At 61.3% G+C, this 57,671-nt stretch carries 51 protein-coding genes (2 of these 51 running past the window's edge); 11 read left to right on the forward strand and 40 right to left on the reverse strand.

Annotation, left to right across the window (positions count from 1 at the left end):
* From hisS to ndk, 6 genes are all read right to left on the reverse strand, one after another.
* A protein-coding gene (gene hisS / locus CLU92_RS12630) for a histidine--tRNA ligase (protein WP_101482168.1) crosses the window boundary here: on the reverse strand, positions 1-1,146 show its 5' portion. It extends 216 nt beyond the left edge of the window; the window shows 1,146 of its 1,362 coding nt (coding positions 1-1,146); its start codon is at positions 1,144-1,146; its stop codon lies off the left edge, out of view.
* A gap of 51 nt (positions 1,147-1,197) precedes the next feature.
* Complete coding sequence (ispG, locus tag CLU92_RS12635; RefSeq protein WP_101482169.1) at positions 1,198-2,460, reverse strand: flavodoxin-dependent (E)-4-hydroxy-3-methylbut-2-enyl-diphosphate synthase; 1,263 nt, start codon at positions 2,458-2,460, stop codon at positions 1,198-1,200.
* Between the two features lie 38 nt (positions 2,461-2,498).
* Positions 2,499-3,455 (reverse strand): helix-turn-helix domain-containing protein, encoded by a 957-nt coding sequence (locus CLU92_RS12640; RefSeq protein ID WP_101482170.1) that lies wholly within the window; start codon positions 3,453-3,455, stop codon positions 2,499-2,501.
* Positions 3,456-3,468: 13 nt separating this feature from the next.
* The gene (gene pilW, locus CLU92_RS12645; protein ID WP_243857986.1) at positions 3,469-4,245 is read right to left on the reverse strand and encodes a type IV pilus biogenesis/stability protein PilW; all 777 of its coding nucleotides are present in this window, start codon (positions 4,243-4,245) and stop codon (positions 3,469-3,471) included.
* Between the two features lie 11 nt (positions 4,246-4,256).
* Complete coding sequence (rlmN, locus tag CLU92_RS12650; RefSeq protein WP_034752035.1) at positions 4,257-5,432, reverse strand: 23S rRNA (adenine(2503)-C(2))-methyltransferase RlmN; 1,176 nt, start codon at positions 5,430-5,432, stop codon at positions 4,257-4,259.
* Between the two features lie 125 nt (positions 5,433-5,557).
* Entirely contained in the window at positions 5,558-5,974 is a 417-nt protein-coding gene (ndk, locus tag CLU92_RS12655; RefSeq protein ID WP_070223377.1) for a nucleoside-diphosphate kinase, read from the reverse strand.
* 221 nt (positions 5,975-6,195) lie between these two features.
* On the opposite strand from ndk, the gene CLU92_RS12660 reads away from it, so the two are divergent.
* On the forward strand, positions 6,196-6,882 hold the full coding sequence (locus tag CLU92_RS12660; protein ID WP_101482172.1) for a Bax inhibitor-1/YccA family protein: 687 nt from the start codon (positions 6,196-6,198) through the stop codon (positions 6,880-6,882).
* Between the two features lie 115 nt (positions 6,883-6,997).
* On the opposite strand, the gene CLU92_RS12665 is transcribed toward CLU92_RS12660, so the two are convergent.
* From CLU92_RS12665 to CLU92_RS12760, 20 genes are all read right to left on the reverse strand, one after another.
* Entirely contained in the window at positions 6,998-7,843 is an 846-nt protein-coding gene (locus CLU92_RS12665; RefSeq protein ID WP_101482173.1) for a LysR family transcriptional regulator, read from the reverse strand.
* Positions 7,844-7,871: 28 nt separating this feature from the next.
* On the reverse strand, positions 7,872-9,059 hold the full coding sequence (cfa, locus tag CLU92_RS12670; RefSeq protein ID WP_101482174.1) for a cyclopropane fatty acyl phospholipid synthase: 1,188 nt from the start codon (positions 9,057-9,059) through the stop codon (positions 7,872-7,874).
* A 268-nt stretch (positions 9,060-9,327) separates the two neighbouring features.
* Positions 9,328-10,374, reverse strand: coding sequence for a cupin-like domain-containing protein (locus CLU92_RS12675; protein WP_101482175.1), 1,047 nt, complete (start codon positions 10,372-10,374; stop codon positions 9,328-9,330).
* Positions 10,375-10,452: 78 nt separating this feature from the next.
* Positions 10,453-12,363 carry a glycosyl hydrolase family 18 protein gene (locus tag CLU92_RS12680; protein ID WP_257561073.1) on the reverse strand — a complete coding sequence of 637 codons (1,911 nt, stop codon included), beginning with the start codon at positions 12,361-12,363 and terminating at the stop codon, positions 10,453-10,455.
* 387 nt (positions 12,364-12,750) lie between these two features.
* The gene (gene rlmD / locus CLU92_RS12685; protein ID WP_101482176.1) at positions 12,751-14,094 is read right to left on the reverse strand and encodes a 23S rRNA (uracil(1939)-C(5))-methyltransferase RlmD; all 1,344 of its coding nucleotides are present in this window, start codon (positions 14,092-14,094) and stop codon (positions 12,751-12,753) included.
* Positions 14,095-14,225: 131 nt separating this feature from the next.
* Entirely contained in the window at positions 14,226-15,257 is a 1,032-nt protein-coding gene (gene rpoS, locus CLU92_RS12690) for an RNA polymerase sigma factor RpoS (RefSeq protein ID WP_101482177.1), read from the reverse strand.
* Positions 15,258-15,265: 8 nt separating this feature from the next.
* Positions 15,266-16,186, reverse strand: coding sequence for a peptidoglycan DD-metalloendopeptidase family protein (locus tag CLU92_RS12695; RefSeq protein ID WP_101482178.1), 921 nt, complete (start codon positions 16,184-16,186; stop codon positions 15,266-15,268).
* A gap of 42 nt (positions 16,187-16,228) precedes the next feature.
* Positions 16,229-17,119 (reverse strand): protein-L-isoaspartate(D-aspartate) O-methyltransferase, encoded by an 891-nt coding sequence (locus tag CLU92_RS12700; protein WP_101482179.1) that lies wholly within the window; start codon positions 17,117-17,119, stop codon positions 16,229-16,231.
* Positions 17,116-17,853, reverse strand: a complete 738-nt coding sequence (surE, locus tag CLU92_RS12705; RefSeq protein WP_101482180.1) for a 5'/3'-nucleotidase SurE — start codon at positions 17,851-17,853, stop codon at positions 17,116-17,118. Before surE ends, CLU92_RS12700 begins: the two co-directional genes overlap by 4 nt.
* A 94-nt stretch (positions 17,854-17,947) precedes the next feature.
* On the reverse strand, positions 17,948-20,413 hold the full coding sequence (locus CLU92_RS12710) for a tetratricopeptide repeat protein (protein WP_101482181.1): 2,466 nt from the start codon (positions 20,411-20,413) through the stop codon (positions 17,948-17,950).
* A 19-nt stretch (positions 20,414-20,432) separates the two neighbouring features.
* Positions 20,433-21,038 (reverse strand): toll/interleukin-1 receptor domain-containing protein, encoded by a 606-nt coding sequence (locus tag CLU92_RS12715; RefSeq protein ID WP_034752049.1) that lies wholly within the window; start codon positions 21,036-21,038, stop codon positions 20,433-20,435.
* Positions 21,039-21,308: 270 nt separating this feature from the next.
* Complete coding sequence (locus tag CLU92_RS12720) at positions 21,309-23,363, reverse strand: ATP-dependent DNA helicase (RefSeq protein ID WP_373917941.1); 2,055 nt, start codon at positions 23,361-23,363, stop codon at positions 21,309-21,311.
* A 43-nt stretch (positions 23,364-23,406) separates the two neighbouring features.
* Positions 23,407-23,607: a YdcH family protein gene (locus CLU92_RS12725; protein WP_010399897.1), complete on the reverse strand. Its 201-nt coding sequence runs from the start codon at positions 23,605-23,607 to the stop codon at positions 23,407-23,409.
* Positions 23,608-23,751: 144 nt separating this feature from the next.
* The gene (locus tag CLU92_RS12730) at positions 23,752-24,474 is read right to left on the reverse strand and encodes a hypothetical protein (protein ID WP_101484655.1); all 723 of its coding nucleotides are present in this window, start codon (positions 24,472-24,474) and stop codon (positions 23,752-23,754) included.
* Between the two features lie 16 nt (positions 24,475-24,490).
* Positions 24,491-25,588: a cell division protein ZapE gene (gene zapE, locus CLU92_RS12735; protein WP_101482182.1), complete on the reverse strand. Its 1,098-nt coding sequence runs from the start codon at positions 25,586-25,588 to the stop codon at positions 24,491-24,493.
* Between the two features lie 92 nt (positions 25,589-25,680).
* Positions 25,681-27,111: a dihydrolipoyl dehydrogenase gene (lpdA, locus tag CLU92_RS12740; protein WP_034752057.1), complete on the reverse strand. Its 1,431-nt coding sequence runs from the start codon at positions 27,109-27,111 to the stop codon at positions 25,681-25,683.
* Positions 27,101-27,472: a PspC domain-containing protein gene (locus CLU92_RS12745; RefSeq protein WP_101482183.1), complete on the reverse strand. Its 372-nt coding sequence runs from the start codon at positions 27,470-27,472 to the stop codon at positions 27,101-27,103. The genes lpdA and CLU92_RS12745 overlap by 11 nt, the downstream gene beginning before the upstream one ends.
* A 94-nt stretch (positions 27,473-27,566) precedes the next feature.
* A complete protein-coding gene (gene odhB, locus CLU92_RS12750; protein ID WP_101482184.1) occupies positions 27,567-28,823 on the reverse strand; it encodes a 2-oxoglutarate dehydrogenase complex dihydrolipoyllysine-residue succinyltransferase in 1,257 nt (418 codons plus the stop codon).
* 117 nt (positions 28,824-28,940) lie between these two features.
* Positions 28,941-31,793, reverse strand: coding sequence for a 2-oxoglutarate dehydrogenase E1 component (locus tag CLU92_RS12755; RefSeq protein ID WP_101482185.1), 2,853 nt, complete (start codon positions 31,791-31,793; stop codon positions 28,941-28,943).
* Positions 31,794-32,049: 256 nt separating this feature from the next.
* Positions 32,050-33,024 carry a LysR family transcriptional regulator gene (locus tag CLU92_RS12760; RefSeq protein WP_243857984.1) on the reverse strand — a complete coding sequence of 325 codons (975 nt, stop codon included), beginning with the start codon at positions 33,022-33,024 and terminating at the stop codon, positions 32,050-32,052.
* A gap of 116 nt (positions 33,025-33,140) precedes the next feature.
* Between CLU92_RS12760 and CLU92_RS12765 the strand changes: the two genes are divergently transcribed.
* Positions 33,141-33,596 carry a hypothetical protein gene (locus tag CLU92_RS12765; RefSeq protein WP_101482186.1) on the forward strand — a complete coding sequence of 152 codons (456 nt, stop codon included), beginning with the start codon at positions 33,141-33,143 and terminating at the stop codon, positions 33,594-33,596.
* A 16-nt stretch (positions 33,597-33,612) separates the two neighbouring features.
* On the opposite strand, the gene CLU92_RS12770 is transcribed toward CLU92_RS12765, so the two are convergent.
* From CLU92_RS12770 to CLU92_RS12810, 9 genes are all read right to left on the reverse strand, one after another.
* A complete protein-coding gene (locus tag CLU92_RS12770; protein WP_101482187.1) occupies positions 33,613-34,155 on the reverse strand; it encodes an NAD(P)H-dependent oxidoreductase in 543 nt (180 codons plus the stop codon).
* Between the two features lie 225 nt (positions 34,156-34,380).
* Positions 34,381-34,722, reverse strand: a complete 342-nt coding sequence (locus CLU92_RS12775; protein WP_101482188.1) for a helix-turn-helix domain-containing protein — start codon at positions 34,720-34,722, stop codon at positions 34,381-34,383.
* A 153-nt stretch (positions 34,723-34,875) separates the two neighbouring features.
* On the reverse strand, positions 34,876-36,180 hold the full coding sequence (gene gltA, locus CLU92_RS12780; RefSeq protein WP_101482189.1) for a citrate synthase: 1,305 nt from the start codon (positions 36,178-36,180) through the stop codon (positions 34,876-34,878).
* A gap of 122 nt (positions 36,181-36,302) precedes the next feature.
* Complete coding sequence (locus CLU92_RS12785; protein WP_034752073.1) at positions 36,303-36,584, reverse strand: succinate dehydrogenase assembly factor 2; 282 nt, start codon at positions 36,582-36,584, stop codon at positions 36,303-36,305.
* A gap of 117 nt (positions 36,585-36,701) precedes the next feature.
* Positions 36,702-37,412, reverse strand: a complete 711-nt coding sequence (locus CLU92_RS12790; RefSeq protein WP_034752075.1) for a succinate dehydrogenase iron-sulfur subunit — start codon at positions 37,410-37,412, stop codon at positions 36,702-36,704.
* 9 nt (positions 37,413-37,421) lie between these two features.
* Positions 37,422-39,203 (reverse strand): succinate dehydrogenase flavoprotein subunit, encoded by a 1,782-nt coding sequence (gene sdhA, locus CLU92_RS12795; RefSeq protein ID WP_101482190.1) that lies wholly within the window; start codon positions 39,201-39,203, stop codon positions 37,422-37,424.
* Positions 39,204-39,205: 2 nt separating this feature from the next.
* On the reverse strand, positions 39,206-39,571 hold the full coding sequence (sdhD, locus tag CLU92_RS12800) for a succinate dehydrogenase, hydrophobic membrane anchor protein (protein WP_071076254.1): 366 nt from the start codon (positions 39,569-39,571) through the stop codon (positions 39,206-39,208).
* The gene (gene sdhC / locus CLU92_RS12805) at positions 39,571-39,993 is read right to left on the reverse strand and encodes a succinate dehydrogenase, cytochrome b556 subunit (RefSeq protein ID WP_101482191.1); all 423 of its coding nucleotides are present in this window, start codon (positions 39,991-39,993) and stop codon (positions 39,571-39,573) included. The genes sdhD and sdhC overlap by 1 nt, the downstream gene beginning before the upstream one ends.
* 307 nt (positions 39,994-40,300) lie before the next feature.
* Positions 40,301-41,185, reverse strand: coding sequence for a GntR family transcriptional regulator (locus CLU92_RS12810; protein ID WP_101482192.1), 885 nt, complete (start codon positions 41,183-41,185; stop codon positions 40,301-40,303).
* A gap of 305 nt (positions 41,186-41,490) precedes the next feature.
* On the opposite strand from CLU92_RS12810, the gene CLU92_RS12815 reads away from it, so the two are divergent.
* From CLU92_RS12815 to CLU92_RS12835, 5 genes are all read left to right on the forward strand, one after another.
* A complete protein-coding gene (locus CLU92_RS12815; RefSeq protein ID WP_101482193.1) occupies positions 41,491-42,480 on the forward strand; it encodes a malate dehydrogenase in 990 nt (329 codons plus the stop codon).
* A gap of 111 nt (positions 42,481-42,591) precedes the next feature.
* Positions 42,592-43,590: a CoA ester lyase gene (locus tag CLU92_RS12820; protein WP_101482194.1), complete on the forward strand. Its 999-nt coding sequence runs from the start codon at positions 42,592-42,594 to the stop codon at positions 43,588-43,590.
* 13 nt (positions 43,591-43,603) lie between these two features.
* Positions 43,604-44,149, forward strand: a complete 546-nt coding sequence (locus tag CLU92_RS12825) for a hypothetical protein (RefSeq protein WP_101482195.1) — start codon at positions 43,604-43,606, stop codon at positions 44,147-44,149.
* A gap of 88 nt (positions 44,150-44,237) precedes the next feature.
* On the forward strand, positions 44,238-46,958 hold the full coding sequence (gene acnA, locus CLU92_RS12830; protein WP_101482196.1) for an aconitate hydratase AcnA: 2,721 nt from the start codon (positions 44,238-44,240) through the stop codon (positions 46,956-46,958).
* Positions 46,959-47,171: 213 nt separating this feature from the next.
* On the forward strand, positions 47,172-48,425 hold the full coding sequence (locus CLU92_RS12835) for a DUF2863 family protein (RefSeq protein WP_101482197.1): 1,254 nt from the start codon (positions 47,172-47,174) through the stop codon (positions 48,423-48,425).
* Between the two features lie 173 nt (positions 48,426-48,598).
* On the opposite strand, the gene CLU92_RS12840 is transcribed toward CLU92_RS12835, so the two are convergent.
* Entirely contained in the window at positions 48,599-49,063 is a 465-nt protein-coding gene (locus CLU92_RS12840; protein WP_101484656.1) for a CYTH domain-containing protein, read from the reverse strand.
* Positions 49,064-49,075: 12 nt separating this feature from the next.
* Positions 49,076-50,197: a M14-type cytosolic carboxypeptidase gene (locus CLU92_RS12845; RefSeq protein WP_101482198.1), complete on the reverse strand. Its 1,122-nt coding sequence runs from the start codon at positions 50,195-50,197 to the stop codon at positions 49,076-49,078.
* A 302-nt stretch (positions 50,198-50,499) separates the two neighbouring features.
* On the opposite strand from CLU92_RS12845, the gene CLU92_RS12850 reads away from it, so the two are divergent.
* The gene (locus CLU92_RS12850) at positions 50,500-51,162 is read left to right on the forward strand and encodes a TetR/AcrR family transcriptional regulator (protein WP_101482199.1); all 663 of its coding nucleotides are present in this window, start codon (positions 50,500-50,502) and stop codon (positions 51,160-51,162) included.
* A 91-nt stretch (positions 51,163-51,253) separates the two neighbouring features.
* Here the strand turns inward: CLU92_RS12850 and CLU92_RS12855 are convergent, their stop codons facing one another.
* Positions 51,254-52,747, reverse strand: coding sequence for an acetyl-CoA hydrolase/transferase family protein (locus CLU92_RS12855; protein WP_101484657.1), 1,494 nt, complete (start codon positions 52,745-52,747; stop codon positions 51,254-51,256).
* A 159-nt stretch (positions 52,748-52,906) separates the two neighbouring features.
* On the opposite strand from CLU92_RS12855, the gene CLU92_RS12860 reads away from it, so the two are divergent.
* On the forward strand, positions 52,907-53,800 hold the full coding sequence (locus CLU92_RS12860; RefSeq protein WP_101482200.1) for a LysR substrate-binding domain-containing protein: 894 nt from the start codon (positions 52,907-52,909) through the stop codon (positions 53,798-53,800).
* Between the two features lie 52 nt (positions 53,801-53,852).
* Here CLU92_RS12860 and fucP read toward each other — a convergent pair whose 3' ends face one another.
* Positions 53,853-55,157, reverse strand: coding sequence for an L-fucose:H+ symporter permease (fucP, locus tag CLU92_RS12865; protein ID WP_101484658.1), 1,305 nt, complete (start codon positions 55,155-55,157; stop codon positions 53,853-53,855).
* A 436-nt stretch (positions 55,158-55,593) separates the two neighbouring features.
* On the opposite strand from fucP, the gene CLU92_RS12870 reads away from it, so the two are divergent.
* Both CLU92_RS12870 and CLU92_RS12875 read left to right on the forward strand, forming a co-directional pair.
* Positions 55,594-55,827 carry a DUF3563 family protein gene (locus CLU92_RS12870; RefSeq protein WP_101482201.1) on the forward strand — a complete coding sequence of 78 codons (234 nt, stop codon included), beginning with the start codon at positions 55,594-55,596 and terminating at the stop codon, positions 55,825-55,827.
* Positions 55,828-55,950: 123 nt separating this feature from the next.
* Positions 55,951-56,466, forward strand: coding sequence for an NADPH-dependent FMN reductase (locus CLU92_RS12875; protein WP_101482202.1), 516 nt, complete (start codon positions 55,951-55,953; stop codon positions 56,464-56,466).
* Between the two features lie 58 nt (positions 56,467-56,524).
* Here the strand turns inward: CLU92_RS12875 and CLU92_RS12880 are convergent, their stop codons facing one another.
* Positions 56,525-57,671, reverse strand: partial view of a lactate permease LctP family transporter gene (locus CLU92_RS12880; RefSeq protein ID WP_101482203.1) — the 3' portion only. The gene runs 560 nt beyond the window's last position; 1,147 of the gene's 1,707 nt are visible here — the last part of the coding sequence; its start codon lies beyond the right edge, outside the window — the gene reads right to left on this strand; its stop codon occupies positions 56,525-56,527.

Raw genomic sequence — 57,671 nt, forward strand, 5'->3', positions numbered from 1 at the left:
GGCCTTTTTCATTTGCGTCTTGAAGCTGCCGCCGCCGTTGCTCGCTGCGCAATGTAGCACAACGTCGAGGCCCGCATCGCGAATCCGTTCGGCCAGCACGAAGGCTTGCAAGCCTGCCTGCTCGCCCTGATGCACCAGGTAGACGTCGCACTGGGCCGGCGCTTCCGGTTCGGCCGCATCCTTCATCAGCAGCACCAGACGTTCGACGCCCATGCCGAAACCGACGGCTGGCGTCGATTTGCCACCGAACATTTCCACCATGCCGTCATAGCGGCCACCGGCGCACACCGTGCCTTGCGCACCCAGCTTGTCGCTGACCCACTCGAACACCGTGCGGTTGTAGTAATCGAGGCCACGCACCAGGCGTGGATTGATGGTGAACGGGATATTGTTGTGATTCAAGATCTTCTGCACGCCGTGGAAGTGGGCCAGCGATTCCTCGCCCAGGTAGTCCAGCAGCTTCGGTGCACCATTCACCAAGTCCTGCATGGCAGGGTTCTTGGTATCGAGGATGCGCAGCGGATTGCTATGCAGCCGGCGCTTGGCTTCTTCGTCCAGCAGCTCGCTATGGCTTTCCAGATAGGTGATCAGGTCGGCGCGGTGGCGCAGGCGCTCGGCCGCGTCGCCGATCGAGTTCAGTTCCAGGCGGATGCCTTCCAGGCCCAGGTCATCCCACAGGCGGCGCGACAGCATGATGATCTCGGCGTCGATATCCGGGCCCGTGAAACCGATGGCTTCCACGCCAAACTGGTGGAACTGGCGGTAGCGGCCTTTTTGCGGGCGCTCGTGGCGGAACATCTGACCCTTGTACCACAGGCGTTTCGGACCTTCGTAGACGAGGTTGTGCTCGACCACGGCGCGCACCACGCCAGCCGTGCCTTCCGGACGCAGGGTCAGGTTGTCGCCGTTCATCGAATCGGTGAACGAGTACATTTCCTTTTCCACGATATCGGTCACGGCGCCGATGGCACGCGCGAACAATTTCGTTTCTTCCACGATCGGCGTACGGATTTGCTGGAAACCATAGCTTTGCAGCACGGATTGCGCCGTATTTTCAAACAATTCCCACAGCGGGGCGTCGGCAGGCAGCACGTCATTCATGCCTTTCACGCCGGTGATCTTATCTGCTTTTTTATTTTCGGACATAGTGTTCTCTTTAACTTGATTGTCGGATTACGCGCGTAGCGCTAATCCGACCTACGCTGCTGCGCCATAATGGCTTTTAACATAACTGAGGACGATGTCCTGGAATTCCTCGACGATGCGTTCGCCGCGCAAGGTAACGACTTTTTCGCCATCGACAAACACGGGCGCGGCCGGCGACTCGCCCGTACCGGGCAGGCTGATGCCGATATTCGCATGCTTCGATTCGCCGGGGCCGTTGACGATGCAGCCCATGACCGCCACGTTCATCGCTTCCACGCCCGGATACGATTTTTTCCATTCCGGCATCTGCTCGCGCAGATACGTCTGGATGTTGTCGGCCAATTCCTGGAAGGTGGTCGACGTCGTGCGGCCGCAACCTGGGCAGGCGATCACCATGGGTGCGAACTTGCGCAAGCCCATGGTTTGCAAAATTTCCTGGCCGACGATGACTTCACGCGTGCGGTCGCCGCCAGGTTCTGGCGTGAGCGAGATGCGGATGGTGTCGCCGATGCCCTCTTGCAGCAGCACGGACAGGGCCGCCGTCGAAGCGACGATGCCCTTGCTGCCCATGCCCGCTTCCGTCAGGCCCAGGTGCAGCGGATAGTCGCAGCGCTGGGCCAGCTCGCGGTACACGGCGATCAAATCTTGCACACCAGAAACCTTGCACGACAGGATGATCTTGTCGCGCCCCAGGCCCAGCTCTTCGGCCCGCACGGCGTTCTCAATCGCCGACGTCACCAGCGCTTCATACATGACGGCTTGCGCCGGCCACGGTTCGGCGCGGCCTGCATTTTCATCCATGATGCGCGCCAGCAAGGCTTGATCCAGGCTGCCCCAGTTCACGCCGATGCGCACCGGCTTGTCGTACTTGCAAGCCGCTTCGATCATTTGCGCGAATTGCGTATCGCGCTTGGCGCCCTTGCCCACGTTGCCCGGATTAATACGGTACTTCGACAGCGCGCGCGCGCAATCGGGGTAGTCGTTGAGCAAGGTATGGCCGTTGTAATGGAAGTCACCCACCAGCGGCACGTCGATGTCCATCTTGTCGAGCTGCTCGCGGATATACGGTACGGCCGCAGCTGCTTCCGGACGGTCCACGGTCAGGCGCACCAGTTCCGAACCGGCACGCGCCAGTTCCTTGATCTGGATCGCCGTGCCGATGGCGTCAGCCGTATCGGTGTTCGTCATCGACTGCACCACCACGGGGGCGTCGCCGCCTACCCAGATCTGGCGCTGGCCGTGCACGATCAGCACCTTGCGGCTGTCGCGCCGGCCGGAAGGACCGGAGCCGATCGCTGTTTTCGAGGTAGCCATAATATTATCTTCTGAGTTTGCTTGAACGATTACTGCGCTTATTTGATGCTGACACGGGAAATCGTGCCACCCGCAACGGTCGGCAGGTCCAGCTTGGCACCGCGCAAAGTTGCCTGCACGACACCTGGCTTGCCCACCACCAGGGTGGCCGGGCCCGTGATATCAAACGTTTCCGTGCTGCCAGCCTTGACCATGCGCGAAATCAGCGGCGTGCTGCCAGGGCGGCGAATCTCGACCCACGAATCCTGCTCCACCTTCAACACCAGCGCATTCGCGCCCACGGCAGCGGGGGCCTCGGCCGGCGCAACGGCAGCCGTCGTCGCTGGCGGCGTCGCAGGCACAGCGGCAGGCGCTGAAGCGACGCTGGTGGCAGGCGCGCCCGTCTGCGTATCGTTGCCTGGCGGCGGCGGCACGGAAATCAGCGGCACGGACGGCGTCTGCACGGGCGTCAAGTCCTGGCCCGGCTTGATCAGGGTTGTTTCCACGGGGCCCACGTCCGCATGTGCCACTTCTTTCTCGGCGTGCGAGGACAGCAGGCTGGCTGGCACATAGCCGAGCTTGTAGGCGCCAAAGGCTGCCGCCACGACGACAGCTACGGCGCCGGCGATCCAGAGGGGAGTCTGGTTCGACGAGCGCTGCGTCATCGACGGGAAGCGCGATTCGGAAAACGTGGCGGAAATTTCACGCCGCACGGGCGCGGCCGGGTCTTGCGCCGGCGCCGGATGGACTTCGATCATGGCCACCAGCGGCGCCGCGTCGAGGCGCACCACCTTGGCATAGGCGCGCACGAAACCGCGCACCACGGCCACGTTCGGCAAGGCCGCCATGTCGCCCTCTTCCAGCGCGATCACCTGGCGTGGCGCCAGCTTGAGCTGGTCGGCCACCTGTTCCACAGGCCAGCCCAGCGCTTCGCGCTGCGCCTTCAACTGTGCGCCTGCCAACGCAAGATTGCCCTGGGGCTGCTGCTGAGGCGTTTCTGCCCACTCTGAATTCATTGGTATCCCTGTCTCACTCATCAAACGCCCCATTTTGATAAGCAGCATATTCGGGGGAGCCGGAATGGTGGTTGCGCAAATGCGCCCCCAGGCCAGCTTCCGCACCCGCATCCCCGAGCTTATGCTGCACCTTGATCCCGAGCCACAGCACATCGGCCGTCTGGCTCTCCATTGTCGCTACTTTACCGAGCCGCTCAAGGTAATGAGCCGCTTGCCGGTAGTCTTGCTGTTGGTAATACACGCGCACCAAGCCGGCATAGGTCATTGCCGCAGCAGGTGCGATGCGCTCCGCCTTGAGCCAGTAGTCAGCGGCGCGCGGGTAATCTTTCATCATCAGGCTGCACGCCGCTGCATTCTGCAGCGCAAGTTCAGGCGTGCCATAGGCCACATCTTGCAGTGCGGCATCGAAATATGCCAACGACTGCGCCGCGCGCCCGGTCTGGCACAGAAACTGGCCATAATTATTGCTCAACTCGGGATTGTGGGGCGCGAGGCGCAATGCGTAAAGAAAATCTTTTTCAGCAGCCACAGGTTGGCGCAGGGCGGCAAAAATCAGGGCGCGCATGCCGCGCACCTGGGCGTTGTCCGGCACCAGCCGCACCGCCTGCTCTGCCTCGGCCAAAGCCACCACAAACTGGTCTTGCATATAATAGGCGCTGGCCAACTGCAAGCGCAAGGCGGCGCGCTGCTCGACAGATGCGGCTTGCTCCTTGTTTGCGGTGGAAGCACAGCCGGCCAGCAGCACGCCCAGGCTGACAACAGCCACGGCAAGTGCGCCAGGATAAGCCATGCTTCCCCGCATCAGGAGCGGATCTCCACGATCTTGCCGAAATTGGCGCCAAATTTCTGTTGATACTCGGTCATCTTTTCCATGCGTTCCTGCACCCGCGTGCGGTCCTTGACTTCGCCCGCCAGCTGACCGCAAGCCGCATCGATATCGTCGCCGCGCGTCTTGCGCACGGTGGTGATGATGCCGCCATCCATCAGCACCTGGGCAAACGCCTTGATGCGCGGGTTTTTCGAGCGGAACAGGCCCGACTCGGGGAAGGGATTGAAGGGAATCAGGTTGAACTTGCAGTTCACGCCGAACTCGCGGTCTTGCACCAGCGCCAGCAGTTCGCGCGCGTGCTCGTCGCTGTCGTTGACGCCGTCGAGCATACAGTATTCAAACGTGATGAAATCGCGCGGGGCGAATTCCAGGTAACGTTTGCAGGCCGCCATCAATTCCTTCAGCGGGTATTTCTTGTTCAGTGGAATCAAACCGTCGCGCAAGGCGTCGTTCGAGGCGTGCAGCGAGACGGCCAGGGCCACCGGCACTTCCTGCGACAGCTTGTCCATCATCGGCACCACGCCCGAGGTCGACAGGGTCACGCGGCGGCGCGACAGGCCATAGGCATTGTCGTCGAGCATCAATTTCAGGGCCGTGACGGTCGGCTCAAAGTTCAGCAGGGGCTCGCCCATGCCCATCATCACCACGTTGGTGATCTGGCGCTCACCTTTCGGGCCCGGCTCGATGCCCTTGGTGCGGCGCAATTCGAATTCCGCCATCCACAGCTGGCCGATGATTTCACCAACGCTGAGGTTGCGGTTGAAGCCTTGCTTGCCCGTCGAGCAGAAACGGCAGTTCACGGCGCAGCCGGCCTGGGTCGAGATGCACAAGGTGCCGCGGTTTTCTTCCGGAATGAACACGGTTTCCACGGCATTGCCATTGCCCACGTCAACCAGCCACTTGCGCGTGCCATCCGTCGATGTGTGGTCGCTGATGATGGCCGGGGCGCGCACTTCGGCGCGCGTGGCCAGCTTGTCGCGCAGCGACTTGGCCAGGTCCGTCATGGCGTCGAAGTCGGAGGCGCCGAACTGATGTATCCAACGTTGCAATTGTTTCGCACGAAACGGTTTCTCTCCCAACTCGGCGCAGTAGGCGATGAGTTGCGCGGGATCGAGGTCCAGCAAGTTGGTGAGGGTCGTCGTATTCATGATCATGTCTATTCTAAAAATCCGTCCCCGCGCGCATCAGAAGCGAAAACTCCACAGCGCAGCGGGAACAGGGGGTGATAAGTTATTTCACAGATAACGCCAGGAAATAACGTTATCTAAGGCAATTAAGCCTTCAGTTCTGGGAAGAAGTAAGCGATTTCCACTTTAGCAGCTTCGACAGCGTCGGAACCGTGTACGGCGTTAGCGTCGATCGAATCGGCGAAATCGGCGCGGATCGTGCCTTTTTCTGCTTTCTTCGGATCGGTCGCGCCCATCAGGTCACGGTGGGCCAGAACGGCGTTTTCGCCTTCCAGGGCTTGGATCATGACTGGACCCGAAACCATGAAGTCGACCAGATCCTTGAAGAAGCCGCGCTCTTTGTGCGCTGCGTAGAAGCCTTCAGCTTGTTCGCGCGACAGTTGGGTCATGCGTGCTGCAACGATTTTCAGGCCAGCGTTTTCAAAACGGGTGTAAATTTGACCGATTACGTTTTTTGCAACTGCGTCTGGTTTGATGATCGACAGGGTGCGTTCGATTGCCATGTGTGAAAACTCCAATAAAAAGTAAGGTTTAAAACGGTAAATTGATAACTCAATCAACCTTTGATTTTACCATACTCCACCCCATATCACCCAGACAGGCAGGGGGCGTCTTGCCGCCCTGCCCCTGTTTAATGAAATCTTAAGCTGCTTTTTTGGCAAATTCCGACCCTCATGCTATCCTTGGGTAAAGCAGTAATTTGAATTGACAACACGGAGGCACTATGAATCAGAACATGCAACGCACCTTTGACCTGTCGGGGGGCATGCAGCAAGTCCGCCACCAGGTCTTGCGCAACACTTACTGGCTGCTGGCACTGTCCATGATACCGACCGTGCTGGGCGCCTTCATCGGCGTGCAAATGCACTTGCCGATGCTGAGCGGCGGCATGGGTTTCATCATCTTCATGGCAGTCGCATTCGGCTTCATGTATGCGATTGAAAAAACCAAGAACTCGGGCCTGGGCGTCGCCGTCCTGCTGGGCTTTACCTTCTTCATGGGCCTGATGCTCACGCCTATCCTGACGCGTACGCTCGGCTACTCGAACGGCGGCATGCTGATCATGACGGCATTCGGCGGTACGGCCACCATCCTGGCCGTGATGGCGACCATCGCCACGGTCTCGAAGCGCGACTTCTCGGCCATGGGAAAATGGCTGTTCGCCGGCGTGATCGTGCTGATCCTGGCGTCGGTGGCGAACATCTTCCTGGGCCTGTCGGCACTGTCGATCGTGATCTCCATGGTCGCCATCGCCATCTTCTCGGCTTACATCCTGTATGACGTGCAGCAAATCATCAATGGCGGCGAGACCAACTACATCTCGGCCACCCTGCGCATCTACCTGGACGTGTACAACATCTTCACCAGCCTGCTCTCCTTGCTGGGCTTCGCCGGCGGCAGCCGCGACTAAGCGCTGATGCAAAAACGCCGGGGCGGCGTTGCAGCGTCTGGCCCTGAACGTTTTATGCGCCGGGGCATGAAAATAAAAGCCGACCCTCGGGTCGGCTTTTTTACGCCTGCAGTCTCTACTTGATCTTCTCCGCCGCCGCCGACAGGCAGGCGCGGGCACGGTCCAACGTCGGGTTATCGCGCTGGGCCGCATACACGGCGTAGGCGGAATGCGAGAATTCGGGCGCGTCACGCACGCGGTGCAAGAGTCCTGCATCGAGGTAAGGTTGCGCGCTGCCAATGCGAAAGTAACTGGCACCACCCACTTCCAGCAAGTACACGAGGGCCAGCGGCCCCAGCGAGATCGACACGGGCGGGCTGCTCAACTCAGGATACGCCGCCTGGTGGTTGGCCGCGAAGCTGGGGCCCCAGTCTACATACACATACGTATCAACATGCATCTGCCCGTCGGCGCGCGTAGTCACCATCACCAGCTTTTCCTCGGCCAGCAATTCGCTGGCCAGGCCCGGGCGCTGCGGCGGGTTGTACAGCACGGCCAGGTCGAGTGAGCCGTCGTGCACGGCGTCGAGCAAGCGCGCAGGACTGTCGACTTCCGCACGCAAGGCGATCTTGGGGCAATCGCGGCTCATGCGTATCAACCAGTCGCCCAGCAACGGCTGCCACAAGCTCAATTCGCAGCCGATGCTGACAGCGTCGTCGCGCCCCGGCGGCAAGGCCACCTGGTGGCGGGCCCTTTCCCACACCTGCACCATGGTGGCCGCATGACGCATGAAGCGCTCGCCGGCCGAGGTCAGGCGGGCGCCCGCCTTATTGCGTACAAACAACTGGCGCCCCAGTTGCTGCTCCAGGGTACGGATGCGGGCGCTCACGGCGGTCTGCGTCACGTGCATGCGTTCGGCCGCCATGTTGAAGCTGCCGCAGGAAGCCACTTCCAGGAAGGTGCGCGCTTGATTGATATCCATCAAGCCATGATATCAGCTGCCGCACATATCAACTGACACGCTCGTAGCCGCCCAGCACGCCCTGCTTCGACAGCACCCATTGCCACAGTTGCAAGTCGCGCGCGCGGAAGGCGCCCGCACACGACAGCAGATAATATGACCACATGCGATGGAAGCGCTCGCCCAACTGGGCGGAAAACCGCGGCCACGCCTGCTCGAAATTCGCATGCCAGGCCATCAGGGTCTTGTCGTAGTCAGCGCCGAAGTTGTGCAAGTCCTCGGCCACAAATAAATCGTCCATGGCGTCGCCGAGCTGCCCGATCGACGGCAAGTCGCCATTCGGGAAAATGTATTTGTCGATCCACGGGTCGCACGCGGACTGGCGCTTGTTCTTGCCGATGGTATGCAGCAGGAACAGGCCATCGTCTTCAAGGCAGCGGTGCGCCACTTCCATGAAGGTGCGGTGGTTCTTGTGCCCCACATGCTCGAACATGCCGATGCTGACGATGCGGTCGAATTTTTCATTGACGTCGCGGTAGTCCTGCAGGCGGAAATCCAGGTGCTCGCCACCCGGCATGGCGCGCGCATACGCGGCCTGCTCTTTCGAAATCGTTACGCCCACGCACTGCACCGCGTATTTTTCCACTGCATAACGCATGAAACTGCCCCAGCCGCAGCCGATGTCGAGCACGCGCATGCCCGGCTCCAGCCTGAGCTTGCGGCAGATCAAATCGAGCTTGGCTTCCTGCGCCTCGGCCAGGTTGCTGGCGTCCTTCCAGTAGCCGCAGGTGTAGGTCATGCGCGGGTCGAGCATGGCCGCGTAGAAGGCGTTGCCCAGGTCGTAGTGTTCCTTGCCCACCATCCACGCGCGGCGCTCCGTCTGCAGGTTGAACAGGCGCGCAGTCAGCGCGTGGAAGGCCAGGCGCATGGGGCGCACGTCGTCGGCTATCCTGGCGCGCAGCAGATGGCAAAAGAATTCATCCAGCTGGCTCGCATCCCAGTCGCCGTCCATGTACGCTTCGCCCAGACCCAGGTTGCCGCTGGCGAAAGCCCGTTCGGGTACGCCAGGCTTGCGCAGCTGCATGTCCCATGCGGCGCGGCCATTCAAATGGATGCCGGCCCTGGCCAGCAATTCGGCCGCTTCGCGGGTCAGCCGCGTGTCGAGCCGGAGTCCGGCACTACCTGCCGGTGTTTGTCGCAACTGCCTGCCTGCTTGTGTCGTGTGCTGCGTGTTCATGCCCTGCCGCCTCCAGATGGTTGTCGGTGCTGGCGCGCGCCGGCAAGTCCACTCAGAGGCCCGGCGGCGCACCAGCAATAAAATTATCTACCCCTCATCCGCATCTGGATAATGAAACATCATGACCATTCATATCAAAAATTTTGCTGCAAAATGATTTTGAATAAATTATTTGTGAAAACTACTGCGCATGAAGCGCTCTGTAGCATGAAAAAAGCCGCCTGTATGGCGGCTGTTCGCGGCAAGTTCGCGCCATTCGGCAGCACGATCAAAAGTCGTGATTCGACGGATACTTACTATAAAAATCGTTATCCCATTTGAAATTGGTGAAGGCCACGGTAAGGGAAATATCCAGCGCCTCGACAAAATGCCAGCAGCCGACGGGCAGAAACAGGATTTCGCCCGGTGCCAGCACGCATTCGCGCACCTGCACGTCGGCCATCAGCGGATAGCGCTGCAAGTCGATGTCACGCCCGTCAACAGGGGTAAAACAGTGGCGCTGGTTATATACGCGCGCCACCTCGCAGGCGGCCATGATGCGCAGCCGCTTGCGCCCTTTCACCTGCGCCATGAAGTTGTTCGTCAGGTCGTGGTGGAATGGCGTCACCGTGCCTGCCGGTCCAAACCACAAAAAGCCCGTGGGACCGCCATCCTGCTTCAGGTATTCGGGCAGCTGGCCGATATCGCCCCACAGCTCGCGCAAGGCTTGCCGGTTCTGCGAATTATTGTTCGCAGTCATGTAGAAATCGTTGGTCGTGCCGCTGCTCTCGACCAGGCTGGCGTACTCGCCAAAGGCCATCTTGCGCTTGTGCGCCACGCTGTTCATTTCATACTGGGCGTCCGCTTCGCGGCCGAACTGCACTTCCACCTCGCGCTGCCCGTAATGTTCGCGGAAATAGGCCGGACTCCACTTGGCCATGGCGGGCCAGTCGTCCAGCATGCCCGTGATGATCACGGGTTGGTTGGTGGAATAGAACTCCGTTAAGAACGCTTGCGCGGACAGCCTCTCGCGGCGGGGAATCTCGGTCGGGCGCAGCTGGTTCAACTTGCGCTGGATATCGATCACCCAGTCGCGCTTGGCCAGCCGGTTCGACAGGCGCACGGCGCCGGCAAGATACGGGCTGTGCAACGCAAGTTCGATTTCGCGGCGCGCCAGGGGCTCAGCGATGCCGGCCTGTTGCAGCACCGGCATCAGCGCCGACGGATGGCTGCCCAGCATGAGGTTTTCCGCGATCCAGCTGCGCCATTCGCGGCTCAGCTCCGCGTCTTGCTTCTGCTCCAGCTGCTTGACTCCGAATGTCGATACCGCCGCCATCGCCCGCCTCCTGTGTCTTTATATGAATAAACGGCCGGACAGCATGACTATCCGGCCGCGTCTTACGCTACATCAACATTACCGCACCTTCCACACCTCGGTTGCCAGCACGCCATTCGCGTCGCCATCGAGTTCCCACGAGAACGCGCCGCGCAAGCCCTGGTCCTTGACGTATTTCACCTTGGTGCCGATGACGGTCGGGTCATCATAGCTCCACCACTGGCCGCCCGCGCCCGTGTACAAATACAGCTGTTTGGTTATGGGATGGTAGTAGCGCGTACCGGTTTTGGCGACGAGAATTTTATAGTCCTCGATACCCGACTCGTACGTGCCCGGCGCCGTGCCCGTCGCCGCCTGGTACAGGCCATCGCCGTTCGGTCCCGGTGCCACGCCGGTCCAGCCGCGGCCATAGAACGGTATGCCCAGCAGCAGCTTGTCGCGCGGCACGCCGGCGGCAATCATGTACTGCACCGCCTTGTCTCCCACGTATTCGCGTGCCATGCCCGTCGAAGGATCGGCAGGGTCGGCAAATAGCTGGGCATTGAAGTTGGTGCTGCTTTCCCAGCCGCCATGGAAGTCGTAGGTCATCAGGTTGATCCAATCCATGTACTGCGAGTACAGGGCCGGTTCCGTGTTGTCGATCTTGTCCTTGCCGGCACCAACGGCCGCCGTCAACAGGTAGCGCTTGCCGTTGGCGGCACCGAGCGCATCGAGCTGGCTGCGGAATTCCGCCATCAGCAAGGTGAAGTTGCGCTTGTCGTTGGGACTGACCGTGTTGTACGGCTGGCCGCCGCCCACCGGGTATTCCCAGTCGATGTCGATGCCATCAAAGATGTTGGCAGCCGCACCCACGCCGCCGCGCCCGCCCTGCACCGGCAAATTGCCCTTGATGTAGATATCGATGCAGGAACGCACCATCTGCTTGCGCAGGGCATCCGTGGCCGAACCGACGGAGAAGTTCTTCGACCAGCTCCAGCCGCCCAGCGAGATGAACAGTTTGAGGTTCGGGTGCGCCGCCTTCAGTTTTTTCAGCTGCAGGAAGTTGCCCGACAGGGGAGCGTCCCATGGGATCGCCTGGCCATCGACGGTGCGCTTCGGCGTACGGATGTAGTCGGCTTCGGCATCGCCACCGGTGCCCGCGTCCGGCGCATTCGGATTCGTCGCGCCCGGCTCCGCCTTGGTGATCATGCCGCACTCGTAGCCGCCATTTTTCGGATAGATGTTGCCGAAGGCATAGTTAATAAAGGTCAACTTGTCGGCCACGCCGCTGGAATGCACGTTCGCCACTTCATAGTCGCGGCCATACACGCCCCACTGCGCGAAATAGGAGCCCACTTCGCGGCCCGTTGGTGTCGGGGTTGGCGTTGGCGTTGGCGTCGGGGTAGGAGTAGGCGTCGGGGTTGGTGTCGGAGTAGGAGTAGGCGTTGGGGTAGGCGTGGTGCTGCAGACCTCCTGGCTGGTCCATGGCTTGCCCGTGCCGGCGGCGCCGCTGCTGGTCGACGGGTTATTGCCCTGCGTCCAGTAGTTGGCGCGGTAATTCGTGCCGGCATAGCTGACGGTGGCGCCCGCGCTGTAAGCCGTGCCCGCCACCCACGCCAGCGCGCAGGTGCCGCCGGTTGGGATCGGCGTTGGCGTCGGGGTGGGCGTCGGGTTCGGCGTTGGCACCGGTGTCGGGGTGGGTGTCGGAGTCGGCGTCGGCGTCGGCGTCGGCGTGGTACCGCCATCACAGGTGCCGCCCGCGCTCCACAGGCCAGGCGTGGAGACGGGATTCCAACCCGAGCCCACGTGATCGGTCTGCGTTACCAGGGCCGTGTAGTTGGCGCCCAGGTAAGTGACCACCGTGCCGGCATTATAGGTGCCACCCTCTTGCCATGGCACGCAGGCGACTACCGTGCTGGCCGCCAGCAATTGCGAGCCGGCCGGCGTACTGGCGTCGCCGCCGCCACCGCAGGCCGCCAGCACGCCTCCACTGGCCAGACATACCATCATGTTCCTGATTGTTTTTTTAAGTATTAGATTTTCCACGCTGTCTCCTGTTCAGGTTTGCGGAGTGCCACTCTGCTTCGTCAATAACTGATCTGTTTTTTGCAGTTGCAAGAACAGCATGCTGCTGAAAAAATAGGCGGTCAAGTGGTTTTAAAGTGGACTCAAAGTGGACAATACCACTCCGCTTAAAAAACGCGGCAGCCCAGGCGAACGGCATGTTGTCCTACTGGACAAACAAAAAACGACAGAGGGAGGATGAAAAAAGAAGCGTGATCTGGAAAATACAGACCAGTTTTATAATACGGCGTAAGTGGTATTGCGCCAGTTTGTTGCGCCGCCAAACGCGGCAACGGCGGGTGCCTGCCTGGCCACCCGCCGTATTTTCAATGCTTATTGCGCCAGATCAAACACTGCCATCGATTCCACGTGCGAAGTGTGCGGGAACATGTTGACCACGCCCGCCTTGCTCAGCACATAGCCAGCTTCCAGCGCCAGGATGCCGGCGTCGCGCGCCAGGGTCGAAGGACTGCAAGAGACGTAGACGATGCGTTTCGGCAGCATGTCGGGACGCACTTGCGACAGGCCAACCAAGGCCTGGCACAGGGCCATGGCGCCATCGCGCGGCGGGTCAATCAGGATGCGATCAAAACGGCCCAAGGCGATCAGGTCGTCGGTGGTGACTTCGAACAGGTTGCGCGTCGAGAACGAGGTCTTTTCCGCCAGGCCATTGGCCAGCGCGTTTTCCAGCGCCCGCTCCGTCAGGGTAGTGCTGCCTTCGATGCCCACCACTGCGCTGCCTTGCGTAGCCAGCGGCAAAGTAAAATTGCCCAGGCCACAGAACAGGTCGGCGACGCGGTCCGTCGGCTGCACTTCCAGCAAACGCAGGGCTTTCGACACCAGCACGCGGTTGATGTGGTGGTTCACCTGGGTAAAATCGACAGGCTTGAACGGCATCTTGACGCCAAATTCCGGCAGCAAGTAGTGCAATTGCTTGTCCAGCGGATAGAACGGCACGGCCGTTTCCGGGCCTTTCACCTGCAGCCACCATTGCACGCCATACTCGTCGGCAAAGGCCTTCAATTTCGTTTCATCGTCCGCCGTCAAAGGCGCCATGATGCGCAAGACCATGGCGGTGACGTCTTCGCCCACGGCCAGCTCGATCTGCGGCATCTGGTCGAAGATCGACAGCGAAGCAATCAGTCCACGCAGGGGCAGCAGCATGGCGGAGATGTGTGGCGGCAAGATTTCGCAGCTATCCATGTCGGCGACAAACGCCGATTTCTTTTCATGGAAGCCCACCAGCACGGCGTCTTTTTTCTTGACGTGGCGCACCGACAGGCGCGCGCGGTAGCGGTAGCCCCAGGTCGGGCCATACATGGGGCGCATGATGCTTTGCGGACGCACCTTGCCGATATGCCACAAGTTATCTTCCAGCACGCGCTGCTTGATCGCCACCTGGGCCGACGGCTCCAGATGCTGCATGGAGCAACCGCCGCAATTGTCGAAATGCTTGCACTTGGGCGTCACGCGCATGGACGATTCGCGGTGCAGCGCCGTCATGCGGGCCATTTCCCAGTTCTTCTTTTTCTTGAACGTCACAAAGCTGACGCGCTCGCCCGGCAATGCGCCTTCGACAAACACGACCTTGCCCGGCGAACCGTCTTCGTTTTCAATATGGCCAACGCCACGGGCGTCCATGTCGAGCGATTTGATTTCGATGATATTTTCTTGCATAGCGATCAATAGGTAAGAGTGGGCCAGGACGCAGGGCCGCGCTGGAACTTGAAAGAATGGGGGAAAGGTCAGGCGCCGCGAGCGGGGCGTATGATAGCAGATGCAGCCCCGGAAATACCGGACCGGCTACCTTAGAGCAGGGAGTCGCGCACCACGCCGCGCGCAGCCATGGCCCGCTTGAGCTTGATCAAGGCTTCCTGCTGGATCTGCCGCACTCTTTCACGCGTCACACCCATTTCCTCGGCCAGGGTTTCCAGGGTGGCGGGGTCATCGTTGTCGAGACCGAAACGGCGCATGATGACCACGCGCTGCTTGTCGGGCAGCTTGGTTAGCCAGTCGCGCACCAGCACCGTCATTTCATGGTGTTCCGCGCGCGCGTCGGGGCTGTCTTCGCTGGCGCCCGGCAGCATGTCCATCAGGGACGACTGCGGGTCGTTGTCAAGCGGCGCGTCGAGCGAGGTGGCGTGTTCGGACAGGGCCAGGATATCCTGCACCTCTTCCACGGGACGCCCCACCAGGTGGGCGATGTCTTCCGCAGTGGCATCCTTGCCGTCGTGGTGCTGGGCTTCCAGGTGGTATTTGCCGCGCAAAATTTGATTCAGTTCGCGCACCATGTGCACGGGTAGGCGCACCGTGCGCGCCTGGTTCATGATGGCGCGCTCGATGCTCTGGCGTATCCACCAGGTGGCGTAGGTGGAAAAGCGGAAACCGCGCTCGGGCTCGAACTTGTCGATGGCCCGCATCAGGCCGATGTTCCCCTCCTCGATCATGTCGAGCAAGACCACACCGCGGTTGATGTAATGCTTGGCGATCGACACGACCAGGCGCAGGTTGTGTTCGATCATGGTTTGCCGGGCTTCAAAATTGCCCTGCTTGGCCAGGGTGGCGTAATACACCTCTTGCGCCGCCGTCAGCAATGGCCGCGTGCCGATCTGGTTCAGGTAGTGCTGCGTGGTATCGGTCGACAGCTCGGCCGCCAGCACTTTTTTCAATTCATCGACACTTTCGACCAGCACGCTGACGCTGGCCACCTCGCCGCCCTCGCCCGCGTCAACGGCATCAATGCCGTCGAGTTCGCCGACATCGTCCGTCACGACTTCGTCCGCTCCGTCTTCCGGCAGTTCCGGCTCATCGTCCAGCTGATCGTGCGGCGCGTGTGTCATTGCTTTACCTAACGGTTAGGCAGGAATTTCGAAGGGTCGACAGGTTTGCCCTGCTGGCGGATTTCAAAGTGCAGCTTCACGCGGTCGGCATCGGAATCGCCCATTTCGGCGATGGCCTGGCCTTTGTTGACGTTCTGCCCTTCCTTCACCAGGATGCTGCGGTTATGCGCATATGCCGACAACAAGCTATTACTGTGCTTCACGATGACAAGATTACCATAACCACGGATTCCGCTCCCGGCATACATGACTTTTCCCGCGCCGGCGGCCACCACTTGCTGGCCCGCCTTGCCGGCGATATCGACGCCCTTGTTCTTGCCTTCGTCGAAAGTGCCGATGACCTTGCCTTCGGAAGGCCACATCCAGCTGATCTTGTCATCGCCAGCCGCTTGTGCGGCAGGGGCGGCGGCCACTACTGCCGGTGCGGGGGCCGCAGCGACGGGGGCAGGCGCCGGGGCAGGCTTGGCGTCGGTGATGCCGCCGTCGGCGCGCAACTCGGCCAGGGTGGCGTCGGAATACGCGCGCTTCTCGCCGCGCGGGCCCGCTTTCTTCGGCACGACAGGGGCGGCCGGCTTGATTTCCGTGACAGGCGGCATGACGATGGCCGACGTTTGCGCGCCGCCCGTGTCGCCATTGGGCGGAAGCACGCGCAAGACCTGGTCGACCTTGATGTCGTTCGGGTTGCTCAAGTCATTCCAGGCCACCAGGTCGCGGTAATTCTGGCCGTGTTCCAGAGCGATGCGCAACAGGGTGTCGCCGCGCTTGACCGTGTAATAGGCCGGATCGCGGTCGCGCGGATCGCTGGCGGCGGCGCTGCTGCTCGATGGATGGCGCTCCACAACGGGCGCCTGGACACCAGTGGTGCCGCAACCGCTCAACAGAGCGGCCAGCGCGAGGCTGCAGAGGAATATGTTACTTTTCTTAATCATTCGCATGTATGTTTAGGTCCTGCTTGCTAGCTGATCCGAGGATCATATGATGCCCGGGCGCAAAGGCACGAAATGGCAGTCTTCCAGGGTCTGGCTGGTCCATTCCATTTTCCCCACCCGGGTAATGAGTTGTAAGTGTTGCAATTTGCCCCCCACCGGCGCAACCAGACGCCCGCCGGGCGCCAGCTGTTCCAGCAAGGCTTGCGGGACTTCCAGGCCGGCTGCGGCAAGGATGATCCCGTCAAAGGGCGCCGCCTGCGGCAGGCCAAGCATACCATCTCCGTACTGCAAACGCAGATTTGACACGCGCAGTGGGCGCAGATTGGCCTTCGCCAGCTCGTGCAAGGGCCGGATGCGCTCGATCGAATACACCTCTTTCGCCACCAGCGACAGCACCGCCGCCTGGTAGCCGCAGCCCGTGCCGATTTCCAGCACCCGCTGCAAGCTGCCGCCCTGGCGCATCACTTCGATCATGCGCGCCACGATATACGGCTGTGAAATGGTCTGGTGGTGGCCGATGGGCAAGGAGGCGTCGATATACGCCTGCGACGCCAGCGCCTCGTCCATGAACAGATGACGCGGCACGGCTTGCATGGCGTCGAGCACTACCTGGTCCTTGACGCCCTGTTTCGCGATGCGCACCACCATGGCCCGGCGCACGGCCTCCGACACCAGCGGGTTTTGCCGTGGCGGCGACAGTACCGCCGGCTGCGCCCGCTCATTGGCGATGGCCTGGGCGCGCGACGGCGCGATGGGCACGGCTGCACCATGGTGCGGCGCCCCGCCCCGCGCCGCGTTTTGCGCCGCATTCTGCGTGGCCGTCTGCGGCGTGGCGATCCTGGACTGGGCCAGCGACTGCCCCCCGCCCAGCCTGGCGGGCTTGCCTGCCAGCGAATCGAGGGAAAGGGGGAAGGTACGCGGCTTATCGGTCATGCCAGGCCTTTTGCCAGTGCATCGAGTTGGGTGGTATGCGTCAGGTCGATCTGCAGCGGCGTGATCGATACTTGTCCATGTTCAACGGCATGGAAGTCCGTGCCCGGACCGCCTTCCTTGGCAGCGCCGGCGGGGCCGATCCAGAAGATTTCACGGCCACGGGGATCGAGGGCGCGGATCACGGGCTCAGCCGAATGACGCTTGCCCAGGCGCGTGGCCACCATGCCTTGCAATTGCGCGTAAGGGATGGCGGGGATATTCACATTCAGCAAATACGGTTTCTGCAGGGCGTCAAACTGGCGCTCGACGATTTCCCTGGCCACGCGGGCGGCCGCGTCCAGGTTGGCCCAGCCAAACTGCGACTGGGAAAAGGCGATGGCAGGAATGCCGAACAGATAGCCTTCCGTGGCGGCCGCCACAGTGCCAGAATACAGGGTGTCGTCACCCATGTTGGGGCCGTTGTTGATGCCGGACACCACCAGGTCGGGGCGCTCGATGAGCATGCCCGTCAGCGCCACGTGCACGCAGTCGGTGGGCGTGCCGTTGACAAAATAAAAGCCGTTGGCGGCCTTGTGCACGGACAGGGGCCGGTCCAGCGACAGCGAATTGGATGCGCCCGAACGATTGCTGTCGGGCGCCACCACGACGATCTCGGCAATGGGCGCGAGCGCGTCGGCCAGGGCAGCCAGGCCAGGCGCCAGGTAACCGTCGTCGTTACTGATAAGAATTCTCATAAGCAGATTTTACCCGAAGCAATGCCAACACTGGGCGTACCGCACGCTGATAGTCAGCATTATTTGTGCCGCCGCGCGGCCATGGCGCGCGGCGTCAGCGCTGCCCGATGCGTGCCTCCGACAAGGCCCCTTCCAGCGCCTGCACTTCATCCTCCTGCAAGGCCAGCAAGGCGTTCAGGTTGCCTTGTAATTTGTACATTTTTTTCAACTGCGCCATGCCACGCCTGCGCAGCTTGCCCGGCACACCCGGGCGCAGCAGGCAGGACTTCATATGGTCGGCCAATTCATCGGCCTGCGCATACTGCTCACGCTCTATCATGCCTTGCAACATCAAGATCATGCTGGCCAGGGTATCCGGCTCGGCCACGCCCCGCCCGCTGGCACGGCCGGCCAGTATGGTTTCCTGCAAATGCCGGGCGCCGTCCAGCACGCTGTCCGCATGCCCCGTCACAGGCGCATTCAACAGCCGGTCGCTGCCGCTGAGCACGGCGTCCTCCAGCAGGCGCGCCGCCTCGCTGTCACCCTGCTGCTGGAGGGTGCCGGCCAATTGCTTCTTGCTGTGCAAGGTATCAAGGTGGTCTTCGCCCAGCAGGCGCGCGTGCACTTCCAGCACCTGCTCCTGCACGCTGCGCGCCGCATCGAGTTCGCCGCGCCGCAGCAGCGCTTCGGCCAGCTTGCGCTGGCTCATCAGGGTTTCCGGATGGTCGAGCCCGCGCGTGCGCTCGCGCGCCGCCACCTGGTCTTCGTGCAACTGGCGCGCGCCGGCCCAGTCGCCCTGCCCAGCCACGATATCGGCCAGCATGTCACGCGTGGCCAGCGTGGCGGCATGGTCACAGCCCAGGCGACGCTCCTGCACCTGCAGCACGGCAGCGAGCAGGCGCCGCGCGCCTTCCAGGTCGCCTTTACGCCCCAGCGCCTGCGCCAGGGCCAGCTTGCTGCGCAAGGTGTCGCCATGCTCGGCGCCAAACAGGCGCTCACGCGCCGCCACCACCGTGCCCAGCACTTGCTGCACCTGCGCCAGCAGGCCCATGCGCAGCAAGGTGGCGGCGCGGCCATCCATCGCCTCCAGGGTCAGCGGATGCTCGCCGCCCAGCTGGCGCGCGTATGTTGCCAGCACCGTATCCTGCAGCAGCAGCGCCGCCGCCAGCTCTCCCTGCAGCAACAGGGTTTGCGCCAGGCAGGCCCGGGCGGCCAGGGTATCGGGATGCTCGCTGCCCAGCACGCGCTCGCGCACAGCGAGCACGTCCTCTTCCAGGAAGCGGGCTTCATCGAGCTTGCCCAGCTGGCGCAGCAGGCGCGCCATGCCGCTCTTGCTCTCCAGGCTGTCGGGATGCTCTTCGCCCAGCAGCCGTACGCGGATCTCGACGCTCTGGCGAAAGGCATCGAGCGCCTGCGCGCTGCGCCCGTCCTTGCGATACAGCTCGCCCAGGCGGGCCAGGTCGCGCGCCAGCGGCAGGGCCACGGCGCGGCCAGGTTCGAACAGCAAGGCCTGGCGCGCTTCGCCGATGGCGCCCAGCAAGGCGATTTCACGGCTCGATTGCCATGGGAAATAGCCGCCCGTCAGCCAGTGCAAGAAGGCTTCGAAGGTGCGCGTGAGGGAAAAACGGTCGCCGCCCTGGTCGATGCGCACGGCCAGTTGTTCGCCATAGGCGAAGGTTTTCGTCTGCTGCAGCTGGACTTCGTCGAAATAGCTGTCGAGGGCAATCTGCGACAAACCGTAAGAGGTGCGCAGCAGGCGCTCGAACATGGGCTGGAAGCCGGCGATGCCCTTGTGCGCGTCGCCGCGACGCCACTCGGCGCGCTGCGCCCCGTCGCCCATTTCTATACGCGAGGGCAAGGGGTACATCAGCAGCGGACGCTGTTCATCTTCATGGCTGCGGCGGTACTCGATCGCCCGCGTAACGAGCGCATCGACGCCTTCCAGGCTTTGCCGGTTAGGCGTAAAGACCACCACCAGCTTTTTCGGCAGCAAGGTGGTGCAGATGCCGGCGCTGTCCGTGCGGCCCGTGCGCGAATCGACCAGCACATAGCGGAAATGCTGGGCCAGGGTATCGGCGAAGCAACGAAACAGGGGCGGACAGGCGTCGAACAACTGGTCCCAGCGCATCTGCGCCAGACGTTCGCTGTAGCTGGCATCGAAGCGCCCCGCGCGCATCAGGTACAGCGGGCTGCCCTGATCGACGCGCACCACGTATTGCTGCCAGTCGATAGCGTCGAGCACGCGCTGCGCCAGCGCCGCATCCTCGCGCCCAGCGTCCTGCCCGCCGGCGCGCGCGCCCGCCGTTTCCAGGCTGATGCGCTCGAGCTGCTGGCGGCACGCCTCGAAGAACTCGAGCACGCCCGGTCGTTCCTCGTGCTGCTCGAAGTAATGGTGCAGGCCAGGCGCCTCCATGTCCCAGTCCAGCATCAGCACGGGCACGCTGGCGTTCTCGCGCCGCGCCAGCAGGACGGCGATGTTCGACAAGGCCATCGTGCGGCCAGTGCCGCCCTTGTAGGAATAGAAGGTAACGACTTCGCCAGGGGCGCTCAAAGGTGGCAGGGAGAGGCGTTGGCATTCCATGTCAGGACCTTTTACATGATTAACGTGGAAAGTGGGGAGGCGGAATGGCGCGCCATTCCGGTGGAATATCGGGTAACACGAAACGGCTGCAATCGTGGCCGGGTGGCGTGGATCGCTTCAGCAGGTGGTAATGCGTGGCGATGCGCTGCACGATGCGTTCGATGTCGGGCAGGTATTGCGGATTCGACTTCAGGTCGCCGCTGGCCAGCGTATAGCCGGAGAAATCGACGTACAGGCCCGACTCCGTGATTTGCGGCGGCAGGCCGTCCGGATGGCGCGTCATGATGATGGGGATGATAAGGTGGCTGGGCAGTTCATACCAGGCGCGCCGCTCCTGTTCAATTAGTTGCATGGCGGCAAACTCGCGCCGCGTGTAGCCGTGCGCTTCATATTTGGGCGTGTACAGCACGATCATGCAGACGCTCTGGCACATGGCACGCGCCACGCGCAGGTCGATATCGTCACCGCCGCCCAGTTGCTCGCTGTCGATGAACAGCACTTCCTCACGGTCGAGGTGAGGCTCCAGATAGCAAGCCAGCGCCTCGATGAGATCATTCTTGAACTTGTTCATGAACGCATATTGGCCGTGTGCATAGCTCAAGAAACAGCCGTAGCGGATCTCCATGGCATCCCCCTGTTCCCCGTGCGGCCCTGCCATCGCCGCGCCTTCATCCTGCAAGGCATGCGCTCACTGTAGACCGCCCGGCAACAAGCCTGTTTGCGCTGGCGCAAAACTATGTCTGGCGTCCTGGACATGTGGAAAAAGCCAGAAACTGGCGCGATCACGCCCATTATTGGCATGCCAAGCACGCAGGCAAGCGCCGCGCAAGAAACGCCAGAGGCTTGATAACAAAGGAAAATAAGCCGGCGCGCTGATGGCGCCGGCAAGCGGGACTTAAGCGCCCTTGGCGGGCAGGTTGCGGAAGAACTCCACGACTTCGGCGGTATCGCGCGTGCGCTTGAACGGTGGCAGGCTTTGCCAGATGCGCTTGCCGTACGGCTTGGAAATGAGGCGTGGATCGCAGATCATCAGCACTCCCCGGTCACCCTCGTCGCGGATCAGGCGGCCTGCGCCCTGCTTCAGGTTGATGATGGCTTCTGGCAGGGAATGATGCATGAAGCCGTTCTTGCCCTGCTTTTCCATTACTTCGATACGCGCGGCCAGCACGGGATCGTCGGGCGGCGCGAACGGCAGCTTGTCGATGATCACGAGCGACAAGGCATCGCCGCGCACGTCGACGCCTTCCCAGAAACTCTGGCTGCCGATCAGCACGCCATTGCCGGCGGCGCGGAACTGGTCCAGCAATTCCGTGCGGCCCTTGTCGCCCTGCACGAACAGGGGAAAGTTCAGACCCCGCTGCTTGAATTCATCGGCCAGGCGCTCGGCTGCGCGCTTGACGGCGCGCAAGGTGGTGCACAGGAAGAAGGTGCGTCCGCCCGCCGCCTCGATGATGGGCAGGGCGCAGTCGATGACGGCATCCGTGTAGCCCAGCGAATTGGGCTGCGGCAGGTTTTGCGGCACGAACAGCAAGCCCTGCTGGCCATAGTCGAAGGGGCTCGGCCAGGTGTGCGACGGTTCGCCCGTCAAGCCCATCTGTTCCGAAAAATGCTTGAAATCGTTCTTCACGGCCAGGGTGGCGGACGTGAAAATCCAGCTGCGCGGCGTGCCTTCGCGCTGGTTGTTGAAGATCGGCGCGATCGACAATGGTGTTTTATGCAACTGCAAAGAGCTGGAAAACGCTTCCACCCAGAACACGGCTTCTTCTCCAGCCGCCACCTTTGCCTTCGGATCAAACTTCCAGCCGCTCAGCTGCTGCGCCAGCTCGACGCCGCGCACCCGGCACTGCTCCAGGGTTTCTGCCCGTTCCGCCTGGGTTTCCAGCACGGCCACCATGCCGTCGAGCTCATCTTTGAGAGTGTCGAGCGCGGGAAAGAAGTCGCTCGACGGGGCGATCTGCGGCAGGGACAGGCGCACGATATCCTGCGGGAACGTCAGGCGCAGGTCGCGCGCCGCCTTTTCCACCACCGTGACGGTCTTGGCCCAGTCGATGCCGCGCGCATGCGCCAGGCCCTCGGCCAGCACGTCGCGGCACAATTCCAGGATGTGCGACGTCGACACCGTGTTGCCAAAGAACAAAGTGGCCGTATCGGGCAGCTGGTGTGCTTCATCGAAGATGATGGTGTTGGCCGACGGCAGCAATTCGGCCACGCCCGTGTCCTTCAGGGCCACGTCGGCAAAAAACAAATGGTGGTTGACCACCACCACGTCGGCCTGCTGCGCTTCCTTGCGGGCCTTCATGACAAAACAATCCTGATAATACTGGCACTCGGCGCCCATGCAGGTGTCGCGCGTGGACGTCACCAGATTCCAGATCATGGCGTTTTCCGGCACCTTGGCCAGTTCGGCCTTGTCGCCGGAGCTGGTCATCTTGATGAAGCGCGAGATTTCGCGCAAATGCCCCACGTCGTCTCGCGAAGTCATGCGCCCGTTCTGCAGGGTGCGTTCCAAATGATAGTGACAGACGTAGTTCGAGCGGCCCTTCAGCAAGGCCACGGAGACGGGCGCCTGCAGCGCGGCGCGCACGGTGGGGATATCGCGCAGAAATAACTGGTCCTGCAAGTTCTTCGTACCGGTAGACACGATGGTCTTGCCGCCCCACATCAGGGCCGGCACCAGGTAGGCGAAGGTTTTACCGGTACCCGTGCCCGCCTCGGCGATCAGGGTGGTCTGGCTGTCGATAGCGTGGGCGATCGCCTTGGCCATTTCCGTTTGCGAACGGCGCGGCTTGTAGCTGCCCACGGCGGGACCGAGCGGGCCGCCGGCGCCGAACAGGCGCTCGATGTCGGCATCGTGCTTGCCAGGCGCGGCCTGGACTTCGGCTGGCAGACTGGCTTGCAGATCGGCAGGCTGGCCATCTGGGCTTGCAGGCAATAAATTGTGATCGGTCAAAATATACTTAGGTGAAGGCTGGACTGGACGCTACTGGCGCCCCTCAGGCGGGAACGTCGGGCACCAACTGCATTTTCAGCAAGGTGATGTGATCCTTCAATTGCAATTTGCGCTTTTTCAGGCGGCGTAACTGCAGCTCGTCATGGTGGCCATCGAGTATCAGCAACTCGATGACGGCATCGAGGTCACGGTGCTCCACGTTGAGTTCAATCAGGCGCCGCTCTATATGCTGTGCATCGCTCATGTGTTGCGTTCCAGGCAGTGTTGGTAACAGGCGCGCGCAGCGTACGCAGGCAGCCATTGACGCCGGCATCACCGGCAAGTGTGTAGTTTAACCTGCCGCGCGCGTTAGGGCACGCCATTTCCGGCATCCCCCTGCACGGCGGTCTTAATTGGCAGGCGGCACAGGCACAGCAACGGCCGGCTTGCTGGCAGCATCCGCGGCTGCCTTGGCAGCCTTGGCCTGCGCTTCGGCCTGGCGCTCGGCCAGGCGTTGCGCTACGCGTTTCTGGCGCGCCACGGCGTCAGCCTGCTTGCGCGCATAGTCTGCCTCGCGGGCCGCGCGGCGCGGCGCTTCGGCGGCGTCGGCGGCAGCCTGTCTCGCCACCTTCGCCGCTTGCTCTGCCTCGCGCTCGGCAACACTCTTGCCTTCCGGCTTGGGCGGCGCCGGCTCGGGTGCGACGACCCTCACAGGCTTGGGCATGGCCGCAGCCCGCTTCTCGGCGTCGAGACGCGCATCTTCCTGCGTCCTGGCCAGGTCGATATCGCGCAGGCGCACGGACTCGGCCCGCTTGAAGTAGTTCGCTTCCGCGTCGACGGCGCGCAAGCGCACCAGGATCAGGCGGCGCTTTTCCTTGGCCTTGTCCAGGCAGTTATTCACGAAAAACTTGTCGTAGCACTCCAGTTCGCGCACGGCAAACTCAGCTTCCGCCGCCTCGCGCTCGCTGGCTGACTGCTTCAGCTTGGCGTCCGCTTCTTCCACCGACAGGGTGGCGGGCACCTGCGGTGCGCCGACCTCATCCAATGCCGCAGCACCCTGGTGCGCGCAGGCGGACAATGCCAGCACCAGGCCCAGCGCCGCTCCCAGCTTGTATAGTGTATTTGCCATCATGTTCATTATCCCTGCCTCAGACGATCGCGTCGGCCGCGCCGCGCTGTTCTTTTTCCATGTATTCGCGCGACTGCATCTCGATGATACGCGAAACGGTACGGTGAAACTCGTTGGCCAGCATGCCGTTCGTGTACAACTCATCAGGCGCCACTTCGGCCGACATGATCAGCTTAACTTTTTGATCATAAAACACGTCGATCAGCCAGGTAAAGCGGCGCGCTTCGGACGACTGCGCCGCCGACATGGCCGGTATGCCAGACAGTATCACCGTATGGAAGCGGCTGGCGATTTCCAGGTAATCATTTTGCGAACGGGGGCCGCCGCACAATGTAGCGAAATCGAACCAGATGATGCCGCCGGCGCGGCGCAGGCAGTGGATTTCGCGGCTTTCGATGCGGATGCGCGCGTCTTCGTCGGCCGTCTCGGCGATGCGCGCATAGGCATCGCGCAAAGCCTTGTCGGTGGCCGCACCCAGCGGCGTATAGTAACTTTCCACCTGCTCCAGCGCACGGCCGCGGTAGTCGACGCCCGCGTCGACGTTCATCACATCGAGCTTGTCCTTGAGCAGCGCGATGGTCGGCAGCATGCGGTCACGGTGCAGGCCGTCCGGATACAGCAGGTCCGGATCGTAATTCGAGGTCATGATGAAGGACACGCCATTGGCGAACAGGGCCGACAGCAGGTTGTACAGGATCATCGCGTCGGCGATGTCGGAAACGTGGAATTCATCGAAACAGATCAAGCGGTATTTCTTGGCGATGCGCTTGGCCACCTCATCCAACGGGTCGGCCACGCCTTTCAATTCATCGAGCTGCTGGTGCACGCCGCGCATGAATTCGTGGAAGTGCAAGCGCGTCTTGCGCACCAGTGGCACGACCGAATAAAAACTGTCCATCAGGAACGATTTTCCGCGCCCCACCCCACCCCACATGTACACGCCTTTCGGCACGGCAGGACGGTTGAGCAGTCGCTTGAAGGTACTCGAGCGCTGGCCCTTGTAAGCCACCCACTCGTCATAGCACAGCTGCAGGCGGTCGACCGCGCGCCGCTGGGCGGCATCGGCCTTGAAATCGCGCTTCTGCAACGCGTGCTGGTAAAACTCTTCAACGTTCATGGGATTCGATTCAACAGGGATTCTTGACATAGCGCAAACGGGCCGGCAAGGCAGAAACTGCTTTGCCGGCCCGCTGCGAAGTACCGTAGCGCTTAGAAGTTCAGCGTACGCTTATCGACGGCCAGTGCCGCTTCCTTGGTCGCTTCCGACAGGGATGGGTGAGCGTGGCAGATGCGCGCGATGTCTTCGGCCGACGCCTTGAATTCCATCGCCACGACGGCTTCGGAAATCAGTTCGGACGCCATCGGGCCGACGATGTGCACGCCGAGGATTTCATCGGTGGTCGCATCGGCCAGGAATTTCACCATGCCCGATGTGTCGCCCAATGCGCGCGCACGGCCGTTGGCCATGAACGGGAAGGTGCCGGCCTTGTAGGCGATACCTTCCGCCTTCAGGGTTTGCTCGGTCTTGCCGACCCACGCGATTTCCGGCGAGGTGTAAATCACCCACGGAATCGTGTTGAAGTTGGTGTGACCGTGCTGGCCAGCGATACGCTCGGCCACGGCAACGCCTTCTTCTTCCGCCTTGTGCGCCAGCATCGGGCCGCGCACGACGTCGCCCACTGCCCACACGTTCGGCAGGTTGGTCTTGCAATCGCCGTCGACGGCGATGAAGCCGCGTTCGTCGAGCTGCAGGCCTACCTTATCGGCACCCAGGCCATTCGTGTTCGGCGTACGGCCGATCGAAATGATCAGTTTGTCGAACACGGCTTTTTGCGCTTCGCCCTTGGCGTCCACGAATTCCACGGTGACGTCTTTCTTGCCTGGCGTGATCGCACCGATCTTGCAACCGAGGTTGATCTTCAAGCCTTGCTTGGTGAACAGCTTCGACGCTTCCTTGGCGATCTGCTCGTCGACGGCACCCAGGAAGACCGGCAGGCCTTCCAGCACGGTGACGTCGGAACCCAGGCGGCGCCAGACGCTGCCCATTTCCAGACCGATCACGCCGGCACCGATGACGCCCAGCTTGGCTGGTACGGCGTCGATGGCGAGTGCGCCCGTGTTCGACAGGATCAGTTTCTCGTCGAATGGTGCGCCCGGCAGTTCGCGTGCGTTCGAACCCGTGGCGATGACCACGTGCTTGGCCGTCAAGGTTTCGTTGGCTTCGCCCGTCACGCTGATGTCATACGTGCCAGCGGCGGCGGCAGCGAAAGCGGCGCGGCCGTGGAAGAAGGCGATCTTGTTCTTCTTGAACAGGTACAGGATGCCGTCGTTGTTTTGCTTGACGACGGTGTCCTTGCGCTTGAGCATCTGGCCCAGGTTCAGTTTCAGGCCGGCGACGTCGATGCCGTGCTCGGCGAAGCTGTGGCCCGCATGTTCGAAATGCTCGGACGATTGCAGCAGCGCTTTCGAAGGGATGCAGCCGACGTTGGTGCAGGTACCGCCAGGAGCGGCGCCGCCCTTGGCGTTCGACCACTCGTCGACGCAGGCGACGGAAAAGCCCAGCTGGGCTGCGCGGATGGCGGCGATGTAGCCGCCAGGGCCCGCACCGATGACAACTACGTCAAATTGTTTAGTACTCATGTTTTGTTATTCCAATCTCTTCGTCTGGTACGAAAATCCACAATAGAAGGTAAATCACCACGCCGAAGCCGAAGGTCAATGTAAACAGGACGAAGACGAGGCGCCAGATCCACGCTTCCATGCCGGAAGCGCGGCCCAGGCCACCACAGACGCCACCGAGCCAGCGGTCGTTGCGCGAGCGGCGCAGGCGGCTGAATTCCTGCACCAGGTCGTTCGCCGGACCGGAGCCGGATGGGCTGTCCGATTTATCCAGGTTGATATTGCCCAGGAGCTTGGCTTTCGCTTGCGCGAATTCCGCGTCGCTCAGGGCGCCCGCCAGGTGCAACTCGTGCAGACGCTTGATTTCTTCAGAGACGTTCATAGGAATCCTCTTTCATTGAGATCAGCCAGCTGCGTCTTCTGGCAAGGGTTATCAGCTACATTGCCCCGGCGGCGACGCCGGGGTGCTACAGTGCTTACAGGTCCAGCAGCAGGCGTGCAGGATCTTCCAGCGCTTCTTTCATCGCCACCAGACCCAGGACAGCTTCGCGGCCGTCGATGATGCGGTGGTCGTAGGACATGGCCAGGTAGTTCATCGGACGTACCACGATCTGGCCGTTTTCGACAACAGCGCGGTCCTTGGTCGCATGCACGCCCAGGATGGCCGATTGTGGCGGGTTGATGATCGGGGTCGACAGCATGGAGCCGAAGGTGCCGCCGTTCGAGATCGAGAACGTGCCGCCCGTCAGGTCGTCCAGGGTCAGCTTGCCTTCCTTGGCCTTCGCACCGAATTCACCGATTTTTTTCTCGATGTCGGCGATCGACAGCTGGTCCGCATTGCGGATGATAGGCACGACCAGGCCACGTGGCGAACCGACAGCGATGCCGATATCGAAGTAGCCGTGGTAGACGATGTCGTTGCCATCAACGGAGGCATTGATGATCGGGTATTTTTTCAGGGCGGCGACGGCAGCCTTGACGAAGAAGGACATGAAGCCCAGCTTGACGCCGTGCTCTTTCTCGAACTTGTCCTTGTACTTGTTGCGCAGGTCGATGACCGGCTGCATGTTCACTTCATTGAACGTGGTCAGGATGGCGTTCGTCGATTGCGATTGCAGCAGGCGCTCGGCGATACGCGCGCGCAGGCGGCTCATCGGCACGCGCTCTTCCGGACGGTCGCCCAGGCTCGCAGCCGATGGCGTGGCAACTTGCTGCAGCGCTGGCTTGGCAGCGGCTGGCGCCAGTGGCGCGACAGCTGGCTTGGCGGAAGCGGCCAGGGCGTCGCCCTTGGTCACGCGGCCATCTTTGCCGGAACCGGCGACGTCGCCAGCGGACAGGCCTTTTTCCGACAGGATCTTGGCGGCGGCAGGCATGGCGACATCGCCTTTGCTTGCAGCAGCTGGGGCGGACGCGGTAGCGGCGTCTTGCGCGGCGGCAGCCAGGGCTGGCGCAGGAACAGCGGATACTTCCATCGGGCTGACCTTGGCCGAGCCGTCGGTGTCGATGATGGCGATGACTTCGCCGGCGACGACGGTAGCGCCGTCAGCCTTGATGATCTGCACGATCACGCCAGCGGCGGGCGCCGGCAGTTCCAGAACCACTTTGTCGGTTTCGATATCGATCATGTTTTCGTCGCGCGCGACTGGCTCGCCGACTTTCTTGTGCCATGCGAGCAGGGTCGCTTCTGCTACCGATTCCGACAACTGGGGAACTTTGACTTCGATTTGTGCCATGTAAAACTCCGTTTATTTTGTTATTGCGGCGCCGCCCCTGCGTAGCAAGGGCGGCGCTCCGTCACGATGTATGCGAACAAGCGCCATGCATAGACATGGCGCCCGCTATCCTGCCAATTACTTGGTCAGGATAAAACCCTTCAGCTTCGAGAATGCCGTTTCCAGCAGATCTTTTTGCTGTGCGTAGTGCTTGTCATAGTAACCGACAGCAGGCGACGCCGAAGCAGGACGGCCGGCGTAAGCCAGACGCTGACCCGATTCCAGGCCTTCGAAGATGTTGTGCTGGATCTGGAACCAGGCGCCCTGGTTTTGCGGCTCGTCCTGGGCCCATACGACTTCAACCAGGTTCGGGAACTTCTTCAGTTCAGCAGCGAACGACTTGTGCGGGAACGGATACAGCTGTTCCAGGCGCACGATGGCCGTGTCGGTCTGGCCGCGTGTCTTGCGTGCATTGACCAGGTCGTAGTAGACCTTGCCCGAGCAGGCGACGACGCGCTTGACTTTCTTGGCGTCGATTTTGTCGTCGACTTCGCCGATGACGGTCTGGAAACCACCCTTGGCCAGGTCGGTCAGTGGCGAACCGGCATCCTTGTTGCGCAACAGCGACTTCGGCGTCAGGATGACCAGCGGCTTGCGGAACTGGCGCACCATCTGGCGGCGCAGCAAATGGAAGATCTGCGAAGCCGTCGTCGGCTGCACCACTTGCATGTTGTTGTCTGCGCACAGTTGCAGGAAACGCTCAGGACGCGCGGACGAGTGCTCAGGACCCTGGCCTTCGTAGCCGTGCGGCAGCATCATGACCAGGCCAGAGGCGCGGCCCCACTTCACTTCGCCGGAGCTGATGAATTGGTCGATTACCACTTGCGCGCCGTTTGCGAAGTCGCCGAACTGGGCTTCCCAGATCGTCAAGGTGTTCGGCTCGGCAGTCGAGTAGCCGTATTCGAAGGCTAGTACGGCTTCTTCGGACAGCACCGAGTCGATGACGGTGAACGGCGCCTGGTTGTCCGAGACGTTTTGCAGCGGAATGTAGGTACCTGCATCCCAGCGCTCGCGGTTCTGGTCATGCAACACGGCGTGACGGTGCACGAAGGTGCCGCGGCCGGCGTCCTGGCCCGTCAGGCGGATGGCGTAGCCGGACGATACCAGCGATGCGTAGGCCAGGTGTTCGCCCATGCCCCAGTCCAGATTCATTTCGCCACGGCCCATGGTGCCACGGTCGCCCAGCACTTTTTCAACCAGCGAGTGGACCTTGAAGTCTTCCGGCACGGTGGTGATGCGGGTAGCCAGACGTTTCAGTTCCGTCATCGGCACGGCGGTGTCGGCCGAATCGGTCCATTTCTTGTTCAGGAACGGCAGCCAGTCGACGGCGTACTTGTTCTTGAAGTTAGAGATGACTGGATCGACGGTATGCTTGCCGGCGTCCATGGCGTCGCGGAAAGCGGCCACCATCTTGTCGCCGCCATCGGCAGGGATCACGCCTTGCGCTACCAGTTTGTCCGCGTACAGCTTGCGGGTGCCTGGATGCTGGCCGATCTTCTTGTACATCAGTGGCTGCGTCAGTGCCGGCGTATCTTGCTCGTTGTGGCCAAGTTTACGGTAGCAGATGATGTCGAGGACGATGTCCTTCTTGAATTCCATGCGGTAGTCGAGCGCAATCTGCGTCGCCAGCACCACGGCTTCGGGATCATCGGCATTGATGTGCAGGACCGGTGCCTCGATCATCTTGACGACGTCCGAGCAGTACAGGGTCGAGCGTGCATCGCGCGGGTCCGAGGTGGTGAAACCGATCTGGTTGTTGATCACGATATGCACCGTGCCGCCCGTATGGTAGCCACGGGTTTGCGCCAGATTCAGCGTTTCCATCACGACACCCTGGCCGGCGAAAGCAGCATCGCCGTGCACCAGGATAGGCAGCACTTGCGCGCCCTGCGCGTCGCCGCGGCGATCCATGCGGGCCTTGACGGAACCTTCGACCACAGGGTTGACGATTTCCAGGTGCGAGGGGTTGAACGCCAGCGACAGGTGGACCGGGCCGCCTGCGGTGGAGATGTCCGACGAGAAGCCTTGATGGTACTTCACGTCGCCGGCAGGCAGGTCGTCGCCATGCTTGCCTTCGAATTCTTCGAACAGTTCCTGCGGCGCCTTGCCCAGGGTGTTCACCAGCACGTTCAGGCGGCCGCGGTGGGCCATGCCGATAACGATTTCCTGCACGCCTTTTTCGCCGGCGCGCTGAATGGTTTCATCCATCGAGGCGATGAAGGTTTCGCCGCCTTCCAGGGAGAAGCGCTTCTGGCCCACGTAACGGGTGTGCAGATAGCGTTCCAGGCCTTCAGCCGCGGTCAGGCGGTCGAGGATGTGGATTTTTTTCTCTGGGGTGAAATTCGGGGTGGAGCGGATCGATTCCAGCTTCTCTTGCAACCAGCGCTTTTCGGCCGGATCGGAGATGTACATGAATTCGGCACCGATCGAACGCGTGTAGGTGTCGCGCAGATAGTTCAGCAGATCGCGCAGGGTGGCGGTCTCGGGGCCAAAATAGGTATTGCTGATGTTGAACACGGTGTCCATGTCCGCGTCGGTGAAACCGTAGAAGCTCGGCTCGAGCTCAGGGATCATCGGACGTTCCTGGCGTTGCAGTGGATCCAGATTGGCCCAGTGCGAACCGAGGTAGCGGTAAGCGGCGATCAGTTGCGTTGCAGCAACACGTTTGCGGCCCATTTCAGCATCGAAGGAAGCGGTCACCGTACGGATCGGACCTGCTTTTGCGCGCTCGGCGAACGAGGCGACGACGGAGGCATGCGCCACGTCAGGCTTGTTGCTGCCATCGACTGCAGGCACATGCTGCATAGCGTCGAAATAGGCGCGCCAGTTATCCGGCACCGAGCCTGGATTGTTCAGATACGCCTCGTACAGGTCTTCCACGTACGGAGCATTCCCACCGAACAGGTAGGAGTTGGTCGTTAATTGCTGCATATATTGCTCACCTTTCTTCGCGCTTCGCGAGGAATTAGCGGGTTAATCTAACCTTCCGCGACACGGCCTGACCGGTTAGCGGATTGCACATCAAGTTGTGGGGAAGGGCTTTTTTATTGCACCAGCATTCTGCATACCGTCATTTAGAATAGCACGCGGTATTGTAACGCAACAACCACTAGTTGAATTTTATTTGGCAAGCAAATGTAAGCCGTGTTGTTGATTTTCCCGGGCTTGCAGCCCGTTTCTGTTGCGCTTAAGCGATTCCGCCGCCAGCACCGGCGCGACGCTGGCGCGCAAGTGGTCTGACTGATAACGGCGGCGCCCCGATGGCCGCCAGCCAATCGGCATCGCCCGCAAACCACTCCACCAGGAAGTCGAGCATGGTGCGCAGCAGGGGCGACATGTGCTGGCGCGAGGTATAGATGCCGTAGATACCCATATCTTGCGGCACATAAGCAGGCAGCAGCTCCACCAGCTGTCCGCTGGCGATCAGCGGTGCGGCCGAATAGCGCGGCTGCATGGCGATGCCCGCCCCCGCCACCGTCGCCACCAGCAGGACCAGCGATTCATTTGCCGACAGGCGGCCACTGACGGGGACAGTGAGCGCTTCCCCGTCGTGCGTGAATTGCCACAGGCTCTTGCCAAAATACGTATACGTCAGACAATTATGCAGGGCCAGGTCTTCCGCCCGGCGCGGCGTGCCGTGCGCAGCCAGATACGATGGTGCGGCGCACACCACCGACGCGCAACTGGCCAGCTGGCGCGCGATCAGATTCGGCTCGAGCGCGTTCGTGATGCGGATCGCCAGGTCGATGCGCTGCTCCACCAGGTTGACGGCGCGGTTCTCCATCTGCAGGTCGACGGCGGCGCGCGGGTAGCGCCGCAGGTAAGCGGTCACTGCGCCAGCGAGCGCCGTCTGCGCCAGCGATTGCGAACAGGTGATGCGCAGCAAGCCATGTGGCGTATCGAGGCCTTCGGGCGAGGTGACGGCCATGGCGCCGGCCACTTCCAGAATCTGCCGGCAGCGCGCCAGGGTAGCCTCGCCTGCGTCCGTCAAGCTCAAACGGCGTGTGGTGCGATGCAGCAGACGCGCGCCCGCCCACTGCTCCATCTCGGCCAGGTAGCGCGTCACCATGGCGCGCGACATATCGAGCGCCTCGCTGGCGGCCACCATGCTGCCCCGTTCGGCGATAGCGACAAATACTTGTGCGGCGGTGATGCGGTCCATGCGGGCACTCCCTTGATTCGTTCGATCCATGCAACTAAGTATTGCAATCTACCCTATTTCTCGCGCCTGGTCGAAAGGATAATATGCGGGAGAGTATCCAATGCAGAAAGAACAATATGCTTGCACGTGCAGCCCTCTCCTTCCGCGCGCTGGACACCTTCCAGCTGGAGGTGCTTGGATGCGCACCGTCCACTTCCCTGCTGCTGAGTGGCGCGGACGACGCCATCCTCGTCAACACCCAGTTCCTGCGCGACGATGCGGCGCAGTTAGCGCACACCATCGCCGCCAGCGGCAAGCGCCTCACCACCATCTATATCAGCACCGCCGACCCGCAAGCCTATTTCGGCCTGGGCGTGCTGCAGGCAGCCTTTCCGGATGCCCACATCCTCGCCAGCGGCACCACGGTCGAGGCGATCCGCCGCCAGGCCGGTGCCAGGGTCGCCCACTGGGGCGGCATCCTCAAGCACAATGCGCCGCGCTGCATCGTCCTGCCCCGGCCCTATGATGGCACCAGCCTGCAACTCGAAGGGCGGCAAGTCGCACTGCACCACCTGGAAGCAGCGCTGGACTGAGCCTGGACCAGCTGCCTTACATGGCAGCCAGGAAGCGCTCATACTCTTGCGCGCTGCGCGCCAGCCGCTCGCCATAGCCCGCTTCCTTCGGTCCGTCTTCCGCACCGTAGAAGGCAAAGAAGCGGCGGTTGTCGGCGCCGATATACGCCAGGGTGACATCGAACGGCGCCAGCAACTGCGCCAGGGTAACGTTCCACTTGCCTTGCTGCGTAAAGTCTTCCTGCCGGATGCCAGCCGTGACGGCCAGCGCCACCTTGCGGCCCTGGAAGGCATCGCCGCCGGTGCCGTAGGCCCAGCCATACGCCAGCACGTCATCGAGCCACCGCTTCAGCAAGGGCGGGCAGTTGAACCAGTACAGGGGAAACTGCAAGACCACATGGGCGTGCGCTTCCACCAGCGCCTGCTCCCGCGCCACATCGATATTCCCGTCCGGATAAGCCTGCTGCACGTCGTGGATGGTGTAGCGGTCGGGATACTGCGCCAACTCCTGCAGCCAGCGCTTGTTCGCCACCGAAGTATCGATGGAAGGATGGAAGACGATAACGAGGGTTTTCTTCATGCTGCTTTCCTGAGTAAGGGATGGATGCACCGGCCCTGCCTTCCAAGGAAAGCAGGCAAGCCGGTACCCTGCCCCGTGGCGCGCAGCATGTGGCCGCGCGCCTCCAGAGGCAGAAACAGCATAGCCATAGTGAGTACTTATAACAAGTACGCACATTAACTGCATATACAGTAAGAAAAGTAAGTAACTTAGACGTTAGAAAGTAGCCCGCCATCCACATCCGGATCAGACTGGCCGGTGCCGCTCACCCCACTCGCACAGGGTATGGAGCACGGGAATCAGCGAGGCGCCCTTGCTTGAGAGGGAGTATTCGACCTTGGGCGGCACTTGGGGATACTCCTTGCGGACGATCAGCGCATCGGCCTCGAGCTCCTTCAGGACGACGCTGAGGGTCTTGAAGGCGATGCCACCGAGATGGCGCTTGAGTTCGTTATGCCGCAGCACCGTGTTTTCCGCGAGCGCGTACAGGATCAGCATTTTGTATTTGCCACCGATCAGCGACAAAGTGTAGCCAAATGCCGTATCGCCCAGGGCAACGCCGCTGGGGGCGCATGTTTCTTCGTTCATCGCGTTGTGCTTCTCGGTTCTCAGGGTTGAGCCTCACAGCCTAGCAGCTTTGCGTTGCGTCAGCCATGCCAGGCGCATATAAAAAAAAGCGAGCCATCAGGCTCGCTTTTTTGCGCCGGGCAGCAAAGCCCGGCAGGAACAATACGCGGTAACTTAAGCGCGCTTGTCCAGTGGCAGTACTTCGCGGGTCGTCGAACCGACGAACAGCTGACGCGGACGGCCGATTTTCTGTTCCGGATCGGCGATCATTTCGTTCCACTGGGCGATCCAGCCGATGGTGCGGGCCATGGCGAAGATACCGGTGAACAGCGACACAGGGATGCCCAGCGCCGATTGCACGATACCCGAGTAGAAGTCGACGTTCGGGTACAGTTTGCGCGAAACGAAGTAGTCGTCGTTCAATGCAATCTTTTCCAGTTCCATCGCCAGCTTGAACAGCGGGTCGTCTTGCAGGCCCAGCTCTTGCAGCACTTCGTAGCAGGTTTCACGCATCAGCTTGGCGCGTGGATCGAAGTTCTTGTACACGCGGTGGCCAAAGCCCATCAGCTTGACGCCGGAGTTCTTGTCCTTGACTTGCTCGATGAAGGCAGGGATGTTCTCGACGGTGCCGATTTCCTTCAGCATGTTGAGTGCCGCTTCGTTGGCGCCGCCGTGAGCAGGGCCCCACAGGCAGGCGATGCCGGCAGCGATACAGGCGAACGGGTTGGCGCCCGACGAACCGGCCAGGCGGACGGTCGAGGTCGATGCGTTTTGCTCGTGATCTGCATGCAGGATCAGGATGCGATCCAGGGCGCGCACCAGCACGTCGTTGACCTTGTACTCTTCGCACGGGTTGGCGAACATCATGTGCATGAAGTTGGCGCTGTACGACAGGTCGTTGCGTGGGTACACGAACGGCTGGCCGACCGAGTACTTGTAGGTCATGGCGACCAGTGTTGGCATCTTGGCGATCAGGCGGATGGCCGACACTTCGCGGTGACGCGGGTCGTTGATGTCCAGCGAATCATGGTAGAACGATGCCAGCGCGCCGACGGTGCCCACCAGGACCGACATCGGATGCGCATCGCGGCGGAAGCCACGGAAGAAGAATTGCATCTGTTCGTGCACCATCGTGTGCTTGGTGACGGTGTCGACGAACTTGGCTTTCTGCGCCGCGTTCGGCAGTTCGCCGTTCAGCAGGAGGTAGCACGATTCCATGAAGTCGGCGTTGACGGCCAACTGTTCGATCGGATAACCACGGTACAGCAGCTCGCCCTTGTCGCCGTCGATATAGGTGATCGACGAGTTGCAGGCGGCCGTCGACATAAAGCCTGGGTCGTAGGTGAACTTGCCGCTACCGGCGTACAGTTTGCGGATGTCGATGACGTCCGGGCCAACCGTGCCTTTGTAGATTGGAAATTCAAGCGATGGGCTGCCATCGGAGAACGACAGGGTAGCTTTTGTGTCAGAGATATTCATGGGCTCTTCCTTCTCGGGAGTGAGTCGAAATTAAAATCAAAAATTCTGGCTGCAATTCGCACAGCAATTCGGCAGTGCTACAGCGCGCCACTCGCACCGTTTGCAATATATCGCCCAGGCGTCTAGGCAATGCGCAGTCGTTGCAGCAGTGCGCGCACATGCGGCAGATCGACTTCGCCTTCCGGCTCTTTACGGGCCAGTACCAGATCCATTAACGCATTGTCCGATAAATCCAGCAAACGCGTCAGCGCGTCAACTTCTTCATCGGTCAATTCGGTTTCATACGCATCGAGAAAACGGGTCAGGATAATGTCGTTTTCCAGCAGGCCACGGCGTGAACGCCAGCGCAGGCGGGCGCGGTTGGCCGGGTCGGCCTGATGCGAGGACAAAATTGATTCTGTCATTTGGTTTACCACTTTACGTGTGCCTTGCGGCACGGTGCTGCTATGCAGGCGCCGCCCGCAGGCAAGAGAGGATACCCTCTTCCCGCAAACGGCGCCCGGCGGACGCGATCAGACGAATCAGATCGCGCGGCGGACCATCAATTCCTTGATCTTGCCGATCGCCTTGTTCGGGTTCAACCCTTTCGGGCAGACGTCGACGCAGTTCATGATCGAATGGCAGCGGAACAGGCGGTACGGGTCTTCCAGGTTGTCCAGACGCGCACCAGTGGCTTCGTCGCGCGAATCGGCGATGAAGCGGTAGGCTTGCAGCAGACCGGCCGGGCCGACGAATTTGTCCGGATTCCACCAGAACGACGGGCACGACGTGGAGCAGCAAGCGCACAGGATGCACTCATACAGACCATCGAGTTCTTCGCGCTGTTCCGGCGACTGCAGGCGCTCTTTTTCAGGCGGGATCGAATCGTTGATCAGGAAAGGCTTGATCGAATCGTACTGCTTGAAAAATTGCGTCATGTCGACGATCAAATCGCGAATGACTGGCAGACCTGGCAACGGACGCAGCACGATAGGCTCGGACAGCTCGTTCAGGTTGGTGGTGCATGCCAGGCCGTTCTTGCCGTTGATGTTCATCGCGTCCGAACCGCACACGCCTTCGCGGCACGAGCGGCGCAGGGCCAGCGAGTCATCGACGTCCGCCTTGATGCGCTGCAGTGCGTCGAGCAGCATCTTGTCGGTGTCTTTCAGTTCGACCGTCAGGTCTTGCATGTACGGCTTGGCATCCTGGTCAGGATCGTAGCGGTAGATTTTGAATTTAAGAGTGCGTGCCATGGTATAGCCTTAGAAAGTACGTGGTTTCGGTTTGAAGGTATCAACCGTCAGCGGCTTGGTCACGACAGGCTTGTATTCCAGTCGGTTGCCTTCCGAATACCACAGAGTGTGCTTCATCCAGTTGTCGTCGTCACGTTGCGGATAGTCATCCTGGGCGTGGGCGCCGCGCGATTCCTTGCGGGCTGCTGCCGAAACGATGGTCGCTTTCGCCGTTTCGATCAGGTTGTCCAGTTCCAGCGCTTCCACACGAGCCGTGTTGAAGACCATCGATTTATCCTTGAAGGAGACGTGCTTGCGGCGCTCGTCGAGCTTCATGATTTCTTCGACGCCCTTGTTCAGCATCTCGTCGGTACGGAACACGCCACAGTACTTCTGCATCGTTGCGCGGATGTCGTTCGCCACGCCCTGCACGGTTTCCGTGCCGGTCGAGTTTTCCAGGCGCGCCAGGCGGCCCATGGCAAATTCGGCAGCATCGGCTGGCAAAGGCTTGTTTTCCTTGGCTTTCAGGCCACTGTTGACGATGTGGTTGCCGGCCGCGCGGCCGAAGACCACCAGGTCGAGCAGCGAGTTCGTGCCCAGGCGGTTGGCGCCGTGCACCGACACGCAGGCGCATTCGCCGATTGCGTACAGGCCGTTGACGACCTTGGCCGAATTATCCGGACCGGTCGGGGTGACGACCTGGCCGTGGATGTTCGTTGGAATGCCGCCCATCTGGTAGTGAATCGTCGGCACGACAGGAATCGGTTCTTTGGTGGCATCGACGTTGGCGAACTTGTGGCCGATTTCCAGGATCGACGGCAGGCGCTTGGCGATGGTATCGGCGCCGATATGGCGCAGGTCCAGCATCACGTGGTCCTTGTTCGGACCGCAGCCGCGGCCTTCTTTGATTTCCTGGTCCATCGACCGCGATACGAAGTCGCGCGGCGCCAGATCCTTCAGGGTCGGCGCATAGCGCTCCATGAAGCGTTCGCCTTCGCTATTGATCAGGATGCCGCCTTCGCCGCGCACGCCTTCGGTGATCAATACGCCCGCGCCGGCCACGCCGGTCGGGTGGAACTGCCAGAATTCCATGTCTTGCAGTGGCAGGCCGGCACGTGCCGCCATGCCCATGCCGTCACCGGTGTTGATGAAGGCATTCGTCGACGCGGCGAAGATACGGCCTGCGCCGCCCGTTGCCATGACCGTCGTCTTTGCTTCCAGGATCATGCATTCGCCGGTTTCCATTTCCAGCGCGACTACACCGATCACGTCGCCTTCGGCGTCGCGGATCAGGTCGAGTGCCATCCATTCGACGAAGAAGTGCGTACGGGCGCGCACGTTGCGCTGGTACAGGGTGTGCAACAGGGCGTGACCGGTACGGTCGGCCGCTGCGCAAGCGCGCTGCACCGGCTTTTCGCCGAAGTGGGCCGTGTGGCCGCCGAAAGGACGCTGATAGATGGTGCCGTCAGGGTTGCGGTCGAATGGCATGCCGAAGTGTTCCAGTTCGTACACGACCTTCGGTGCTTCGCGGCACATGAATTCGATGGCATCCTGGTCGCCCAGATAGTCGCCACCCTTGACGGTGTCGAACATGTGCCAGAACCAGTTGTCTTCCGCCATGTTGCCGAGCGACGCGCCGATACCGCCCTGCGCCGCAACGGTGTGCGAGCGGGTCGGGAAAACTTTCGACAGGACTGCGACGTTCAGGCCGGCTTCAGCCAGCTGCAACGACGCGCGCATGCCGGAACCGCCGGCGCCAACGATTACCGCATCAAAGCGGCGGGTAGGAATTGCAGATTTATATGCTGCCACGATTACACACTCCAGAGTATCTGCACCGTCCAAGCGGCACAAGCGATCAACCACAGCATGGTGGCAATTTGCAGCGTCAAACGGAGGCCAGCGCTTTTCACGTAGTCCATCCAGATATCGCGTACGCCAACCCATGCGTGGTAAAACAGGGCAACGAAAGTCACCAGGCTGAACAATTTAAACCACTGCTGTGCGAACAGACCGGCCCAGCCTTCATAGCTGAAGTTACTACCGGTAAGGAAGGAAATCAGCAGGATGGCCACATAGGCCACCATGACGATGGCGGTGACGCGTTGCGCCAGCCAGTCGCGCAAGCCGTAATGGGCACCAACGACGAGGCGTTTCGGTCCGATGTTATTGTCTGCCATTAAAATACTCCAAACAGTTTCAAAGCGACCAGGGCCGTCAGCACCAGGCTGACAACCAGCACGGACGTCGCGGTCTTGCGTGCCGAATCTTTTTCGATAGCAACGTGGACATCCATGAACAGGTGGCGGATGCCGGCGCAGAAGTGGTGCAGGAAGGCCCAGACCAGAGCCAGGGTGATCAGCTTGACGAACCAGTGCGATGCGATGCCCTGGAAGTAAGCGTAGGACATCTCGGAACGCAAGCTCTGTTCCAGCATGTACAGGATGCAGGGCAGCAGGGCGAAAATGATAAAGCCGCTGATGCGATGCAGGATCGAGACGATGGCGCCGACAGCCATGCGGTAGTTCGACAATTCGGTAACATGAATGTTACGGAATTCCGGCCGTTCTTTTTTTGGTACTTCTCTTACGGCTTCAGACATAACAAAAACCTCCCCTTGATAACTTAAATATTGAAGCGAAGCCGCGATTTTCGCCTATTTTCGCAACCCACACCAATATCTATTGTTGCATATAACCAAAATGGTTTTTTACTACAAAATATCGCGCTACTTTCCGTAGTTCACGTAATTTAATTACAGAATCGCCGGCAAAGCACGGCCCGCCGAGGCGGGCCGTGCTTTAGCTGCGCTTTCTGCTGTCTCCGTTGCCCGCCTTGCGGCAGGCATCTTGCAAGCGATGCACTTCAGCCCTGCTGCTTGTGCGGACGCCCGCGGGCGCCCCGCCGCTTCAGCTGAGTTCATTCTGATAATGATGACGACTGGTCAGGTACAAGCCCCGGCGCAGTTCGACCGGCTTGTCGCCGTAGGTAAACGACACGCGCTCGGAACTGAGCAAAGGCGTGCCAAGGTCGATATTCAAGAGCTGCGCGGCACCGGCATCGGCGCACACGGCGCGGATCTGCTCGGACGCGCGTATCATGCGCGTGCCAAATTCCGTTTCAAACAGGCCATACATCGGGCCCTTGTATTCCACCAGGCGCTCGGCCGTCAGACCTTTGAAGATCAGGCCGGGCAACCACAGCTCCTCGACGATGGTCGGCACGCCGTCGAAATACTGCACGCGCTTGATGAAGATGACGGCATCGCCGGACTTCAGATCCATCAGGCGCGCCACGTCGGCGGGCGCGCGCACGCGCTTGACTTCGATGAACTTGCTTTCGGGATAGTGCGGCACGCCTTCGTCCGGCACCAGGCGCAGGAAGCGGAAATGCGCGCGCGCCTCATGGTGGGTGGAAACAAAAGTGCCCTTGCCCTGGCGACGCATGACGAGGTTCTCGGCCGCCAGTTCGTCGATGGCCTTGCGCACCGTACCCTGGCTGACCTTGAAACGCCCTGCCAGCTCGACTTCGCTGGGAATCAGCTCGCCCGGCTTCCATTCGCCAGATTGCAGGCTCTGCGTAATGAGCGCCTTGATCTGCTGGTACAGGGGGCTGAAGGTGGGAGAAGGGCTGGCAACGGGCATCGCCGTCGCAGTGGTATTGCTGCTGGCCACTACGGTGACTGGCGTGCCGGCAGGTACGGCGCCGGGCGTGGCCGGGGAGCTCGCGGTCGGACTGACCGCCCCGCTTGCAGCAGTGGCATTGTTGGTCAGATTGGACGAGGCGGAATTCATAGTCCGACATTTCAACACAAATCACTGCCCGCGTCCAGTAAAACACTCGTAGTTATCTGTCTTATATAAGACATAAGATATGATTGACAGATGCAGATCAGGGGCCTAAACTGCCTTCGATAAAACTTGTGAACCACCGTTTTATGTTGTCGGCCAGCCACTCTGGCCTCGTGCAGCACGAGCGTGACGGCAGCGTACACCAGCAATTCGGTGGCGCGTGCCGGTTTTGGTATCATTATAGTTTTTCCGGATAAGCGTAAGCCCAGCTTCAAGCCCGTTTTCTTTCCCATTTTTGGAGATTCATCATGGCTAAAACCCCAATGCGTGTTGCAGTGACCGGCGCCGCCGGCCAGATCGGCTACGCCCTGTTGTTCCGCATCGCCAATGGCGACATGCTCGGCAAAGACCAGCCTGTCATCTTGCAACTGCTTGAAATCCCGGACGAAAAAGCCCAGAAGGCGCTCAAGGGCGTAATGATGGAAATCGACGACTGCGCCTTCCCGCTGCTGACGGAAATGACCGCCCACTCCGATCCGCTGACCGCATTCAAGGATGTCGACGTAGCCGTACTGGTTGGCGCGCGTCCACGCGGCCCAGGCATGGAACGCAAGGACCTGCTGGAAGCGAACGCACAGATCTTCACGGTGCAAGGCAAGGCGCTCGACGCCGTCGCTTCGCGCAATGTCAAAGTCCTGGTGGTCGGCAACCCTGCCAACACCAACGCTTACATCGCCATGAAATCGGCACCGTCGCTGCCGGCGAAAAACTTCACCGCCATGCTGCGCCTGGACCACAACCGCGCGCTGTCGCAAGTCGCTGCCAAGACCGGCACCGCCGTGAAAGACATCGAGAAGCTGACCGTATGGGGCAACCATTCGCCAACCATGTACGCCGACTACCGCTTCGCCACTGTGAACGGCAAGGCCGTCAAGGACCTGATCAACGACCAGGAATGGAACGCCAACACCTTCTTGCCGACCGTCGGCAAGCGCGGCGCGGCCATCATCGAAGCGCGCGGCCTGTCGTCGGCAGCGTCGGCAGCGAACGCAGCCATCGACCACATCCATGACTGGATGCTGGGCACGGCTGGCAAGTGGACCACCATGGGCGTTCCTTCGGATGGCTCGTATGGCATCCCTGAAGGCACCGTGTTCGGCTTCCCGGTCACCACCGCCAACGGTGAGTACACCATCGTTCAAGGTCTGGAAATCGATGCATTCTCGCAAGAGCGCATCAACCTGACCCTGAAAGAACTGACCGAAGAGCGCGAAGGCGTGAAACACCTGCTGGCCTAAATCCAGTATTGGCGGCGCGGCCTGAGCGCCGCCCGCCAAGAAGGCCGCCCCGCGAGATTCGCGGCGCGGCTGTTTTATCAAGTAGTTTTTACCTGCAGAAATGCCTTAAGCATGCACCCTTCCGAGGTTTTATTCCAAGGCAAACGCCAGCCGCTGTTGCTCGCCGCTTGCGACCACTACGCCGGCTCTGAAAAGCTGATGCGTAAATCGATTGCTTTGCAACAAGAGCTTGGCCCCCTGTTCGACATCACGTTCGACTGCGAAGACGGCGCCAGCGCCGGCAATGAAGAAACCCACGCCCACATGATCGCCGGCCTGCTGGCCAGCGACGAGAACCAGTTCAACCGCATCGGCGTACGCGTGCACGACGTCGACAGCCCATTTTTCACGCGCGACGTGGAAATCATCTGCACCGCAGCGGCCCGCCTGGCCTACATCGCCGTGCCCAAGGTGGGCGGCGTGCAGGATGCCATGCTGGCCATCGACCTGATCAACCTGCACGCGCGCCGCGCCGGCCGCGACAACCTGCCCGTGCATATCCTGATCGAGACGCATGGGGCGCTGCGCGACGCCTACGCCATCGCGGCCCTGCCCCAGGTCGAATGCCTGTCGTTCGGCATCATGGATTTCGTCTCGGCCCATTACGGCGCCATTCCCGCCGCCGCCATGCGTACGCCGGGCCAGTTCACGCACCCGCTGGTGGTGCGCGCCAAGCTGGAAGTGGCGGCCGCCTGCCACGCGCACGGCAAGGTGCCGTCGCACAATGTGACGACGGACGTGCGCGATTCGGCCGTGGTGGCGAATGACGCCCAGCGCGCAACGGCCGAGTTCGGCTACACGCGCATGTGGAGCATCCATCCGGACCAGATCAAGCCCATCATCAAGGCCTTCACGCCGCGCCTGTCCGAAGTCAACGAGGCCAGCAACATTCTGAATGAAGCGCTGCGCGCCAACTGGGGACCGATTGCGCAAAATGGCCGCTTGCATGACCGCGCCAGCTACCGATATTATTGGACCGTTTTGCAACGCGCCAAACTGGCAGGCCTGGGCCTGCCCGAGGCGGCCGCTGCATTACTCAACGCGCTGCCTACCAGCACCACTGAAAACTGACAGGAATTACACGATGTCCATCTCCAAATTAGCAATTGCCTGCAGCGTCGCGCTGGGCGCCATGACCCTCACGCTGGCGCCAGCCAGCTTCGCCGCCACGGCAGAGGCAAATGCCAAGGCAGTCAAGGCCAAGCCGAAAGCCAAGGCCACCAAGGCCAAGGCGGCCGCCAAGGAAGCCCATCCGCTGGCCATGTCGGTCGCCGACAAGGAAGAAGCCGATGAACCGAACACCGCAGGCTCGGCCTCCACCGATTTCAATTGTGAACTTGGCAATAAAATTACCATCTACACCAATGCTACTGACGACAAACACATCGCCCTGCGCTGGAAGAAGCGCCTGCACCGCCTGAGCCGCGTTGGCACCACCACCGGCGCCAACCGCTTCGAGAACCGCTTGTACGGCCTGGTCTGGATCGGTATCCCCGCCAAAGGCATGCTGCTCGATTCCAAGCAGGGCCGCCAGCTGGCCAATGAATGCAAGGATGCGGAGCAAGCCAAACCGGCGGCAGTGGTGGAAGCCCCGCCATCGCTGGGCGTCTTGCCAGTTACCGGCGGCTGATGTGCGCAGCAAGGGCCTCTTCGGGGGCTCAGTCATGTTTTTTAATTTGAATAATCAATAAATAGACGATACCCAACAAGGAGAGGTCATGTCCCGCAACACTCTGAACACGCTCAAGGACTTTAATATTTCGGATAGCAAGAAGGGCAAGCTGTATTCCCTGCCTGCGCTGGAAAAAAGCCTGGGCATCAATGTCTCCCGCCTGCCAGTATCGATTCGCATCGTGCTCGAATCGGTACTGCGCAACTGCGACGGCAAAAAAGTCACCGAAGAACACGTCAAGCAATTGGCGAGCTGGGGCCCGACCGCCGAGCGCACCGACGAGATCCCGTTCGTAGTAGCGCGCGTCGTGCTGCAAGACTTCACCGGCGTACCTCTGCTGGCCGACCTGGCAGCGATGCGCAACGTGGCCGCCAAGATGGGTATCAACGCCAAGAAAATCGAACCGCTGGTGCCGGTCGACCTGGTGGTCGACCACTCGGTGACCATCGATCACTACCGCGAAAAGAAAGCGCTAGACCTGAACATGAAACTGGAATTCTCGCGTAACAACGAGCGTTACCAGTTCATGAAATGGGGCATGCAGGCATTCGACACCTTCGGCGTCGTGCCACCAGGCTTCGGCATCGTCCACCAGGTCAACCTGGAATACCTGGCGCGCGGCGTGCACCACGCAGGCAAGAAAGCCGGCGATGTGTACTACCCTGACACCCTGGTCGGCACCGACTCGCACACCACCATGATCAACGGCATCGGCGTGGTCGGCTGGGGCGTGGGCGGCATCGAGGCGGAAGCCGGCATGCTGGGCCAGCCAGTCTACTTCCTGACGCCAGACGTCATCGGCGTGAACCTGACCGGCGCCCTGCGCGAAGGCTGTACCGCCACCGACCTGGTGCTGACCATCACCGAATTGCTGCGCAAAGAGAAAGTCGTCGGCAAGTTCGTCGAATTCTTCGGCGAAGGCACCGAATCGCTGACCCTGACGGACCGCGCGACGATCGCCAACATGGCACCGGAATACGGCGCGACCATGGGCTTCTTCCCGGTCGACGACGCGACCATCGATTACTTCAAGGGCACCGGCCGCAGCAAGGCTGAAATCGCCGCGTTCGAAGGCTACTTCAAGGCGCAAAATCTGTACGGCATTCCAAAAGCGGGCGACATCGACTACACCCGCGTGGTGGAACTGAACCTGGCGTCGGTCGCTCCGTCGCTGGCCGGCCCGAAACGCCCTCAGGATCGTATCGAAATCGGCAACGTCAAGGCGAACTTCGCCGAGCTGTTCGCCAAGCCAACCACGGAAAACGGCTTCAACAAGAATCCGGCCGACCTGGCTGCCGTGTATGAAACAACGAACGGCGTGAAAGTGTCGAACGGCGACGTGCTGATCGCCGCGATCACCTCGTGCACCAATACCTCGAACCCGAGCGTGATGCTGGCTGCCGGCCTGCTGGCCAAGAAAGCCGTGGAAGCCGGCCTGAAAGTCGCACCGCACATCAAGACCTCGCTGGCTCCCGGCTCGCGCGTCGTGACCGAGTACCTGACCGCTGCCGGCCTGCTGCCATACCTGGAAAAACTGGGCTTCGGCGTAACCGCCTACGGCTGCACCACCTGTATCGGCAATGCGGGCGACCTGACGCCTGAGCTGAACGCAGCCATCGCCACGCACGACATCGTCGCCTCGGCCGTGCTGTCGGGCAACCGCAACTTCGAAGCGCGTATTCATCCGAACATCCGCTCGAACTTCCTGGCTTCGCCACCGCTGGTCGTCGCCTACGCCATCGCCGGCAACATGACGCGCGACCTGATGACCGAGCCAGTCGGCAAGGGCAAGGGCGGCAAGGACATCTACCTGGGCGACATCTGGCCAAGCTCGGCTGAAGTGTCGGCCATGATGAAGTTCGCCATGAACGCCAAGGTGTTCAAGGACAACTACGCCGACGTCAAGGGCGCACCAGGCAAGCTCTGGGAAAAAGTCACCACCGTGTCCGGTCAAGTCTACAACTGGCCGAAATCGACCTACATCGCGGAACCACCGTTCTTCGACAACTTCTCGATGACGCCAGCAGCTGTCGCCACCGGCATCGAAGGCGCGCGCGCACTGGGCGTGTTCGGCGATTCCATCACCACCGACCACATCTCGCCAGCCGGCTCGATCCAGGAAAACGGCCCTGCAGGCAAGTGGCTGAAGGAAAACGGCGTCCTGAAAGCGGACTTCAACTCCTATGGCTCGCGTCGCGGCAACCATGAAATCATGATGCGCGGCACGTTTGCCAACGTGCGTATCAAAAACCGCATGATCCCTGCCAAGGCAGACGGTTCGGCAGTCGAAGGCGGCATCACGATTCACCAGCCTTCCGGCGAACAGATGTCGATCTACGACGCAGCGATGAAGTATGTTGCTGAAGGTACGCCAACCATGGTCTTCGGCGGCGAAGAGTACGGTACGGGCTCGTCGCGCGACTGGGCGGCCAAGGGCACCCAGCTGCTGGGCGTGAAAGCCGTGATCACCCGTTCGTTCGAACGCATCCACCGCTCGAACCTGGTGGGCATGGGCGTACTGCCACTGCAATTCATCGGCGACGACAGCGTGCAAACCCTGGGCATCACCGGCAATGAAACCTTCGACCTGAAAGGCCTTGAAGGCGAAATCAAGCCACAGCAACTGGCTACCCTGGTGATCCACCGCGCCGACGGCACCAGCGTCGACGTGAAAGTGCTGCTGCGCATCGATACGCCTATCGAAGTCGATTACTACAAGCATGGCGGTATCCTGCCATTCGTGTTGCGTCAACTGCTGGCCGAGTAATCAGCCCAGCTGTAAGGCAAGATAAGAGCGCCGGTTTCGACCGGCGCTTTTTTTCGTCCCTGCACCCCGTTTTTCCTTGAAATTTCGACTATTGGCATGATCTGAGGAGAGCTTACGTATTGCGTGCGGCCGAATCCTCTACAATACGGTTATAAGGGTTTATCATTGTTTGACTGATCCATTTTTTTCACTTTCCGAGACTCTTATCCCGCTATGCGTCGTCCTTCCAAAGATTCATCCCATAAACTGACTGCCGACAGCCAGCGCCTGGTCACCTTTGCCCAGGCGATCGTACAGGCAGCCAGCCGTCTCGAAGAGCGGTCCTGGGAACACAGCCTGGATACGCAGCTCCAGAAATTACTCAAAACCGGCCACCAGGACACCATCGACAACACCCTGGGCAGCCTGTTCAAGGAAGACTTGAACGCCTACGACGTGCTGATGGACTGCGTTGAAGCCATCAGTGAATCGACCGTCATCACGCATGAAGACGTGCGCTACGACGCCCTGCTGGTCGCCGTGCCCATCCTCGCGTGGACGCGCTTTTCCATCGCTTCTGGCGCCATGGCCGGCGACGCGCACGGCGTATTGTCCGCACACTTTGCGGCCCACCTGCTGGCCGATGGCACGAAGATGGCCATGGCGCCAACCCTGTACTCGATCGACCAGCTGCCGCGCAGCCACGTCGAGACCTATGCCAAGACGCAGAAGCTGGCACTGGCCGCTCTGAAAGGCACGGCCGTCAAGCCATCAAGCAAAGAAGCCGAAACGGCGCCCTTCCTGGCCGATACGCGCTACCTGCTGGTGGCCGTGGTGGCGCCAAGCGGCGCACCGCTGTTCCGCTGGCAGACGCCGTCGAACCAGCTCGACTTCATCGCCGAGCGGAGCGCCGCCCTGGAACAATGGCGCACGCAGGCAACACCGACGATTGCCCGCCTGCTGCCCGGCTGCGGCCTGGAACTGCTGCTGCCGGAAGCGTACTACGTGGCCTGCCGCGAAGCGGACAAGCTGATACGCCCCGTTTCCGTGCGCGCCGCCGTGCACTACCTGACGCACACGCTGGCCATCGAGCCGTCGGAACTGCGCGCCGTCATCGCCGGTTTCGGCGAGGAAGCGGCCGATGGGCAGGTGGATGAGTACCGCATCGCCTTCACCCTGCGCCAGGCGCCGGACGTCATCTACGGCATCGTGTGGCCATTATATGGCCAGGAAGACGAGGATGGCACGCCGATCGAAGGCCTGATCCAGGTCGGCATCGCCGCGCTGGACAAGCAAAAGACGCCCGTCGATGAAATCATCGAACACCTGAACGCGGCCGGCGTGACGCAGATCAAGCGCCACGCGGAACGTTTTGTCGGTGAGTACTGCGACGATTGCGGCGCACCTTTGTTTGCCGATCCCGTCGGCGAGCTGGCGCATGCGGAAATGCCGGAAGATACGCCGCAAGGTACCGAGCACTTCCACTGATGCTGTAACGGTGTTGTCGGATTACGCCGTACCGGCTAATCCGACCTACGATGCCGGTACGGCCTGTAGATCGGATTAGCGCGCAGCGCGTAATCCGACAACACCACCAGCGCATGCAAAAAAGGCGGAACCGAGGTTCCGCCTTTTTCATTGCAACGTCATTTAAAACACCATCACCACTGTGAAAACGGGTGGCGGATCAGGTTCGCGTTGTAGTAGCGCGCATCGCCCGACACTTCCGCGCCGACCCAGTCGGGTTTCTCGAAGGGCTGGTCTTCCGAAGCCAGTTCGATCTCGGCCACGATCAAACCCGCATTCGCGCCCAGAAACTCGTCGACTTCCCACACCATGCCCGCATGTTCGATGCGGTGGCGATACTTTTCGATCAGCGGCTGTTCACACAGGCCGTCGAGCAGTTCGGCCGCATCGGCCAGCGGAATCGGATACTCCCACTCGCCGCGCGTCGCGCCCACGTTCGCGCCCTTGATGGTCAGCATCGCCTGCTCGCCCTCGATGCGCACGCGCACCACGCGCTCGCGCGCCGACGACAGATAGCCCTGGCGCAGCAATACAGCCTGCCCCAGGCCGCGCCAGGCGTCGCCTTGCAACAGGAATTTACGCTCGATCTCGACGCCCATGATCAACGCCGTTCAATCCAGCGACAGCAGGATGGGCTGCAGCATGGCCGCGCCCAGTGCCGCGCTGCGCGCGCCATTCCAGCCCACGGCCGGATCGGGCAAGTCGGCGTTTTCCTTGAACGGCATTTCCAGGGTCAGCGCCAGGCAGCCGAAGTGGTGGCCGATGTACTTCGATGCCAGGGTCAGCATGTCCGACTTGTACTTGCTGGCCGCATAGCCGAACTTGTCCTGGAAGTCAGGGCTGGCCTGCTTGTAGCGCTCAATGAAGGCTTTCTGGTGCGCCGCTTGCGCCGGCGTGAAGTTTTCCAGCATTTCATTCCCGGCCACGAAGTTGTACGGCAACGCTTCATCGCCGTGGATGTCGAAGAACATGTCGACGCCCGTCTCGTGGATCTTGTTTTTCACGCACAGCACTTCCGGGCTGGACTCCAGCGATGGCGTCATCCATTCACGGTTCAGGTTGGCGCCTGCCGCATTCGTGCGCAGGTTGCCGCGGATGGAACCGTCCGGGTTCATGTTCGGCACGATGTGGAACACGGCCCGCTGCAACAGCTTGCGCGCGATCGGGTTGGCGTCGTCCAGCAGGGAATCGATCAGGCCTTCGACGAACCATTCGGCCATCGATTCGCCCGGATGCTGGCGCGCGATGACCCAGATTTTCTTTTCCGCCTGCGAGTTGCCAATGGTGACCATATTCATGTCGCGGCCGTCGACCGTGCTGCCCAGGTCGGAGACGCGCGCCAGCGGATGCTCGGCCACTTCGCCCAGCAGGCGCAAATGGCGCTCCCACGAATACGGTTCGAAATAGGCGTAGTACACGCTGTCGAGTTCCGGCGTATGCGAAATCGTCATGACCTGGCCGTCGAACGAGGTCGGCACGCGGAACCAGTTTTCGCTGTCGTAGCTGGCCACGGCCTGGTAGCCTTCATAGCCGGCAGGATAGGTGGCCTGGCCCGCGTTCAGGATGCGCATCGTGCATGCCTGGTCCCGGGCGCCCTGCAGGCGGAAGTGGAACCACTGATGGATGTCCGCGTGGCTATCCTTGCGCAAGTTCAGGTCGATGGCAGCAAAGCTCGTGGCGCTTACTACGTCGATGGCGCCCGAGTCGAAGTTCTGGCTGATTTTAATGGTCATGTAATGATCCCGTCCGAATGTAAGTGTTCCGGCGTTGCCTCGTGGGCCAGCGCCGTTGCGCGAAAAACCGCAGTGTAAGCTATCCCGCTATTTTCCGCCCTTTGGTCCCGTTAGCAAAGCCTGGGCGGGCGCTTTATGCACCAATCCGGGGCATCGATGGCAAAGCGCCGGGCAAAAGGGCGAAAAATCGGTTCACTGTCCCATCCACCGGAGAAAAAACTGAATTGTAACAATGCCAGACACATTGGCAGGCCATCGCCACCCTATAATTCCTGCTTTCATAGAGTCGCCAGGAAAGAATCGTGGACAAGAAGTTGACCAATATTCAGGAAAGAAAGCTACGCGAGGCTCAGGCGCGGCGCGAGCACATCATCGACGTCGTCAAAGACCTCATCAAAAAGGGAGGCGCGCGCGCCGTCTCCATCCGCAAAGTGGCCGAGGCGGCCGGTTTTTCCACCACCGTCGTGTACGCCCTGTTCCGCGACAAGGCCACCTTGATCGCCCAGGCCATGGACAAGGACTTGCTGGAACTGGTGCGCGCCATGCGCAGTGCGTCCGCCAACAGCATAGACCCATGGGATCGCATACGCCTGGTCGGTCGCGCGTACATCGAGTACGGTTTCCAGCATCCCGACGAGTATTCGCTGATCTTCATGGAATTGCGCCCGCATGCGGAAATCGACGCTGTAGAAGTGGAACACGGCAATATCGAGCAGGATCCATACGCCTACGCGTTGCACCTGTTCGGCGAACTGGCGCAGGCGGGCAAGGTGCGCCAGGACGAACCGGCGCTGCACACGATGACGCAAATCTTCTGGCAATCGCTGCACGGCCTCGTTTCGCTGCGCATCGTCATGGATGCGGGCGACCCATGGACGCCGCACCCGGAAATGAATGCGCATATCGACGACTTGCTGGCCGTCGTGACGGCAGGCATCCGACTGCGCTTTGCGCCAGCGGTCTGACCCTTGATCTGGCGCAACATGCGCCAGGCAAAAAAAGTGGGCAGGCGCGGTGCTGCACCGCCCTGCCCCACCTGTGTACTAGCCAGGCGGACTACGCTTCGAGCATGCTCTGCGTTTCCTGGTAGCGCGTATGCCATGACAGCGCCTGCTCCAATATGTGCGGCGTGTGACCGCCGCGCTGGCATGCCGCGTCGTAATACGCGCGCAATTGATCGCGGTAATCGGGGTGCGTGCAGCGCTCGATGATCAACGGCGCCCGTTCGCGCGGCGCCAGTCCGCGCAAGTCCGCATAGCCCCACTCCGTCACCAGCACATCGACGTCATGCTCCGTATGATCCACATGCGAGACCATCGGCACGACGCTGGAAATACGTCCACCCTTGGCCGCCGATTTCGACACGAACATCGACACTTGCCCGTTGCGCGCAAAGTCGCCCGAGCCACCGATGCCGTTCATCATGTGCGTGCCGCACACGTGCGTGGAGTTGACGTTGCCGTAGATATCGAATTCCAGCGCCGTGTTCAGGGCGATGATGCCCAGGCGGCGCACGATTTCCGGGTGGTTGCTGATCTCTTGCGGGCGCAGCACGATTTTTGACCGGTAATGGTCGATATTGTCCATCAGCTTTTGATGCACGGCTGCCGACAGGGTGATCGACGAGGCCGAGGCGAACGCCAGCTGCCCCGAATCGAGCAGCTCGATGGCGCTATCCTGCAGCACTTCCGAATACATGGTCATGTTCCGGAAGGGCGAGCCGATCAGGCCATGCAGCACGGCGTTGGCGATGGTGCCGATGCCCGCCTGCAGGGGCAGCAATTCCGGCCCCATGCGCCCGGCCGCCACTTCGCCTTCCAGGAAGGCGATCACATGGCTGGCGATGGCCTGCGTTTCCGCGTCGGGCGGCAAGGCGTTCGACGGGCTGTCGGGGCTATCCGTGATGACAATGGCGGCGATGCGGGCCGGATCGATGGCAATGGCCGTGCTGCCCAGGCGCTGGTCGACGCGCGTGAGCGGAATCGGCTCGCGGCCCGGCAGGGCTTGCGGAATATAGATGTCGTGCAAGCCTTCCAGCGCCAGCGGCGTGGACAGGTTGATTTCGATGATGACTTGCGTTGCCTGCTGGGCGAAAGCGGCGGAATTGCCCACCGACATGGTCGGGATGATGGCGCCGGCCGCCGTGATGGCCGTCGCTTCGATGACGGCAATATCGACGGCCGCCAGGTTGCCCGAACGCAACTGCTCAGCCGTTTCCGACAGATGCTGGTCGATGAACATGACCTCGCCCTTGTTGATCTTGCCGCGCAAGACCGGGTCGACCTGGAATGGCATGCGGCGCGCCAGCACGCCCGCCTCGGCCATCAGGCCGTCGCTGCCATTGCCCAGCGAAGCGCCCGTGATCAGGGTCAGGCTCAAGGGATCTTGCAGGGCGCGCTCGGCCAGCGCGCGCGGCAGGGCCTTGGCGTCGCCGGCACGGGTGAACCCGCTCATGCCGACACGCATGCCGTTGTGGAACAATTTGGCTGCCTCATCGGCGCTCATGATTTTGCCGAGCAAGCCTGGGTGGCGGATACGGTCCTCGTACATCGTGATGCTCCTGATATTCTTAATATTCTCAAACTGGATGGCTGTCATACACCAACCCCATAAGTGGATTCAGTATAAAATCCCGGCTACATGCATGGCATGAATTAATTTCGCCAAACCCAGTCGATATTTTCATGCTTCGCCGAGGCGAGCCCCATCTTGGATATCCGTTCCCTGCGCTATTTTGTCGAAACCGTGCGCCTGTCGAGCTTTACGCAGGCGGCCGAATCGCTGCACCTGACTCAGTCGACCATCAGCAAGATGGTGCGCCAGTTGGAAGAGGAGGTGGGCGCGCAGCTGCTGGTGCGCGACGGGCGCAAGCTGACCCTGACGGACACGGGCCAGATCGTCTACCAGCACGGCCAGGAAATGCTGGCCAATATGCGCCAGCTGACCCTCGAAGTGCGCGACACGCAGGCCTTGCAGCGCGGCAGCCTGACGGTCGGCATCCCGCCCATGATAAATGTGCTGTTCACGCCCGTATTGAAGGCCTTCCGCGCGCGCCACCCGAACATCAGCCTGACCCTGCAGGAAGACACGGGCCAGCAGATCGAGCGCAAAGTGGCGGCCGGCGAGCTGGAAATCGGCATGACGGTGCTGCCGGCCGATCCGGAACTGGACCTCGTGGCGGTGACCATCGCCAGCTACCCGATCTGGGCCCTGGCCGAGCCGGGCACGTTCCAGAAAAAACGCACCAGCTTGCCCTTCAAGGCGCTGGCCGAGCTGCCGCTGGTGCTGTTGAAAGATGATTTCGCCCTCACCCGCAGCCTGCGCCAGCATTTCGCGCAGGCGGACTTCACGCCGACCATCGCGGCGCAGAGCGGACAGTGGGACTGGCTGGTGGCGATGGCCTCGGCCGGCTTGGGCGTGGCCCTGCTGCCTGAGCCCTTCATCCACCGCCTGGCCGGCGAACCGCTTGAGGCGGTGCGCATCATCGAACCGGAGGTGGCGTGGCAGGTGGCGCACGTCTGGAGCGGGCGCTATCTGTCGCACGCGGCGCGCGCCTGGCTCGAGGTCTGCCAGGACGTGCTGGGCACGCAGTTCGCGCACTGACGTAAAAAAGGGTGGCCGAGGCCACCCTTTTGATTGATCGCGACAGCGCGGCTTATTTGGCGGCGTCGTCGTTGTACATGCTGGCGTATTTCCAGCCGAAGTACAAAATGAAGGTGTAGCACAGGGCCGGCACGAGGAAGGACAGCTGCAGGTTGATGTGGTCGGCCAGGAAGCCCTGGATGAACGGCACGATGGCGCCGCCGACGATGGCCATGCACAGGATGCCCGAGCCTTGCCCCGTTTGCGCACCCAGCTTGTTCAGGGCCATGCTGAAGATGGTCGGGAACATGATGGAGTTGAACAGGCCGACGGCGATCAATGCCCACATGGCCGTATGACCGCTGGAGAACACGGCAACGAGGATCAGCGCGATGACGACGGCGGCGTTGAAGGCCAGGGTCTTGCCCGGGCTGACGTAGCGCATCACGGCAAAGCCGACGAAGCGGCCCAGCATCGCGCCACCCCAGTAATAGCTGACGAAATAGGCGGCGTCGGCGTGGCTGAGGCCAGCGATATGGCTCTCGCCCAGGAAGTTGATCAGGAAGCTGCCGATGCTGACTTCACCGCCCACATACAGGAAGATGGCCAGCGCGCCCAGCACCAGGTGGCGGTGCGACCAGATCGAGACCTTGTCGCCAGCCTGCGCCAGGGAAGCCGCATCGTCGGCATGCGAAATCTTCGGCAATTTTGCCAGCGCGAACAGCACGGCCAGGATCACCAGCGTAGCGGCCAGCACCAGGTAAGGACCTTGCACGGAGGCCGCCTCCTTGGCGCGGTAAGCCAGCTGCTCGGCCGCTGGCAACAGGTCGAACTGCTGCACCGTCAGCACGGTGCCGGACAAGATCAGCATGCCGCCCAGGGCCGGCGCCACGGTGGTACCCAGCGCATTGAAGGCTTGTGTCAGGGTCAAACGGCTCGACGCCGTCTGCGGGTCGCCCAGTTCCGTCACGTAGGGATTGGCCGCCACTTGCAGCACGGTGATGCCGGCCGCCAGGATGAAGAAGGACAAGAGGAACAGCGCGTAGCTGCCGGTCGATGCCGGGTAGAACATGGCACAGCCGGCGGCCGCGATCAGCAAGCCGGCGACGACGCCGCGCTGGTAGCCGATTTTCTTGATCAGCATGCCCGCTGGCAGTGAAACGATGGCGTAAGCGCCAAAGAAGCAGAACTGCACCAGCATCGCCTGGACATAGGTCAAGGTATAGATCGAGCGCAGATGGGGAATCAGCACATCATTGAGCGATGTCAGCAGTCCCCACATGAAAAACAGCACCGTGACAATGATCAGGGCGCCCGTATTGTTTTGCGTGCCGGCCTGTGCGGACTGTACGCTCTGGCCTTGCTTTACGTATTCCATACCTTCTCCATTTTTCAATTCCAAGTTGATCTTGCCAGGCATGGAAGCGTTTCCACCCGGGCAGCACCAGGACGCGCAAGCGCCACGCAGATATCAGCGTGGGCCATGACTGCCATCAGCGAAATGGGGGCAGGCAGGGCGACTCTTGCGCGCGACAGGCGCACGGCCGACCGTTTCTCGTCAGAATGATATTTTGTGGACGCTGCATGCCTGCGGGCTGCGTCTGAAAACAACATTCAGAACAAAACAGTCTTGTAGTAAAACTACGATACTGCGCCGGCATTATGCCTTAAAGCCCCGTATTGCGCAGCTTTCCCGCCTGTTATTTGAAAAATGAATAGCTGACATTTGAAATCAAAAGTAGCCTTATAACTTGGAATCGCTATACTTATATTGCAGTGCAGCACAACGCGGCACGCCACTCAAGGAGTCTGCCATGTCTACCGCATTTACTTACCACACCACGCAAAACAGCAATATCGTCGCCACCCTGATCCACGCCGCCAAACGTGTGGGCGCCTGGCTGAACCAAAGCAGCGACCGCCGCGAACGTGCTTACGAAGAAGCCTACCTGGCCGAATCGACCGACCGCTACGACCTGGAATACCGCATGCGCGAACTGGCCCGTGCCAACCCGCAGCCAAGCTGGATGAGCGGCCTCAGCCGTTAAGAGTGACGCAGTACCCAGCCACGCATCGCAGCCCGTCATCGGCTGTAACAACATCGATAGCACCATCCTGCTCGCCTTGCGCTTGAGCACAGGATGGGCTATACAGGCGGAATGCAAACGCCCATGACCATCCTCGCCATCGCCGGCAGCCTGCGCGCCGCCTCTCTGAACACCGCCCTGCTGCACGCCATCGCCCGGCTTGCCCCGGCGGACTATGCAATCCGCATCTATCAGGGACTGGGAGACTTACCCCTGTTCAATCCCGACCTCGACGCCGACAGCCTGCCGGCCGTGACGGGCCTGCGCGACGCCATCCTGGCAGCCGACGTGCTGATGCTGGCCAGCCCCGAATACGCGCACGGCGTGAGCGGCCCCATGAAAAACGCGCTGGACTGGATGGTGGGAAATGAATCATTCATCGACAAGCCGCTGGTGCTGCTGAACACCTCGCCGCGCGCCACGCATGCGCAGGCGGCCTTGCGCGAAACGGTGCGCACCATGTCGGCGCGCGTGATCGACGAGGCCTGCATCAGCCTGCCTTTGCTGGGGTCGGGTCTCGATGCGGACGGCATCGCTGCAGACCCGGCATTGCGCCGGGCCATCCTCGATATGCTGCAGTGCATCAGGTCATTTTCATGACCCTCTGCACGTTTCGCTATCAGTTTATCTAGTTTTACTACGTACTTCTACGGACCGCTCAGTGTGGGATCATGCCGGTGAAGACGTACGCCTGCAGCATGGTGATGATGCCGATGATCACGGCAAATAGCAGACTGTGCTTCAAGGTAAAGCGGAACAGGTCCGATTCCTTGCCCACCAGGCCCGTTGCCGCGCAGGCGACGGCGATCGATTGGGGCGAAATCATCTTCGCCGTCACGCCACCCGTCGTATTGGCCGCCACCAGCAAGGTGTCGGACACGCCGATCTGGTGCGCCGTGGTGTTTTGCAAGGAGCAGAACAAGGCATTCGAGGAAGTGTCGGAACCCGTCAGGAAGACGCCCAGCCAGCCCAGGAATGGGGAGAAGAACGGGAAGGCAGCGCCGCTGCCGGCCAGCAGCAGGGCCAGGGTGGACGACATGCCCGAGTAATTGGCAACGAAGGCAAACGCCAGCACCAGGCCAATCGACAGCACGGGACGGCGTAATTCCACCACGGTTTCCACGAAGGCCTTGAGGCCATCGCGCGGCTTCATGCGCAGCATCAGCATGGACAGCACGGCCGTCAGCAAAATCGCCGTGCCCACAGCCGACAGCAAGTCCAGCTTGAACACGGCGTCATACGCCTTCGGCGCGGCCACGATGGGCATGGTCTTGATCACCAGCTGGTCCAGGTAGGGCACGTGGATCTTGATGACCAGGCTCGATAGCGCCCCGCCGGCGGCAAACAGGGCCTTGAAGCCGGGCAGGCTCCACACGGTGACGATGGCCGTCAACAGGCCAAACGGCGCCCAGGCGCGCATGGTCTGCGCCGTCGTATAGGGCGAGGCGGCGCGGCTGCCGCTGCCGCGCAGGTCCGTCTTGCCGGCGCCACCGCCAAAACCGGACAGCGCGGCCGCGCCACCGCCGACGGCATGGGCCACTTTCGCATTCTTCGGCTGCCACACTTTCAGGAACAAGGTCAGCGACACCAGGCTGACGAGGGCCGAGGTGATGTCCGGCAGTTCAGGGCCGATATGGTTGGAAGTGAAGTACTGGGTGACGGCAAAGCTCAAGCCCGTCACCAGCGCGGCCGGCCACACTTCGCGCACGCCGCGGAAGCCATCCATCATGAACACCAGCCAGAAAGGCACCAGCAGCGACAGCAGTGGCAGCTGGCGGCCCGCCATGGCGCCGATCAGGAACGGG

It is taken from the genome of Janthinobacterium sp. 61, assembly GCF_002846335.1.
In the GTDB taxonomy this organism is placed as follows: domain Bacteria; phylum Pseudomonadota; class Gammaproteobacteria; order Burkholderiales; family Burkholderiaceae_D; genus Janthinobacterium.

Coding starts and splice junctions, on each gene's coding strand:
- ispG (WP_101482169.1), bottom strand. CDS start 2,460: ATGGCTACCTCGAAAACAGCGATCGGCTCCGGTCCTTCCGGCCGGCGC.
- CLU92_RS12640 (WP_101482170.1), bottom strand. CDS start 3,455: ATGAATTCAGAGTGGGCAGAAACGCCTCAGCAGCAGCCCCAGGGCAAT.
- pilW (WP_243857986.1), bottom strand. CDS start 4,245: ATGGCTTATCCTGGCGCACTTGCCGTGGCTGTTGTCAGCCTGGGCGTG.
- rlmN (WP_034752035.1), bottom strand. CDS start 5,432: ATGAATACGACGACCCTCACCAACTTGCTGGACCTCGATCCCGCGCAA.
- ndk (WP_070223377.1), bottom strand. CDS start 5,974: ATGGCAATCGAACGCACCCTGTCGATCATCAAACCAGACGCAGTTGCA.
- CLU92_RS12660 (WP_101482172.1), top strand. CDS start 6,196: ATGAATCAGAACATGCAACGCACCTTTGACCTGTCGGGGGGCATGCAG.
- CLU92_RS12665 (WP_101482173.1), bottom strand. CDS start 7,843: ATGGATATCAATCAAGCGCGCACCTTCCTGGAAGTGGCTTCCTGCGGC.
- cfa (WP_101482174.1), bottom strand. CDS start 9,059: ATGAACACGCAGCACACGACACAAGCAGGCAGGCAGTTGCGACAAACA.
- CLU92_RS12675 (WP_101482175.1), bottom strand. CDS start 10,374: ATGGCGGCGGTATCGACATTCGGAGTCAAGCAGCTGGAGCAGAAGCAA.
- CLU92_RS12680 (WP_257561073.1), bottom strand. CDS start 12,363: ATGATGGTATGTCTGGCCAGTGGAGGCGTGCTGGCGGCCTGCGGTGGC.
- rlmD (WP_101482176.1), bottom strand. CDS start 14,094: ATGCAAGAAAATATCATCGAAATCAAATCGCTCGACATGGACGCCCGT.
- rpoS (WP_101482177.1), bottom strand. CDS start 15,257: ATGACACACGCGCCGCACGATCAGCTGGACGATGAGCCGGAACTGCCG.
- CLU92_RS12695 (WP_101482178.1), bottom strand. CDS start 16,186: ATGATTAAGAAAAGTAACATATTCCTCTGCAGCCTCGCGCTGGCCGCT.
- CLU92_RS12700 (WP_101482179.1), bottom strand. CDS start 17,119: ATGACCGATAAGCCGCGTACCTTCCCCCTTTCCCTCGATTCGCTGGCA.
- surE (WP_101482180.1), bottom strand. CDS start 17,853: ATGAGAATTCTTATCAGTAACGACGACGGTTACCTGGCGCCTGGCCTG.
- CLU92_RS12710 (WP_101482181.1), bottom strand. CDS start 20,413: ATGGAATGCCAACGCCTCTCCCTGCCACCTTTGAGCGCCCCTGGCGAA.
- CLU92_RS12715 (WP_034752049.1), bottom strand. CDS start 21,038: ATGGAGATCCGCTACGGCTGTTTCTTGAGCTATGCACACGGCCAATAT.
- CLU92_RS12725 (WP_010399897.1), bottom strand. CDS start 23,607: ATGAGCGATGCACAGCATATAGAGCGGCGCCTGATTGAACTCAACGTG.
- CLU92_RS12730 (WP_101484655.1), bottom strand. CDS start 24,474: ATGATGGCAAATACACTATACAAGCTGGGAGCGGCGCTGGGCCTGGTG.
- zapE (WP_101482182.1), bottom strand. CDS start 25,588: ATGAACGTTGAAGAGTTTTACCAGCACGCGTTGCAGAAGCGCGATTTC.
- lpdA (WP_034752057.1), bottom strand. CDS start 27,111: ATGAGTACTAAACAATTTGACGTAGTTGTCATCGGTGCGGGCCCTGGC.
- CLU92_RS12745 (WP_101482183.1), bottom strand. CDS start 27,472: ATGAACGTCTCTGAAGAAATCAAGCGTCTGCACGAGTTGCACCTGGCG.
- odhB (WP_101482184.1), bottom strand. CDS start 28,823: ATGGCACAAATCGAAGTCAAAGTTCCCCAGTTGTCGGAATCGGTAGCA.
- CLU92_RS12755 (WP_101482185.1), bottom strand. CDS start 31,793: ATGCAGCAATTAACGACCAACTCCTACCTGTTCGGTGGGAATGCTCCG.
- CLU92_RS12760 (WP_243857984.1), bottom strand. CDS start 33,024: ATGGACCGCATCACCGCCGCACAAGTATTTGTCGCTATCGCCGAACGG.
- CLU92_RS12765 (WP_101482186.1), top strand. CDS start 33,141: ATGCTTGCACGTGCAGCCCTCTCCTTCCGCGCGCTGGACACCTTCCAG.
- CLU92_RS12770 (WP_101482187.1), bottom strand. CDS start 34,155: ATGAAGAAAACCCTCGTTATCGTCTTCCATCCTTCCATCGATACTTCG.
- CLU92_RS12775 (WP_101482188.1), bottom strand. CDS start 34,722: ATGAACGAAGAAACATGCGCCCCCAGCGGCGTTGCCCTGGGCGATACG.
- gltA (WP_101482189.1), bottom strand. CDS start 36,180: ATGAATATCTCTGACACAAAAGCTACCCTGTCGTTCTCCGATGGCAGC.
- CLU92_RS12785 (WP_034752073.1), bottom strand. CDS start 36,584: ATGACAGAATCAATTTTGTCCTCGCATCAGGCCGACCCGGCCAACCGC.
- CLU92_RS12790 (WP_034752075.1), bottom strand. CDS start 37,412: ATGGCACGCACTCTTAAATTCAAAATCTACCGCTACGATCCTGACCAG.
- sdhD (WP_071076254.1), bottom strand. CDS start 39,571: ATGGCAGACAATAACATCGGACCGAAACGCCTCGTCGTTGGTGCCCAT.
- sdhC (WP_101482191.1), bottom strand. CDS start 39,993: ATGTCTGAAGCCGTAAGAGAAGTACCAAAAAAAGAACGGCCGGAATTC.
- CLU92_RS12810 (WP_101482192.1), bottom strand. CDS start 41,185: ATGAATTCCGCCTCGTCCAATCTGACCAACAATGCCACTGCTGCAAGC.
- CLU92_RS12815 (WP_101482193.1), top strand. CDS start 41,491: ATGGCTAAAACCCCAATGCGTGTTGCAGTGACCGGCGCCGCCGGCCAG.
- CLU92_RS12820 (WP_101482194.1), top strand. CDS start 42,592: ATGCACCCTTCCGAGGTTTTATTCCAAGGCAAACGCCAGCCGCTGTTG.
- CLU92_RS12825 (WP_101482195.1), top strand. CDS start 43,604: ATGTCCATCTCCAAATTAGCAATTGCCTGCAGCGTCGCGCTGGGCGCC.
- acnA (WP_101482196.1), top strand. CDS start 44,238: ATGTCCCGCAACACTCTGAACACGCTCAAGGACTTTAATATTTCGGAT.
- CLU92_RS12835 (WP_101482197.1), top strand. CDS start 47,172: ATGCGTCGTCCTTCCAAAGATTCATCCCATAAACTGACTGCCGACAGC.
- CLU92_RS12840 (WP_101484656.1), bottom strand. CDS start 49,063: ATGGGCGTCGAGATCGAGCGTAAATTCCTGTTGCAAGGCGACGCCTGG.
- CLU92_RS12845 (WP_101482198.1), bottom strand. CDS start 50,197: ATGACCATTAAAATCAGCCAGAACTTCGACTCGGGCGCCATCGACGTA.
- CLU92_RS12855 (WP_101484657.1), bottom strand. CDS start 52,747: ATGTACGAGGACCGTATCCGCCACCCAGGCTTGCTCGGCAAAATCATG.
- fucP (WP_101484658.1), bottom strand. CDS start 55,157: ATGGAATACGTAAAGCAAGGCCAGAGCGTACAGTCCGCACAGGCCGGC.
- CLU92_RS12870 (WP_101482201.1), top strand. CDS start 55,594: ATGTCTACCGCATTTACTTACCACACCACGCAAAACAGCAATATCGTC.
- CLU92_RS12875 (WP_101482202.1), top strand. CDS start 55,951: ATGACCATCCTCGCCATCGCCGGCAGCCTGCGCGCCGCCTCTCTGAAC.